The organism is Acidiphilium sp. PM (assembly GCF_000219295.1).
GTDB lineage: Bacteria > Pseudomonadota > Alphaproteobacteria > Acetobacterales > Acetobacteraceae > Acidiphilium > Acidiphilium multivorum.
In genome coordinates this window covers 1-54,335 of sequence record NZ_AFPR01000464.1, presented here as the reverse complement: position 1 = coordinate 54,335, position 54,335 = coordinate 1, and the positions used below count along the sequence as shown (strand labels likewise).

Sequence of the window (54,335 nt, the reverse complement as noted above, 5' to 3'; positions counted from 1 at the left end):
TCCGTCAGGCAGCTTGCCGAGAATTTCGTTAATTTCGGGATCGTCATTCATCCCAAGTCTCGCACAAAATGCCGCGCTCGTGAAAACGCTCTGCCCATGCCGATGCATGGTTGGTATCGCACACGAGGATCACACGCGGATCACCGCCTAGTCGGCGCTCGATGGCACGGCGCAAGGCGGCAAGATATTGCCCTGGCTTGCCAATTACGGCGGATGCCCAGTAATCCCATGCGGCAGGCCACAATGCCGGATCGTCGAGAACTTGAGCGTCGATTGTGCCGATGCCGCCCCAGATGCTTTTGCCTAGATGGTGATCGGGGGAAAAATCCGCAATTTCGATTGGGTCGGTAAGCAACCGGTTTTTTAATATCCAGACTTTCGGGGCGCGTTCGTAATCGTGCTGGAATGGCACCGTTTTTTCGATGCCCGCCCGTTCCGCGAGATTACGAGATTCGTAATCGGTCCATTCGGACGCCGCGAACCCTCCCGGAAAAGTCATTGAGGCAGGGGGGCAGGACCCGTCATATCCGAAGCGGTCCATAAAATCCGCGTTCGTCGGCGGCCCACCTTCGACGCGGCGGAACGGTGAAGGTGTGATAGGCAGGGGGGAAAAATTTTTCATGGTCAAAATTCCTATTGTCGACAAAGTGTTACGAGAAATTGTCTTTAAGACTGAAAATTTTTCAGTCTAATTTCTGGGAATTAAAAACAAAACATAAGATTTTCCTTCTTGGCGGGCGGTGGCGGACGGTTGGCGGACGGTCTTAAGACCCAAACCGTCCGCCGAAAATCCACTCTATATCTATAGTTTTGAAAAGGCGGACGGTGCGGACGGTTTCATACCCCTTCTGTTGCACACAGGTAAGGGAGGGGGGAAAAATACCCGTGCCCGCACCAGTGCGGCGCTCATGATAGGTCTCCCGTAAAAGCCCGCTTCAAACCGTCCGCACCGTCCGCCTTTGAAAGATGGCTGTTAAATTCAACAACATTTGGCGGACGGTTGATGGATTCAAACCGTCCGCGACCGTCCGCCAACCGTCCGCCTGCCCGGCGAATTTCGATCGTGCGAATCTTCGCTTTGCCGCGAACGTCAAACGATATGTCGATCCCCGTGGAGCGAAGCCCCGGCGCGATGCGCCGCAAGGGAGACGACAGCCCCCGCGCGCTAGTAGGCCATTTTTTGCTCGCGCCAGCCGAGAAACTCGCCAGCGGCTTGAGTTCATCGAGCAGGCTTTGTGCCGTCCCGGACCAGCTATCTCGTTCCCGCATCAACGCCTGAACGGCGGCGGCGACCGGATCAGCATCAAGCATGTCATGTACGGCCATATCCCTGTTCGCATCATAGGCGCGAATGAAGGCGCCTTTGGGCCACAGGTGATTGTCTCCGCAGGCAACTGCCCACAATGCAAAGTCCGCCATTCTCGGCAAACGGTCGAGCCGCGTTTCAGGCAATCGGCGCAGGCCATTCGACACGGCATCGAGAAGCGCGCCGAGAATGGCGGGGCGTGCCCGCTCCAGCCGCGCCTTCAAGTCAGATTCCGGCTTGCGTAAGTCTTCGGGAATCGGCGAGAGACTGAGAAAAAGTGAACGCTCGGCCAAATCGGACCGATTGATGAAATCCGAAATACCATTGATCGCCTGCGGACGCTGAACATCAATTAGAAGTTCCTCGTCGTCTGTATATAGTCTTCTTGTGACAAATCCACCGCCAGTGGCAACTCGGCACAGACTGTCACTAAGGCTAGGGGAGATTGAACTTGCATTATCAAAGGCCAGTATATGACTTGCGTTCGCGCCGATGAATAAATCTCGTTCGTCGCGCGGGAAGCTGCGAAGGTCGGAAATGTTCGGATCAACTAGTGCCCGCAGCGTTCTAAGGAATGACGATTTTGCCGATCCCTGTTCGCCCGTGATGGCGAGGATTGGATACGGTCCCACGGGCCGCAGCGCGGCGAGCAGCCATGCTATGGATAAGGTGAACCCGTCATCATCCCGCACGTTCACGAGAGAGCGAAGGTCGTCGATTGATCCGCCGCGCTCGGGCATCGGCAGTGCCTGCATGCCGGGCGCTCTACGGAAGCGCACAGGCGCGTCCGCGATAACTCGCCAGCCGTCGCGGTCGATCTCGATTGCGCGCCACGTCGTGTTGCAAAGGTCGAGATAAATGCGCCCCCCGTGCTCGGCAACGCGGATGAAAACCTGGCGTTCCGGGCCGTCAAACATGGCCTTCGCCGTGAGCACATCGACCCCCTGCGGCATCGCATCGCGAGCCGGCGGGCGCCCGTGAGATTCGTAGAACAAGTGCGTCAACCATTGCTTGAACTGCGAGCCGCCGACGCGGTGCGTCTCGCGATGACCGGCAACGCGGATATCGGCGTATGCGTCTCCGGCAGCCGTATGGAACAGCGCAGTGTCCCGCAGGGCAACCGCGATCAGCTTGTCAGCGTCCGATCCGCCGCCGCGTTTTCCACCCTTCTCGTCATCCCCCTGCGGTTCCGGCTTCGGCGGTTCGTCACCCCCTGCTTCAAAAAGCAATGTCGCGCATTCGGTAAAGCTGCAAAGGTAATTCCATCCGACCCGATAGGGCGCAGGCAAACTTTCGATTGCGCGGCGATTCTCGTCGGTATCTGACAATCCCCCACCCCACTTGTCTGCCCATTCGAGCAGTCTCTCAATGGCGTCTGCCCGGTTCTCTGGTCCTGCAGCAGCAAGGATAGCGGCGCAGAATTTGAGCCACGCGTTTCGGTCATTGAAGCGCGAATCGTTCTCGATCAAAGAAAGAAGCGACAGCACGTGCTTAAAAGACGGTGCTAGCAACGACTCCTGATCTGGCGCGTCGCCCGTGCTCGCCGCACTGCGCGATTTCCGCCCGATGATCTTCTCGGCCTCGTCAAGAAAATGCGCGATCTGGTCTTCAGTGACGGCAGGCAGGCCGCCGCGCCCAAGCATTTCCGGCGAAAAATTCCATGCGTATCGGCCACCGTCTGGGTGTTCGCCATCTGCAACAAATTGCTGGCCCTTGCCGAGGATTTCCACGGCCTCGTCATGACTTTTTGCAACGTGGCGTTCGCCTTCGAGACGTATTTTCGCTGGCTCCCCATCGGCTGCGCGATAGAGCGAGAGCCGTTTTGCCGATCCAGGCCGCGTCCGCGTGCATGTGCGCCCAAGCAACTTTTCTGCCAGCGCCGCCACCCGATCCGCGATCTCGTCAGCTTGGCAATCAATATCGACTGCTCGCAGACCGGAGCATAGTATTCCGGTGCTCAATGTCCCCAAATCAGCCGCCGCAGGCAGCCCTCGCTTACGCTGCCAACCGTATTCTGCTGGTATCTTCGAGCGTGTCCGGACGGCTACAGGAGTAAAGCCCGCCTCGTATAAGGCCTGTCTTTTTTCGTCAACTTGCTTGACAATTTCGGGAGTTTCGTCTATATTCATTCCACACCTTAACTGAAATTTTATGAATAAAAAAATCCCCGCTCGAAACACATTTTCGAGCGGGGATTTTCTTACCGCCGGATTTCGCTGGTGCTGCGAACCTGCCGCCCGGCAATCCAAGTGTCCAAATCTTCGCGACGATAGCGAACAGACTTTCGCCCGAGTTTAATCATCGCGGGACCATCGCCGGTCATCGCCGCCCTATCGAGAAATGCGCGTGACATTTGAAGGTAGGCCGCTGCTTCGGGGCGTCGCATCAATACTTCCATAAAAATATTCCTTTCAACACTGCACAATTGCGGTGATTTTTTTATTATATCGGAAAATTGCAAACCCTCGCATACGTAATGCAAAAATAATTGGAAATAGTAGAAAATTGATAAAATAAAGCGTTTATTTTCAATATTTTGCTATTTTATTTTTCGATGCTCATTGCCTTTTCAATCTGTTCCGCAATATTCGCCGCAGCCAATTTCAGCGGATCGGCTGAAATATGGGCATATCGCTGTGTCGTCGCCGATTGCGTGTGGCCTAGCAGTTTTCCGATGATCGGCAGCCCCATGCCGCTTGATGCCGCAATCGACGCGAAGCAGTGGCGTAGGTCGTGAAGTCGAACATCATCCAAGCCAGCCTTAGCCCGGATCGCTCGCCACGGTTTTTCAAGATTGACCAGATGCGAGTTGGCTTTCTGGCCGGGCAAGACGTATGGATTGCCAGCCTCGCGCGGGAGTTCACTCAAAATCGCAATGGCTGGCGGCGGCAGATGGATTGTCTTTTGTCCGGTCTTGGAATCTTGAAGCCTCGCCTCGCCTCGCTCGAAATTGATCGTAGCCCATTTGAGCGTCAAAATTTCGCTCAGCCGCGCGCCACTGAAAACGAGCAATTTAAGTGCTGCCCTCACAATCGGCGAGGGATATTCGTCGATTGCAACTGATAACGCTGCCAGTTCCGAAGCCGACAGCATCCGCTCGCGAGCTTTTTCTGGAAACCGCTCAATGCGAGCGCATGGGTTTGTGTGCAAGGGGCGCAGCCCCCATCCCTCGGCTTTTGTCAGCATCGAACCCAGCACCGCCAGCACTCGATTGGCCTGATAAGGTGTCTTTTTCATCCTTTGATGCAATCGATCTACCTGCTTCGGTGATAGCTGGTGGATCGGCACTGAGCCGATTTCGGGTAGGATGTTCTTGTCTATCAGCCGCTTATATTCGGCGGCGGTGCGGCTCTTGCGCTTGGCTTCGACGTGATCCGATAGAAACCGTTCTGCCAGATCGGCGACGGTTTCAGCACTACGCAATTCCCGTTTCACGGCAGCGGGATCACCACCGTTCCGAACTTCCAGCAGAACCGCCTCGGCCTTTTTGCGGGCCTGTTCCGGGGTCCAGGGGCTGCCGTAACTCCCGATCACGAATTTCCGGTAAGGCTGCCCGCGTCCGCCGCCGTTCGGGCGATAGCATGTGATGAACGTCTTTTCGCCGCTAGGCCGCACCCGCAGACCGAAACCTTTGAGCGCGGAATCCCACAAAACGACCTCGCCCTTGGCTGGTGCCTGCAATGCGTCAATCGACCGCTTTGTGATAGTGCCCTTCATCGGTAATCCTTTCAGGGTTGCACCGGGGATGCACCGGAATTAAAATCAGAGCCAACATGAGGTTATAAAATACTCGAAAAATCACCTAATATAAAGTGTTTGCAACTAACATACTATTAGAAAAAACACGGGTTGTCAAATTCGTAATCAGTAGGTCCCCAGTTCAATCCTGGGTGTCGGCACCATTTCAAATCAATGACTTGTGCGATGAATGACGTCGCTGGCTTCCAGCGCGAGCCGGCGGCCAAATGCCTCACTTTGTCTCACCTTATCCGGGGAAAGTGAAGCATACGTGAAGCACGGGCCGTGCACGCCGGTTTGCCCGGCGGCATCTTCATCTCGCAATTTCTTTATTTGGAATGGTGGGCGCACAAGGACTCGAACCTTGGACCCGCTGATTAAGAGTCAGCTATCTTAAAATCTGTGTGCGACATTTTTCCATTGTTTTTCAACGCATTATTAAGAGCGCCAGCAAATAAAATATTCAATTCTACGATTCTGGGTTTCAATAGGGTTTCACCGGGAGAAGGTTGGTTACGTTTGATTTTGCAGTGATAAAAATAAAAAGTCTGATCGTGGCGTGCCGTGCGCTATATAATCCGCATGACACATGATCGGCACGACATCGACAAGCTTATCTCGACCATCGCCCTTCTCCGGATCGACGATGTGATGCGGATGACCGGTTTACGAAGCCGCGATCAAGTGTATCGCCTCGTCCAGCGCGGCGAACTGGCGCAACCGGTGAAAATCGGTAAGCGGGCGTCAGCCTGGCATACAAGAGACGTGATCCGCTTCATCGAGACACGACAGGTCGATCCCCTCGCCCACCCGGCCAGACCAAGCCGCGCGGCGTAATTTGTGGCGTGCTGTATGCTATATAATATGTGTGAAGGAGACTAGAAAATGATGAAAAAAACAAAATTGCTGACCTGCCTCGCCGGGGTCGCCCTGCTCGCCGGTTGTGCTCAACCGCCTGCGGGTGTTGCTTGTCGTGATACCCCTCATCCGACGCAATGCCGCAACCAGCGCCGAGACAGTAACCTCGTCGGTGGTGCGCTGATCGGCGGTGCAGGTGGGGCGATCATCGGCGCATTGACCGGAAATGCCGCTGTCGGTGCGGCCATCGGTGCCGGTGCCGGTGCTCTTGGTGGTGCGATCGCACCTGAAGGGTCGCCATCACCCAGATATCAGCCTGGATACACAAGCGGGTATAACTATCAGCCTGGGTATCAAAATGGCTATAGTTATCAGCCAGGCTATCAGCCAGGTTATCAAAATGGGTATGGCTACCAGAACGGCGCGATAAACAACTGCCACGGGGTCTACTACGGCACCAGCATACTCAACCCATGCACTTGATCTAAAAGTGATCTAAAAGATGTCACAAACGCAGCAAAGCGGGCCGATTCTACCCGATGTCCGCGCGATGCAGGCTTATCGCAATCGCGGCAACGACATTCTGATTTCAACCGCGTTCGGTGCGTTTATCGGCAATTTCGTCGGCGGGACAATCGCTGGCGCAATGTTACACAACCCGTGGTGGTTCGGTAAGCCATTTCTTCCCGCAAAAGCGGTAGGTATCCCGATTTACAGCTTGATGCCGGTCGTCGTGACGGCTTTGAAGCACAGTGCATCCCACGGCGCGATGCAAGCCGTCGTTGCTGCCGGTGCTACTTTTACTGCCTGCACACTCCCGATGTTCGCCCTCGGCTTGCGGAAAGCAAAGAGAGCAAAAGATAAGATATACAAGAGCGACATCCACGGCTCCGCGCATTGGGCAAACCGTCAAGAGATTGAAAAAGCAGCGTTGTTGCCCGATCCGAATGGTGACAACCGGCATGTCTGCTATGTTGGCGGGTGGGTCGATCCGAAATCCAAGAAGATGACCTATCTCCAGCACTCGGGGCCAGAGCATATCATCGGTCTCGCCCCTACCCGATCGGGTAAAGGTGTCGGTCTTGTCATCCCGACTCTGCTAGCCTGGCGCGGATCGGCGGTTGTTTATGACGTGAAGGGTGAGAACTTTGAGTTGACTGCTGGCTGGCGTGCAAGTGTCGGCCAGCGCACACTTCGTTTCAGTCCGACTGAGCCGTGGCGTAGTTGTCATTTCAATCCGCTTCTTGAAATACGCAAAGGCACACAGCGTGAGATCAGTGACGCGCAGAATATCGCGACGATGATCGTTGACCCAGACGGAAAAGGCATGGCGGACCATTGGGCGAAGACCGGCTACGCGCTGCTAGTCGGCGTCATTCTACATGTTTTGTACTGCCGCGAAATTGAAGAGAAAACATTAGCATCTGTCGCATCACTTCTATCCCGGCCCGCCATCGACGATGATGACGATGAGGAAGGGGGCGACCCTGAATCTGGACCGAATCTGTCCGGTGTCGATGCAGTTTTCAAAGAAATGATGGAGTATGATCATAATCCACCAGAATATCTAAAATACAAAATGCCGGACGGCACTATTACAAACACACATAGAGTAATTGCTGAATCAGCACAAGAAATGCTAAATAAGGCTTCAAATGAGAAGTCCGGCGTTATTTCAACCGCCATGTCTTTTCTTTCGCTTTATCGTGACCCGATGGTCGCTTCTGTTGTGAGCAAATCCGATTTTCACATCACAGACTTAATGAACGACGACCATCCATACAGCCTATACATCGTCCCTCCACCGGCTGACAAAGACCGGTTGAAGCCGCTCATACGCTTGATGATCAGCCAGATCATCAGGCGGTTGACTGAAAAAATGGAATTCAAAGACGGGCGGAGTGTTGCAAGCTACAAGCACCGCCTGTTGCTTTTGATCGACGAATTTCCGTCACTTGGTAAAATTCAGATCGTTGAAGAAGCCCTGGCTTATATTGCCGGTTATGGCATAAAGGCTTACCTTATTTGCCAGGACAGAATTCAGTTGCAGGCGGCATACTCTAATTATGAGTCTGTCATGTCGAACTGTCACGTCCGCATTTACTACGCGACGAACCAGCAGGACACGGCAAAATATGTGAGCGATCAGCTTGGCAAAATGACGATCACATCTGAATCGCATTCGGTCAGCTATGCCGGCGCTTTCATGCCATATCAAAGCGGGTCATCCAGTGCGATTCAACATCAAGCGCGTGATTTGATGACACCTGACGAAGTTGGCCGTATGCGCGGGCCGGAGAAAAACAAAAATGGTGATATTGTTGCCGCCGGTGAAATGGTGATCGTCCCATCCGGTTCCGCCCCTATTCGTGGCACACAGATTCTATACTTTTTTGACCCTGTTTTCTCGCGCCGCGCGAAGATGCCCGCGCCGGAAGTAGGCGATTATCTGAAAACGCGGTCCGAGAATCCCGGTGGCAAACAGATTGTTGAAACCCAGCCGGATCCGGTTGCCCCCGCCGTTGAACCGGTAATCGAGGTTGACCAGGCGGAGCAAGCCGAACTGGACGATCTCGGTGTGTCGATTGGTGCGGAAGCCGACGATTTCGATGACAGCTTACCACCAGATGATGAACTACCACCGGACGGTTCGGAAAACGATGAACCGGTCGAGACAGAAATGACTGATGAGCAATGCCGCAGCTTGCTCGATGAAGCCGGGATTGAGGCGGGCAAGCAGGTTGCGGCGAGAGTTCAGCAGAGCCAAGACACGTTCAAGCCGAGCGAAGAGTCACATCATAAGAGTCAAGACAAAGCGCAAATAAGCTCACTTTTCTGAAACGCTTCCGCAGATGTACATATAGTGGAGAAACATGGTTTTCTCTGACGCAAGAAATGGAGAAATATGATGAGACCAAAAATGCTGGATGAAAAGCATGATAGACTAATTGCCGTGCTTTTCAAAAACGGAAAGAGCGTTGATGATATTGCACAGTCTATCAACGTTTCGGTCACGACGATCGCTAATTCGCTTCACCGCTCGAACGTTCAACGTCCGAAACGCGGTCGCCCGGTGACAAAGATCGAAAATATGGTGTCGGCTTAACGCGCTATATTAACCATACTCCCGGCACAACATATGCCGGGAGAATAGAAAGGTAATACAATGACTGAACAAACCAAAACCCCGGATACCGACCATCTGGCACGGTTCGACAAAGAGTTTTTGTCGACTTCATATCTCGCGGTAGCGATGGAAGTTTACGACGCCATGTCCGGCATCACCGCAGGAATAGCCGAAAATGCCGAGGATTTTGCCGACCTGAATCACGCATATTTCCACGGATTCGGTGAGTGGCTCAAAAATCTCGATGAGAGTGATGTGAAAGCTATAATCGCTATTTCTGTAGAGCGATCGGCAATAGTAGAAGCAGAAGCTGACGCGCCAGTCGAGACCGGCGCGTAATGCCAACACCGAAGCCGAATGCGGAGGGTTTCTGGTCTAGCGTTGGGCCGTATTTCGCCATGATGCCCGCTGATTGGGCATCACGGATGATCAACGAATTGTGTCCGCCAGACGGTTCTGTGCTTGATCCCTTTATGGGGCGCGGAACAACTATCTTTGCGGCTAAGACCAGCGGCAGGACCGGACTTGGTTGTGACGTGTCACCCATCGCATGGCTATGGACAGCGACAAAATGCGACCCAGAGCCGGATATGATGCGCCTGATCGAGCGGCTATCCGATATCGAGGCTGGCATCCTTGATGTGGATTCACAAGCGGAAAATGAGTTTCAGTCTTGGTGCTGGTCGCCCCGCGTCCTCGGCTTTCTACGCTCCGCCAGGCGTTGTTTAGACTGGAAAGGTAGCCGGACCGACCGGACGCTGATGGCGATCATACTGCTCTACATACACGCTAAGCTCGGGTACGGTTTAAGCAACCAGATGAACGGGTCGAGGCCGACATCGCCGGACTACTCGATTCGCTGGTGGTCCAGCCGTGGCATGAGGCCGCCAGAAATCGATCCGGTAGATTTTTTAATAAGCAAAATACAATATCGTTACCGCCACGGAATTCCTTGTGGCAAGCCATGTGATATACGGCTCGGCCCAGCAGAGTATGTCCTCCCCGACCCGGCTACAACGGATTATCGGTTCGACCTACTCATCACGTCGCCGCCGTACCTTGGCGTGACAAATTATCGGCTGGACAACTGGATTCGGCTCTGGATGCTCGGTGATAGCGCATCTCCAGACCTTGGTGATACAGCACAAAAATATATCGACAAGCGCTTATACATCGCAATGCTTGATGCCATTCTTCACCGCGCAGCAGGGCTACTCAAGCCGGAAGCGTCGATCCTGGTCAGGACAGACTCAAGAATCTGGACGCGCAATGTTACAGCAGCCTTGATCGCCGAAATCTGGCCAGATCGACCAATTTTATGTCGCAGTGAAATACCAGAGCGCGGAAAGACACAGACGGTTTTGCTCAACAGCGCTGTGGATTGCCCCGGCGAAACGGACTTTCTGATATGCGCGGGAGGACCGCTAAATGGGTTCAAAGAGATCAAAAATTGCGTGCCGCGCGCCGGTTTAGATGCTATATTAGCTGTATGATATGCTTCGCAAGGAGACAAGCCCATGGCACGGACAAAGACGATAAAACTCGGCGCTGACAAGAGATTCGTTTCACCGGATAAAAAGATCGGTCTCGAAACGCTCTCAAAAGCGCCAGAAACAGATCAGATCGAAAAAATGTTCGATGATGTCATCCCAGCGGGGATGAGCGACGAAGATCGAAAGAAATTCGTCAAAGGGTTAGCCATTGGCGTGCAGGTCATGCGTCTTGATAATGGTGGATTGGCTGACCGGCTTGAGAAATCACATAGACAACTGGCAAAGCAGCGGGGCCAGGACGACCCGAAAATCGACAGGTTAGCAGCGCTGAAATTTGCCCGCGAAATTCGCAATGAAGCGATCGAGGCGGGCAAATTGCTTGATGGCATGGAAAATGATCAGATCGATAGAAAATATGGTGCCGCAGTCCGCGTTGCAAAAAAGCATCTCGGGTGGAATGACCGAGATGTTCGGGCAGCAACTGTTGACTTGATCGTACAGTTTAACGGCGACAAAACAAAAGCTGCGCAGTCTTTCGTAGAGATAGTGAAGTCCGACCGGCGCTTTGAAGCCGGGCATATGAAGAATTCTTCGCTCGATCAGGTTGACGAAAATGGTCAGACGATCGAGACGAAGATCGGGGTTACATCGCATGGATTTGAGCAGCAGCAGGAGTTGAAAGAGCGAGAAGAGCGGGAGGCCAAGCTTGACGGTAAACTCGCTAAAGCAGACAAGATCGCTGCTGCTTTGCTGACAGACAAAGAGTATACAGCTTATCGTCTTATCCGCGACAACGCTCACTTGATACACTTCGATCGCAGTGAGATCACCATGTCCGGTGATGAAAGAGATAATACACCCGGCAAGCTGATCGCAGATAAAATGAGTGTTTCTCTGCGCCAAGGGCGTGAATACGCAAAGAGTGTCTTAGAAAAAGTGAGTGCAAGTAAAGACAGTATAAAAATCACACTATCACAAGATTCGTCATCTTTATCGAAGTTGAATGCTAAAATTCAGACGAGAATTGGCACACCGACCGAGAAGCTTGTCGAGAAACATCGCAACAACACTTCACCAGAGCAGATCGAGGAATCCAGAAATAGAGAAAGAATGAAAACGAGGGAGCGGGCGGCACGACTCCACGCTGCAAAGAAAGCGAGGCGGGAAGCTGGTATCTCTTTGTAAACCAAGGAGATACCGGCTTCCGCAGATGTACTATAAGTATGACGAACTTAATCAAACCACCCAACTCTATCTTCCGGCGACCAGATCGTCGGAAGATTTTTGATCCAAACCCGGATGCGTCACCTGCACCTGTTGTAGATGATAAAATAGAAATACCGAGACAGATAGATGTAGCGGTCAGACTATTAAATGATGCAGCAAATACAAAAGACTACCAGATAAAATTTGATCAAAAAATACAAGACTTGTTTTTCGAAGTTTTAAGTTATCACCCCCGCGCTGCCGAGAAAACCGGTCCGGGGGTTTCTTATTTCTTCAGAGCGCCGAATCCATATACTGGCTGGAATGTCATAAAATTCCGGCGTGTCGATCTCACCGAGGACGACCTGGACACGCGGCTGGCCGTTGGTGCGATGGTCAACCCGGACGCTGGATGGGTCAGACTATCAGCAGTGTATAAAGCGATGAGAAATGCGGTTTACCACCAGGTCGAGGACGCCCGCGTCATCGCCAGGAAGGCCGCCATGGCGGCTGGGCAACCCGGCATGATGTGGTGCGCCGAGACGCTGGAATGGATCGACGAGCGAAATTGCCATGTCGACCATGACGGTATCCCATTCTCCATCATCGCCTCATCGTGGCTGATCAGAAATAAAATAGATACTTCGACATTAAAAACAGAGAGCGTTTATCCATCACCGGGCCGCAAATTTACGTCCGGGGAATTAAAGGAAAGCTTTTCTGATTTTCATAAAAAATACGCACATTTAAAAATTGTTGGAAAAGCAAGACATAAGAAAAGACATTTTACAGCTAGAAGAGAAATACCCTTTGCGACACTTTTAGAGATGGATGATCAATTACCGGTATATCTCGATAAAATTAAAAATGGGGAAATTAAAATAACAGAAAATATCCAAGATACGAATATAATCAAAAATAACGTCATTATCCTACCAACCCACAAAAGATTATCATTTAAGAATTTTTCAAACAAAGAAAATACAAGAATTACCAGTTTGTCGCGGTAATTTCCCGCGCGCCGATCAGGCGAGAGAAAGCTATAGACGTATCTCTCTGTATCCTCGGAATCCCTGTTCCCCTTGCCCACCAATCGTTGCGCGGGGTGATGATGAGTTGAGGATTGCCAACCATCACTTCCAGCCATGGCCAGACCAGAAGCTGGTCATAGCAGATCACAGACGCGACCTTGACGCCATCGATGGTCTTCACCGGCTCATCCCATGTTGCACCATATCCACCAGTTTTCCAAGGGTGCCACATGCTGACCGGCACGGGAAATGCAGCGCGGAAAAGTGTGTTGCTTGGCTTGCCACGTCTTACTCCGACGACACTATCCCAGAGCGACCCATTTTTCTGTGTTGTCGCCCCGACCAGCCACGTCCGGCCAGGTGGGACGGATGCTGCATATTGAGCCGCCGTCCCTGGCAACCAGGTTGCGACCGTCTCCGGCAGGACGACAATTTTACTCTTGTCAGCCCGTGCTGCCGCGATGACTTTACTATTTCTCGATATCACGCTAACCGGATTTTCCGGCTGCGGTCCGAGATTGGTATTCACTGCTGAAAAATGTAGCGGTGCTATATTTTTGTTGAAACCTGTGCTGCTATTGAGTACCAGGCTAGCAATTAAAATGGCTTGATAAGTGCGAGAACCAGCATCGTTGAGATACCAGTGAAAAGAGACAATCCAAGCAAAAAGTAACACAATTCCGATGACGCCCGATCCGGGAAATAAAATCCCCGCAGCAGTAATCGGCGACACCCAGCCAAACAGGCCGATCGGCGGCACAGCGTCAATGACCAGCGCGACGATGATCGTCCACGGCTTTTCAGTGTCAGCCCACATCCACGGTGCGGCTAGGATTAAAGATGACCCGAGCCAAAGTGCAAGGCCGAGGATATACGATGTCGCACCGTGACCGAAGAAAACCCCGGCACCTGGCACCAATCCTGCACTCGCTGACAAAAAATAAAGGGTGACCAGCACGAACCGATCACGCTTAGATTTTGTGAGAGGCCCAAAAATAGGGAGTATGAGAGAGAAAATCGGGCCAACCCACCACCATGGGGTGAGCCAGGATAGACCGGCAGAGACGAATACGACTTTTTTTATATTGCTCGTCATTTCACATGCCAGTTCGTCGCGAACGTTTCGCGCTTCATAATTTTATCAGACCCGCCTGCACCTGGATTCCATGCTGCCGAGAAAGGTGAGCCGGACCAGGATTTTTTAGGTAGATGATGATATATAATCTTGTAGACACCGGACGAAATTTGGACGGGCAACCCAGCGGACCGGAAGACAGCGTTTGCATAATGTGCGTCACCATAGAGCTTTCCCGAATTGTATGCTTCGAATGCGTGAAAAACAGCGGGTTGACCAGAAAATCCGGCTCGCCTGGCGCGATGGTATCCCGCGCGGAAAATGGCCGCCCCTGTTTTGATATTTGTGCAAACGTTAAAAACGGTTGCCGGAGTTAAGCCATATCTCGCAAAATTTTCTGTGTCGATCTGCATCAGCCCGGCATCGACCTGGTGGCCTTGGTCAACCAGCTTTGTGAGTAGTGCCACCGCATCATCAGCGGTAGCAGGGAAATAATGGCGACCGGATGTGTTGTCGTTCAAAGCATATTTTTGTCCTCCCGACTCTACGCGTATGATCGCCTCGATCGTCGATGGTCGCACCCCCGGCGCACAACGCGTGATCATCGCCGCCAAGGCTGGACCGGTGAGGATCATGATATTTTTCTCCAAATTTCACGAAAATCGTCACCGGACATGATCTTGCGTGACATCAGAATTTTGGCGATCTCGCAAATTTTTGTTCGCCCGAAATCCGTATCACAGCGCAATAGAGAGATTGTGTGCACGACAATTTTTGATGATTTTACATAGTCATATTGAAGTAAAGCCATTCTTTTTTGTATTCTAGTAATATCATCTATATCATTTTCAAAAAGCCAGCCATCTCCAGCACAATGTAGTGCGAACTCTTCAATATCTTCATCTTCAAGACAACGATTTTTTTCAGCAACTTCTTCTGCGACTTGACCAGCAAGTATCTCAATAATATCAGCTTCGACTGTTTGATAAAGCTTTGATTTTGAAAAACCTACGCGGGCTTTCAGTCTCGCGCGATAGTCTATCAACTCGTCTATATCTCTCACATCGTCGATGCTGGTGATCCTGGCTGGCATAGCAGCATAACCATGTCGCGCGGCATCAGATATGATCGACACAAGTAAAAGCGGCTCCGGCGCGATGAGGTCCGGTCGAGCCGCCTCTATCTCGATCCGAGCGATTGCATGCCCAGCTTCGTGAAAAGCGGTCATCATATCTTCGCTCACCATGTCAGCACCGGGCTGGCCAATGCGATCAGGTTGCCGACCGGTATTGGCCCCCAGTACCTCGAATCGTAAGCCCATTTCGACGAGTTGTCCCAGACCCAGACCTGGCCGGGCTTAACGGTGTATGTCCCGAGCGGATAATGCACGATAGCTTCACCGTTTTTTGCAACCGGCTGGATTTTAGTTTTACTAAGTTTGCTTCCATCAACATATATACCTGACATTTTTATCGATATTTTTTGCCCCGGCACGGCGGCTATATTTTTTAGAAATGGTACGAGATGGTTTTTACACGGTGTATTATTTGACTTGATAAGCCAGTTGTCTTTGATAGCCTGCTTGATCGCCGGGCTGGCTTCCTGTGATGGCGGGCAAAGCAAGACGGTCATACCTGGGGTTATCGTTCCCGGTAGCGCTTGGCTTTCATAAAAACCGACTGGCATCGACGTTGTAATGTTGATGAAAATGCCGGACTTGTTGATAGCGACGCCCGCGACACCGAGCAGTGCAATGGCGGATGCAATGTATATCAAATTCGCCAGTTTCCGCTCTCTAGCTGCATTTCGCTCATTTGTGAGAGCCAAAGCTTCTCGAAGCTTCTCTATTCTTGTCTGATCCATTTTTTATTGTGATCCAGAAATTTAGCAGCCCCGCCGAAACGGGGCTACCTGACCGGGGCTGGGATTGGACCGGCACCCGGAGATGCTGGATCACCCCCCTTCGTTGTTCCTGGAGTTTATGATGGTTGTATATCTCACTTTTTTGGTCTCCTATTCTGTGTATGTATATTATATAGCAGTTCTGCGGAGCCTATCACTGGCAAGCCAGGCACTCTTCGTAGTCAACGCGAGTGTTGGCAATAGGCATATCCAGAGCGGCTTTCTGCTGCTGCTCTGTCAAACGGCTCTCGGCACGCTGGATTGACAGTGAGCGGCAGTAATAGAGCGACTTCAAGCCCTTCTTCCAAGCCTGGAAATGAAGCATATGAAGGTCGCGCTTGTGAATATTGGCAGGCAAGAACAGATTGACCGACTGGCTCTGGCAGATATACGGGGTGCGGTCCGCTGCGTGCTCGATAACCCAGCGCTGATCGATTTCAAAAGCGGTCTTGAAGACGGCCTTTTCATCATCGGTGAGGAAATCAAGATGCTGAACAGATCCCTTGTGCAGCGTGATTTCCGACCATGTTTTGTCGTCATCACGTCCCTTGGAAGCCAGAAGCTTCTTCAGCGCCCTGTTCTTTACAGCGAAGCTTCCCGAAAGGGTCTTCTGCAAGAATACATTGGCTGCAATCGGCTCGATGCCAGGGCTGGCATTACCGGCAATGATCGAAATGGAAGCTGTCGGAGCAATCGACAGCTTGTTGCTGAATCGCTCGTTGATGCCGTATTCAGCAGCGTCAGGGCAAGCTCCCTTCTCGTCGGCCAAGAGCCTGGAAGCCGCATCGGCCTGAGCACGGATATGCTTGAACATCCTGATATTCCATGCCTTCGCCATGGCGGATTCAAACGGAATCCCGTTGTCCTGCAAGAAAGAATGGAACCCCATCACGCCAAGACCAATCGACCGCTCACGCATGGCCGAATATTTGGCCTTTGCCATCGTATCCGGAGCATTGTCGATAAAGGTCTGCAACACATTATCGAGGAAGCGCATCACATCTTCGATAAACGTCGGATGGTTGTGCCACTCAAACCAATTTTCCAAATTCAGGCTTGAGAGGCAGCAGGCAGCGGTCCTCTCTTTACCGTGATGGTCAATTCCAGTCGGAAGGGTAATCTCGGAACATAGATTCGAACTTTTTACGCGCAGGTCGGACAAAACGTGATGTGTCGGCCTGGTCCGGTTCACTGTGTCGACAAAAAGGAGATATGGTTCACCTGTCTCGATCCGCGCGGTCAAAATTCGTATCCAGATCGACCGGGCCGGGATGGTTTTGACAACAGAGCCATCCTTCGGTGAGACAAGATTCCACATCTTGTCAGCCTCAACAGCGCGCATGAACGCGTCCGTGATGGCGATACCATGATGCAGGTTGAGCGCCTTGCGATTCGGGTCACCCCCGGTCGGGCGACGCATCTCAACGAATTCCTCGATTTCGGGATGGTCGATCCGGATATACGCGGCGGCTGACCCACGGCGTATGCCACCCTGGCTGACCGCCAGCGTCAGGCTATCCTGCACGCGGATGAACGGGACGATGCCGGATGTCTGTCCATTTGCTCCGGCCTTCTCACCAATTGAGCGCAAGTTTCCATAGAAAACACCGATGCCACCACCATTTGCGGCCAGCCAGGCGGACTCCCGCCAAGACTCGATGATGCCGTTCATAGAGTCGTCTACTTCCGTAAGATAGCATGATATCGGCAGTCCACGGCCAGCCCCACCATTCGAAAGAACAGGGGTGGCTGGCATGAACCATAGCTTGCTCATATAATCATAAAGACGTTGAGCGTGCGCCTGGTCATCGGCAAAAGCAGCGGAAACACGGGCAAACATGTCCTGATATGTTTCACCGGGCATGACATATCGATCGTTCAGAGTAGCCCTGCCGAAATCGGTGAGAAGGGCATCACGATCATGGTCGAGACGGATTTTTGTCTTGTCTGCTTTCTCTCTTGTGTTCGCCACAGATGTAGAGTCGTCGAGCGGTGCCATGGGCGGTCCTTTCGCTGTGTGTGCTGCGTGTTAGACAGATAGTATAGCGTCTTCCGGGGCTGTCACGCCCCGGTTCTGGTTTTTCATCATCTCAACTGCTTCCTAGCGCTGGGTGTGCCGACCTGCCCCGCGCTGGGTTGAGAAACAGAGACGGGCGCGGCATTTGAGCCAGGGGTTTCTGGCACTAGAACAGTTGATCCACGCTGCTGTATCGACGTGATCGATGATGACGGCGCAATCTGAACCGGGGCGACTGTTACAATTTTTGTCGCAGCTTGCGGAATGGTCGGCTTAGTCACTGTTGTCTTCCCACCGCTATTGTTCGACGGAGGAGTTGTTGTCTTCCCACCGCCATTACTCACCGAAGGTGCCGTAGTTTTCCCGCCGCCATTGTTCGACGGAGGTGTCGTGGTTTTTCCACCACCATTGCTCACCGGAGGTGCCGTAGTTTTCCCGCCGCCATTGTTCGCCGGGGGTGCCGTAGTTTTCCCGCCGCTATTGTTCGACCCACCACCATTGCTCACCGGAGGTGCCGTAGTCTTCCCACCACCATTGCTCACCGGAGGTGTGACAACAGGGGGCGTCACAACAGCGGGATGACCGGCATCAAGTGTTCCAGCTACGTTAATTGTGCCAACTGTTCCAGCATTTTGTGAACCATTTAATGAGGTTAAAATCTGTATCGAATTGCCACCCGATGAGAACTGGCTGGCAGCGATACTTGTCTCACCTGGATTCGCGTTTGCTGTTCCATTTGCTGAACCTGTGACGAGGTTTGAGCCGCTTGCGGTCTCCGAATTACCTGTTGAAAAACCAACATTTTTAGCAGAGATATACGTGTCGCACGGCAGGCCGGATGTGTCACACGACCCGCCTTGGTTGATCGATATTTTGCTTCCTGCGCCGATATTGACCGTGCCACCATCGGCGGCGACGATCTGATCAGAGCCGGGGACGGTGTTGGTAATCGTCGTATTGTCGATTGTAATATTGCCGCTTGTCGGAATGCCGCCAGCAAGTGTAGACTTGCCCGCGCCAATCAGTCCCGTCCCGAAAAGAGTTGAGCCAGAAAGCGTGATGTCTGGTGTGCCCTTAATATCAAAATTAGTGGCCTGATCCTGCGCTGGCTGACTTTCTGTAACGTTGGACATATCAACGCTTGTGTCTGTGCCAGCGACGGTGAGAAATGACGGTGCTCCGGTGCCGCCAATATTTGTGAGTTTTATATTTTTCAGCGTCAGCGTCGCACCGTCGTAGAAATTCGGGCTGCTCTCATACCCGGCTGAGTTGAAGCTGATCATCGGCACATTAAAAACTGAGTCTGTGACCGTATTTGCTTCAACTTGAAACTGATACGAGTTTAAGCCGGAATCGTTGATTGTCAGCCCGGAGATCGACGGTGCAGCAAGCTGCGGCGTGTAAGAAGCATATTGTCCGCCTTTTTGTGTCACGTTGATCACAGAACTACCGTTCAAACCGGCGAGAGGCTGGTTCGAATATATCTGGAATGACGTGCCAGAAATGTTCAAGCTGGCCGGGAGAGATACGATATTCCCGCTGATATCGACCTGCCCGTCACTGGCCAGCATAGACAGATTCGGGTCGATCGTGACGGTAGAGCCGGAGCCGGTCTGACCAGGCGGGACATACGCATCACCGCCGCTGGTTGTGATCAAGACGCTACCGTCTTTACCAGTCGCGGTCAGGTTGCCATCGATCGTGACCGGCCCTTGCTCGCTGATTGTAACGCCACCTGCGGCACTCGCCCCCGCTGCGGTCAAATCACCAGCAGTGGTTGTGCCGTTCGATGCGATATTGAAGCCGTTTGCGTTTGCGCCGACAACAATTCCACCAGACGCCGCAACGTGTTCGACGGTGATATCGCCGCCATTTGTTGAGCTAACGCTGATTGATGAGACTGTCACACCATTTTTTGACCCGCCATCGATCGAGACCGGCGCGGGGGTTGATGAACCGCTAAAGAACTCGCCGGTCAATTCCTGATTCTTGTAAAGCGAGAATTTCTGTGTCGCACCATTTGTAACTTGGGCTGGCACATCTATTGCTGCGGCTGTCCCATGCGTGTCAGGGAGCGTGTCCCCGGTCGTTGCATCGACCGTCACTGACGCTGACGCGAATTGCGGGCCACCCAGCACGGCACCGTACGCACCGTACGTCACGCCAGGTGCGATCGTGACGGGCGCTGTTGACGCCGTGACCTGCCCTGTCGAGGAATCATATGTGCCTGCCGCCAGCGCAACACTGCCTGGTAAAACCGCATTCGGGCCAACGCTGATTCCGTCCGGATTTACAATGACTTGTGTGAAACCAGGTGAGTTGATCGTCCCGTCGATGGTGCTTGCTGCACTACTTGTATCGTTGTTGACGACAACAGATGGCAGTGTGCCACTTCCTGAACCGGCTGCGTAGGTTACTGTCTTACCGGCAGCAACGTCATACCCACCAGCCCAATTTATCGCCACGGGTGAGCCAGGTGTAAGCGCGCCGGGCGTGATAGTTACAGTCTCTGTTGAACCCGACGTGCTGATTTGACCAGAGCCGGTTGTAAACGCCCCACCGCTCGGTAGAGCCGGAGTTGCAAAGGCAATTCCAGATGAAGCAGCAAGAGCGATGAGTGACGCCCCGAGCATTTTTCGTGTTGACATTATATTAGCCTCCAACTTCGTAAATTGACGTGACAACGCTCCAGACGACCTGCCCGGATTGGGTGTCCCTGCACGTCATGACATTGACGAATTCGCGCGGATAACCGGTGAAATAACCGTCCGGCTGTAATATCTGCGCGGGCGTGTCCGGCTGGCCCGGCCCACCATAAGCGGTCGCACAGGGCGGAAATGGCATGTTATTCTCATAGATCAGACCTTCCGCATGAGCCGTCCCCGTTCCGAGCGCGGCGACCAGGCAAGCGGCGATGATTTTCTTTTTCATGATCAGAATCCCGTCACGATTTCAAAGCCAAGCATATCGTGCTGACCTGTGCCGCGCGGTTCGGCAATCGTATGACTCCATCCGATCTGCCCGGAAATGTGGCGACCAACTTTGAACGCCGCGCCGATGCTGAAAGCGGCAACACTGTCTGCCGGGCCGGTCACAGGCATGACTGTTCCACCATTCACGCCGAGATATGGCGTGACGAGGAATGGCACATTATGAACGGTAAACCGGACCGGGACGGCCTTCTCAATCTTTGCTGACAACCAGTAGCCAGATGGTGCTTCAAAAGATCCGGTGAAGAAAGATGATCCCCGGTTTTCCCCGCCGATATAAGCCTGCTCAACCTGTGGTGTGCCGGGAGAGCCGTGCTGGAAGCCGAGACTACCGGTGAGTCTTACCTGCCCGACAGTCCGTCCAGCCTCGATCCTGCCGCGCTCAACGGTATAGCTTGATGACCAACGCCCCATCAGATTTGGCTGTCCAGGACCGGCTGTGTCCGATCCGGTGATGCCGCGCAAAATCGTGGCACGCCAAGCAATATCTACTCTCCGATAGACATAGCTACCTTTCGCACCAACATAGACGGATGCGTCACGCTGCCTGGTCCACCAGTTCAGCGCTCCCAGCTTCTCTGTGTCACCAGACCAGAGAAGACCGCCACGAAGCCACACCTGGCCATCCAAAATCGGATATCTGTCACCAATTTTGACTTGTGTGACATCACCGGACAAGTGGAGCGGCTGAATTGGCCCACCGGTCAGATAATGCGCGTGGCTGAAAGAGAGATTAAAAATACCAGCCGTGGTTGGCCTTTTTATCTCGATTGCTTCACCGAGATATGCACCACCACGGCTCTGCTTTGGTGTCAAACCAGGCAAGCCACGGGTCACACTGCCGGAAAGGTCAAAACCGTCGATATGGGCATAACTATAGCCGGACAGGACATCTGATCCGGCATAACGTGGGCCGTAGCTAGAAAAGATCGTACCCACATGCCAAGTCCGCCCCGGCATTGGGCTGGCAGTTGCTGTCATGACAGGGCCATCATATCCGAGGTTGATATGTTCATGATGAGCAATCGCGGCGGCGCTAAGGAGTGGCAGAGCGGATTTGATACGCCCAGGTGTCACGGTCTTCCCGCCCGGCAGGAAGCCACTAAAAGGGCCGGATTTCGCAAAGACGGGAGCGACCCGCAGCAGGATTGTCGATTTTTTCTGATCGACAACCGCTTGGACGGTCGGGAAACCTCTAGCGTGCAAGGCGGCAATAAGATGGTGTGCTATAGCCGTTCCATCTGCGCCGACCGCATCATGGCTGATCGATGCTAAAAGCGCCGGGTCACCCGGTTCCATGATGATCCGCCAGTCATTGTGAGGCGGGGTTGGTCGGTAAGGAAGGATATCCAGACCGGGGAAGCCATCTCTTTTAGCTACCGGCTTGACCGGAAGGGTCGGATATCTGCGAGTGTGGTGAGCCGGGGATATAGGCTGACCGCAAGAGCCAGGCGGGACCGGTGATTGGCTACTCGTAATCAGAATGTCGGCCCGCGCTTGTGTGATACAAAGCGCGGAAGCCGATAGCCAGAGCGCGGCGATGTGTGACTTTCTCATGCATATTATATAGCACGCCACCGCGCTCCAGGCTTCTCATCAGATGAGGTCAGAAATTTGTCTTTTATCGGCTCTCCTAGCCTCGGCTTCTGCTGTCAAGCGATCAAGAAGATAGTCGGTTGCATCAGATACACTCTTTTTTGTCAAAGCACTCAAGAGGTGATCCAGTTCAGCGTCATAGCACAAAACTTCATCGTGGCTAGAACCTGTGGCGTCTTGAAGCTTTTCGTATGTGACCGTCTCACCAGCCAGCACCGCCGATAGATATTTTTTGACACAAGCGATATCGGCGGACATGATACATGTATCGCCGTAAAAGCCATCGTGCGAAGCTTTCAACTCCTCGATCTCGCTTTCCAGCTTCGCGCGGTGGCCCTGCTCGACATAGAGAACAGCAGCGACACCGGACATGCCGATCGTCATGCCGAAAAAGATCAACGTTGCAAGAGATGCAAGCGGGCTGTGAGATGTGAATGCCGCGTGACCGGCAACCATCGCCAGGAACATCGAAGCGATCGCCCCGACGCCGGACCGGAAAGCCTCGCGTGGCATGGTCTTGATATCGACTGGTTTGATTTCATTTGTCATTTTTGTCTCCTGTGGTCTGTGTGTGTGTGTAGTCAGTATTATATAGTGCCAACCTGGCTCTCATACTATATGTACTTCTGCGGAAGCGATGATTGAAAACCCTTTAATAGCTTGGTTTTTCTAGAATTTTCAACGCTTGGCCATGTCGGAAATGGTGGGCTAGAAATGAAAACAGCCCGGTCAATCCGGGCTGTTGGGGGTTGGTGGGTTATCTGTCTGCTAATGACATAATGTGATACTGTCCGAAGAAGGCAAACTGCTCGCTCCGGTTATATATCCGTTTGCCTCATTATAGACGCCAACGGTTGGACTGATTCGAACCGCTCCAGGGGGTGAGGTAAAAGCAGACGGACTCGTGGCTGGCAAGCAACTAGAAGGGAAGTAGGGAGCTTTATAAGTAAAATTCGGCGGATTTGTTGATATAGTTGATATCGCGTATCCGGGTATGACAAGGATTTGCACTTGAGAAGGGTCCGCCGCTGTCCACATTAGCGTTGATGCAGAGTAAGGTTTACCGTCCGATTCAACACATACTCTTGTCATACCAACTAACCCGCTACCGGGTGGTGGCATCGGTGACGATGGTGACGACGATGTACATACTGTTCCAGTCGGAACTACGCCAAAACCAGAGGGTGAAGCAAACGGGTCTACACCGTAAACACCATTCGGAACGGACGGACCACACCCACTACCTCCAAGCGATTTAGACACAGTACACATAATCGCAGAGTCGTTCTTACCGACCGAGGCTGCATAAACGACAACGGGAATCGCAATCAGCGCGGCCAGCAGACCGTATTCTATCGCCGTAGCACCTTTTCTTCTTAGCATTCTCATCTTATTCTCCTTGCCGGATTACCAACATTGTGTGTTCATTCTATTATATAGTGCATCTGCGGAGGGTCATTCCGCGCGCTCTGGGTCGGACATGACTGGCAGGTCATCCACATCGTCCGGGTCGCCCTCTGGGCCGGGTTCGGTCGAGACATCCGGATAATCCCGCGCCAGCAGTTCAACGATGCGCTGAATAGCGCGCGGTCGTCTTGCGTCGAACCCGCTTCGCGCGGTTGCTTCAAGCATCTTCTCGTATCGACCCATGGCTGACGCTGATATGGCTTCCCGTTCGTCGCTAGGGGGTTCCGGCAGGTGTATTAAAAGCATCTTGGCGAGCGTGTCATTCAACGCGGCCAGGATATCGACGCTTGCTGACAAGCGATCGATTTCCGACCGCAAGCCGAGGATGGTTGAGACAATACGCTTCTCAACCCCGGCAAGAGCGTCATCCTCCGGGCCTGGGTCGGTCAGTCCCTTGATCGCATACTCTGATGTAAGCGCGTTCAAAGAGATGCGGCGGGCTTCTGCTTCAAGCCTAAGCTTATCAGCATATCGACCGACCAGTTTGACTTGTGCATATACCGGCGATGCCATGATTAGCCATTCCTTTCATTTGTATGACTAATATAGCACATTTTTTACATCCCGATTTCGCGACCACCACGCTCGCGCTGTTTCGACCGGTCGATCTGCTTTTCCTCTTTCACAAAACGAGCCGGTTGGTTGTCACGAGATGCGGCAAGCTTGCCATACGCACCTTTCTCAACACCATCCGGCAAAGTCTGACCTTCTGGCATTTTGATGACCGTATCGCGACCGCTTGCCCGGATGACGGCGCTGGTGCGATCTTCCGCGATGTCGGTCACCCTGCCTGACCAGCGATGCACATCCTGACCGAGCACCTTCACAGCCGGTGCGGCGGCAACTCTCTCCTGTGAAGGCCCGGATTTCTCCTGGTCGCGCCGATGCTCATAGACGGACGGTTCGATCTGGACCCCCTTCTCTATCGCCCGGTCAACCATGTATGCGGCGATTTTCTGTGCATCTGCGGCGGCCCGGAAAAGTTCGTTCGGGTCTTTCTTCACCGCCTGCACCCAGCTTTCGACATATGAAGCATGTCGATCAGGGTTGTGCGGTATACCTGTCTCGCGCGCCAGAATCGCGCTAGCCATTTCCGCCCGCAATTCCTCGCGCGCATAGTCCGGCGAACCGAATCTGTTGATCATCGTCCGGTTCATCCGAGACTCATGACCTGTCGCGTGAGCCGCTTCATGCAAAAGGACGGACTCATATCCGCCAGGTTCGCCAAAAGCGGCACGTGGCGGCATCATGATCTTGTCACTCGTCTGAGAATAGTAAGCGCGGCCATTTTTAGACTCTGTGACCTCCGCGCCGACCGCCAAAGCCACGGCCTCGGCCCGCTCAAAGCGCTCTTTCTCAGGCGGCATCGGTTTCGGCTCAAGCGGTGGAATTCCGTCCACCTGCGCTGCGTTGAAGACGACATATGTCTTGTGGACAAGATACGTGTCTTTCTCACCGACGGTATTTTCTTCGCGCTCTTTATTACCCTTGTCTCCACCTTCAGCGCGGTCAGTATCACGCTCAACTCTCTGCCAGAACTCGATCCGAGTTCCCTTTTCGCCCGGCTTGACCTTCCAGCCTTTCTCATCCGCCTGCTTGTATGTCATCCAGCGCGGGTCGCCCTCGCCTTTCGAGGACATCTGAAGAATGAAGCTGTTCATCCCCTGATACGCCCGGCCAGAAATGGCGTTGCGTGGCGCACCTTCATAGCCGACTGAAGGATCCCATGGCTTCTGCCAAGGCGCTGTTCCGGCTTCCAGCCTCTTGATGATGTCTTCCGCAACATCACGGCGGAACTGCACGGCACGGCTGGCCGTTGATTCACCAGGGATATTCTCCTGGCGCGGGACATCCGGGATGGGCGTGTTCTCCGGCAGAGACGGGTCAGCCACCACATTTGATCTGACCGGTTCGGGTGCTGGCGCTCTTACCGGCTCTGGTGCCTTAACCTGATCCGGCACACTCACTGTGTCGGTTATAGAAACCTGGGGTTTGCTTTCCGGGGTAGCTTCTTTTTCAACCTGATCCGGTTTGGCTTCCGGTGATCTAGCTTGTCGCACCGCTGCAAAGCCGCGATTGCGAAGTCTGTAGATCGTGCCATCGATCGAGGTCGGGCGGGTGGTTGGTTCGAGTGCCATGGGCTTGTCTCCGTTCCGTGGGATATATTACGCTTTGTATATTATAGCGCATCCCACATCTGGAGTCATTCTATTTCATCATCGATCTCACGTTTTCTACGCCGTTTGTTACGTCTTGCCGCCCGCTCTTCACGCTCTTTCTGCCACTTCTCTTCCCTGGCTTTCCGTTCCGCTGCGGCTTTCTCGATTTCGATTGCGCGCCGCTTTGATCGCTCAATCAGAGCGCGCTGATAATGACCTGCAAAACCCGAGGTCATCCTTGCTGCCTCCGGGTCGGGCAATTGAAGCCCGGCTTTCTCACGATGCTTCAAATCCGCATCAAGAATCTGGTCGGGAATCTTCACGCTTGTAAACCCGCGCGAAGGGATTTCCAGACCGAGACTTTCAACAATGAGGAAAGGTCGATCCGTGGTTTTGCTGACTTTCGATTCCAGCGAAACCATCTCGCCAGGTTTCAATTTTCCTTCACCGCGCAGTTCGACAATTTTAGCCGTCTGGGAGACAAAATGTGCTTTACCGTCTGCCCCCTCGATCAAGAGGTAAGCCGAATCCGTTGCGTCGTTCATCCCTGTGCCGAGCACCCTACCAACCAGGCGCTGGCCCGGCTCCAGTTTTGTCACGACCGGTAATGCGCGTGGGTCGGTCATCAACTCGCGGTGCTGCAAGAGCATTGACGACCTGTTTTTCAGTGTCTCCAACTCTTTGAGCGCTTTGTCCCACCCGGCGTCCAGCCGCCACGTCATGTGACCAACTTTCTCTGCAACGCCGATTTCTTCCAGCGCTTTCAGTCTCGCTATGTGCTGCCTGCGCGCCTTTTTCTCTCTCAAAACACGATCGGCATACCGCTGGTTTTTATCGACATTTTTTATCTCGACGAGCCAAGTTCCCGGTGCGGCCTCACCCTCTTTTTGAGGCGGTTCAGCGACCAGTTTTTTCTGAATCTCGCGGTCCAGCCCGGTGAATCTGCGCTGCTCTATCTCTCTGTCGCGCCCGGCCTGGATCTCTTTTTCCGTCCGGTATCCGAGCGCGCGGGTTGCTTCATCACCTGCAATTTCGCGCGCGTCTTTGTTGATAAGCTGGTTTGATAAAAAAAGCTTCTTGTCCGCACGAACCAGGATATGCACATGCGGGTTGTCTGTGTTGTGATGATCGATGGCACACCATTCCAGAGGCTGGCCAACCTGCTGTTCTATGCGCGCCATAACCTTTCTTGTGTAATCCACCAGGTCCAGTCGCGCACCATCTTCCGGCGACAGGACGAATTTGAACATCTTGTCGTCACCAGCCGTTTGCCAGGCGTCAGCCGTCTTTGACACAGAGACATCATCGCTGGTCGCGCTGAAACCGATACCTTTCCCGCCTTCCTGCTGTGCGCCCTCGCGCTCAAGGTAAGCCCCATGAGCACGCCATTGGCCAGCCTTTTTTGCACCGGAATACCTGACTCTGACGAATGCCCGACGAGAATATTGTCTGACCGGAGCAACGCGTGGTGGCGGCGATTTCGGATGTCTCGCCATGGTCCAAGCAAGCCTAGCAAGATCGACATTCCTCGTCTTCTCTTGTCTGACCCGGTGAACTCTGCCCAGTACGCGTGACGCGCTGGGCGCTCTTCCCAGCGACCGGCTCAACCTTTTTCGGCTACGCTCTGCTTCTCTGTCTGCCATGACCATCTCTAAAATCGGATTACATATATTCTATAGCGCGCTGCGCTATATCGACGGCATGACACACATGAAGAAAAAAGCGTCTATCGCGATCATGACCGCTTTGATTGCCCCCGTTTGTCTTGGCTTCACAGCAATCATGGTTGATGTCGGCAACTGGTATGCAACACTGTCCAGCGTGTCCGACCAGGCCAGCGCGGCATCACAAGATATTGCTAGAGCAAAGCTGTATTATCCTGGTCTGACCGCACAAGCGGAGCAAACCATCGTTGAACGGGCGGTCACGGATGATGGTGGGATGACCGGTGAGACGGTAACTATCACACCAGGATCAAACGATGTGACGGTCGGGCTATCCAGTCCGGCTTTGCTTGAACTTCCGGGATTGGGTATCCGGGATCATGAGATCGGGCGAACGGCGTCTAGCCAGGCTGTGACGACAAACAGCGGGACGATCATCGCACTATCGCGTTAAAAATCATCGTTTTGATGAGCCACATTGAGAGTGCAGCAAAGCCAAATGCGGCGATGCCGATGCCGTTATTTTCAATCCCTACGGCGAAAAAGTGCTCGGTCGGCAAGCTGGGTATCTGTTCAGCGATGATATTACCGATAGATATGCCCATCCCGTGAAAAACGTGGGCAATCTCGGATGGTGGTGCCGCTTCTCTGACCATTGCCGCGATCGGCGGGTGGGCTGGCATGATAGTCATTTCGGTTTCTCCTTCTGTGTGTGTCTCTCATTAGTTATATAGCGCTTACCGCGTCGAACAGCGCGGCCAGGTCTGGACCGGACAACCTGCACACCGACGGTGAACCTGGTGCTTGTCTGTCCAGCTATCGCCTGCGGTGAGATCATCATCATCATTGTGGCAGCCATCACGAATATCTCCCTTTTCATAGCTGGTTGGCCATCTCTGTGATGATCCGCGCCGCTTCCGCTAGGTCATCCGGGTTGATCGCGGCAAACAGGCAATCGGTGTGAAAGCCAAGTTGAACCTGGTCAGCCGTAATCGAGACGGCAAACCAACCGTCATCGGCACAGAGATGGTCATGCGCTTCGCCACATAGTCTGGCCTTATCGGACTCATTCAGAGCCTGGTAAGCCGATATGACAGCCTTGGCCGTCCCTTCCGGACTGGATCGGTCAATTTCAAATGTCGCAGCAGGATAAGCCATTTTCCACTCCGAGTGCGGTTATCAGTTCGAACAGGCTGACACATATAAGAGCATCTGCGGAGATGCATTCGTGTAGTAGACCGCATATTTTGTGGCGGGCCACTATGGGATTGGTTGGCACTCTACGTGTGGGACTGCCAATCTCTATCGATTTGGTTGGCACTCTTTGGGTTGGTCGGGCAGTGTGGGATTGGGTCAGCCAGCACCGTAGATGTTATCTTGCATTAAAAAAAATATATAAAAAAGAGAATAAAAACAATGAGTTGGTCATGGCTGACCAACAGGGCTGGTTGACCTGTCTTTGGTGGGTTTAACCATATTTTTGTGGCCGTAAGAGCACATTTTTATCCAATTTTTGTGACCTGTTGATCACGTTTTTGATCACACTTTTTATGATTTTTGTGACCTGTTGATCACACCTGCGACACAGTTTTTGTGACCACGCGAGCACAAAAAGAGGGTTGACCGCTGTATATTATGCTATATCATCCGTAATATGTCTTCCAACACGGAGATTCACACGATGAGCGTAGCTGTAGCTGATACTAGCCTTGATATCCCGACAGTCCCTGAAAACCGCGTTCTGCGGGTGGCCATTGATGACGGGTTGGCCCAAATGAAGCTGGTCGGAGAGATGCAGGATGGGTCGATCAAGACGATGAAGATCCCCACCGCGATCAGGTCAGCCAGTGCGGGCGGGGTGATCGACCTGTCGGGCGACCTGGTTGGGATGTATGAAACGGAGGAAGGGTCACGCTTCGTGTGCTCGGCTGACCTGCCGGGTGAGGAAACCCGTCATCCGGATTTCCACGTTTCACAGATTGACCGCGTTCTGACCCGGCACACACTGATTGAGGCGGGTTATACCAGCGCTGATCGGGTTGAACTGCTCACTGCGTTGCCGGTCGACGAGTATTTCGCGAGCGGCCAGGTCAACCGGGCGCGCATAGAGAAAAAGATGGATAACCTGCGGCGCGGGGTGTCCATCATCGGCGGGGTGGCCAACATGCCGGTTGTCTCAGAAGCGCGTGTTGGTTGCCAGGCAATCGCGGCTTTCTTTGACTATACGCTCACCGAGGAAGGCAATTCCCGAATTGGGGTTGCACCAGATTCTATTGCTGTTGTCGATATCGGCGGGTCAACAACGGATATCGCGGTTGTCCTGAACGGCAAGACGATCGACCAAGGATCGTCGGGTGCTCTACGGAGGGGTGTCCTCGATGTCCATGCGGCATTCCTGGACGGGCTGACAAAGCAGCTTGGTTTCACCCCTCGCTTATCACCGGCAGCCATGGATCGGGCTGTCCGCACTGGTAAAATTGTATTGTTCAGAGAAGAAAAGGATGTCTCTGACATTTTGCGTGAAGCCGTTGCGGATGTGGGTGGCCAGATCATGCGCGAGGTCGAGCGGAAAATCGGTAATGCGGCCACGATGGGCGCGGTGATTTTCGTCGGCGGTGGTGCCGGTCTGTTCCGCGATGTTGTCAAAAACTGGCGAGGTGTGGAAATCCCTGTTGATCCTGAATTCGCCAATGCACGCGGTTTGCTGAAATACGCGAGAGCGCGGGGGTGAGCCGTGATGATGAGGAAGGGCCGTTCGACGACGGCCCGCCGCATCTGGCTCTGGCTAGACGAGGCGGATCCAGGTGATGCCGAGATTCTGGCGGCTTACAAGAGACTACAAGCCACCCTACCACCTCGGGCGCGCACAAGTATCCTCCGGTCGATCCTCGCGGAAGGTCTGGCCAGGATCGAGGCGGGGCGGCCACAGGAAGATGTGGCACGTCAACCTGTTGAGGTTGTCAAAGAGATAAAAGTTCAACCAAGGCCGGTGAGAAAGCCACAAGCTAAAATCCCGGTTCAACAAAAAAGGGAATCGGTCAAACCGGTAAAGAGTGTTGAGCCACCAAATGAAAATGAAAAACCGGCTGACGTGATGTCAACCGGTGATTTTGGTAAAAACTTAATGTGGTGATTTACCCAGGGGATGTTTGATCCCCTGGTTTTGTTTTGCTTTTACTATACAAGAGCATTAAACATTATATCTGTTGCCCGCTCATCATTTTTGATGACTTCAAAGAATGCCTCGATATCACTCTTTGTGCCGATGATATACATCTCGTCTCGGCCATTACGTGGGGCTTGTGTGATTTTAGCGACCGAAATTGGTTCGCCTGTCGTGCTTTTTCTATTATCAGGGCTTTTGACAAACCGCTCTGATACAGAAAGACCGAAACTCTGGGAGAATTTGTCGGCAAAATCATAAGATTCCTTGTAAAAATTATCATCATCGGTAAAACCAAATAAGACTTCAATATCGTTGTTATTTGAAAGCCATCTTGCCGGTATTTGAGCAACGATGTGTTTTGAATTCCAAAATGAAGAAACCAGCCCGTTAACAAGATTTAGTTCAAGAGTTCTTCTCATCGGATTACCTTCCTACGATTCGGTTTACCTATATCTATTGTACATCTGCGGAGGTATGGTTAGTCAAACCTGGAATTGGACGGGCAAAAATCGTTATCTCACCGGCATTTTCCTCGTATTTCGGATCCGTATTTTTCTCGACACGGTAGCCCATGCGGCGGGCCAGGATCATAGCTTGACATACCGAATCCGCACCACCGATCATTTTCTTGTGCCAGCCATTGGGCGCTGAAACAAAAACATCTTTTGAACTGCTCATATGTGAAAATCCTTGTAATTTTATCTCCTGGAATAGCGGCTGGCCGGGAAGATAGAGGTGTTTCAGGAGATATGGGAAAAGCCAGCCGCTATTTTTCACAACAAAATTTCTATGAAGCGCCTCCATTTGCTGTTGTAGATAATATAGCACTGTTTGCCAGTTTTATGCTTGTGATCGGTGCGATTTTCTGTAAACCGGGCATGTGTTTAAGCGACAAACGGTGTATCGGAGTGCCAGATTTTTGCGAAAGCCATGTCACGCCGGGGTGTTCTCTATCGCTGTTAAGACCACCATCCGGGAAAACGCAGACCCAACCGCCCTGGGTTACATGCTTTAAAAGTGCTCTCACACCGGTAGATTGTCCGATTTTCATCGGTATCATCGTGCAACCCCTCACCTGGCCGATCATGAGAAGAATTGGCCGCCAGAATGGGTGGAGCGCAAAATCTGGGGTTACGGCGAAAAGAATCGGCTTTGGTGTAGCCAGCGCAATCGTTGGACCGTCCAGATATGAGCGGTGCGGACCTGGTGCGATGATCGCCGCCCGGTCTGTGGCTGGCCAGATGCTAGCCATTTCCGTCACTTTTCATAGCCAAACATCTTCTCAAAGTAAGAGCCATCATACCGGTCTCTCCAAGCCTGCTGACGGGCTTCCAGGGCATGCTGGGCGGCCTTTCTCGCTCCGGCGCGCTGCTCAAGCCGGGCTGACCGTTCCGCCTTGGAGCGCTTTATTTCCTCGTCCTGGGCGATGCGTGCCTGGATTTGCCGGGTGATAATGCTACCGACATTTTTAGCGAGTCTGGCATCTCTGATACGTCTAACCTGACCGGATTCGATGATCCTGCGAGCCTCGGCGCGCATCATTAAAGCGCCAGCTTGTATTTCCAAGTCAGCCGCCGTTGGAATGCCTTTCCTGCTCATGACGATCACGCGGCGGCAAGAAGGACGAGCAAGATCGTGATGCCACCAAGAACCGCGATGACGTGGTTCAGGAAGGTGATCGGGTCGTCGTGGATTCTTTCAAAAATATCAAGCATTGGTCTGTCTCCTGTCTCCAGCCGGACGGTCCGGCTTATACTTATAGCGCTTCTGCGGAAGGTCGGCGCTATAGTCGATTATATAGCATCATCCGGTTGCTGACCGGCTGCTACGATTGGCTTTATCTGCGATGCTTTTCACAAAAATATCGGCGGAGAATTCCAGGTCATCATCAAGTGCGATATTGACGCGCGGCATGACCACATTTCTCAAGATATCAGCAACAGCGCTGGCCGCGCCAGACATAAAGTCTAGCCGCTCAAACGGGTCTTCAATCAAGCTGGCTTGCAACTCTTTGATATTGTTCAAGATGTTGCATATTTCTTCCGCCATGGATTCACTGGTCAGATTATCTTCTCGGGCGGCCCAGAGCGCGGCGAGGTAGCCGGATCTTATTGCTTTGACATTTTTCTGTCTTGTCGGCTTTTTCATTGTCTTATTCCCTTTCTACGGTGTCCCCAGGCTCCTGATGGCCAGAGCCTGGGGTATGCCGTCAGGCGCATTCAGCAGCCATAGCTTTCAGTTTTTCGATTTTCTTTTTAGCTTTCTCAACCGCTTCCTTCGCAGTCGGCGCTTTTGCAGAAAACTGGCCGGTCACAAAGTAGTGTGACGGAAAAGCAAACATAGATAAAATTTCATCGTCACTAAAACCATCGAGAATAAGAGTTTCCAAAGTTTCCGAATCGGCGATACCTTTAAAGCCAGGCTGGGCTGTAATACCGTCGATTATTATATCTTCGAACTCCCAATGCTTTTTTATGATTTTTGACATTAGTTTACCCGCATGTTTCTTGACCGACTCAAAGTCACCGGCGATTTCAGAGATTTTTTGATCGATTGCGTTCATCTTAGAAACCCTTCATTTGGTTGACCAGCACACGCTGGCTCATACTATATGTACATCTGCGGAAGGTTTAGCTGAAAACCCAATAATAGCTTGTATTTTCTAGCATTTTTAGTGAATCCAGAAATCGCCTATGGCTGCCTCAACTTCGCTCGGCACGCCGTATTTCGAAAAATATCGCTCGGCTGCGTTGTTCATCACAGCCTCAACCTCGGCTGCCACGGATTCCGCCTCGGCTTCCGGCACTTCAAAGACGATCTCGTCATGAACAAAATTGACAAGATAGCGCATAGCTTTTTCAGAAAGATCGTTGATCGCCAACAGCGCTATTTCCGCGCCAGTCCCCTGGTCAGCGTAATTCCCTGCATTCCTCATCTCTGGGCCGCACACGGGCCGACCGGAAAGGGTCGAATGACGATATAATTTTGCACCCCCTTCAGCCGTTATTTTCCCCATTTTCTTGACCGGCCTTTTTTCGTTATTTTCATACAATTTTAAATAAAGATGCCAAAGTTCAATTTCGGGATACAACTCGAACCATGCCGCCCGCGCCAAGGCGGCTTCATCAAGAGTCCAGTCAAGGCTGTAATTGACTATACCATGGGCATGTAGGCCACCGGCTGACATGCCGTAAAGCAAACCAAAATTCAGGGCCTTGGCCGATGTCCTCGGCTTTTTCATCTCTGATTTAAGCTTTTTACGCTCATCCGGGCTGATCGATTCGACAAAAGCAAGAGCGTTGATTTTGCCATCCAGATCAAAACGGCCCGCCCTGGCTTCGGTCTGGATGCCGGTGATCAAATGCGGGTCGAGACCGCGATGAAATGCCCCGGCCAGGGCCATTTTGTGCCGGTCGGCTAGTAGCGATGCTGCGTCCGGCTTAAGTGAACAGCCCGCCGCCTGAAGCCGGGCGAGCACAAGGGCAAACCGGCTTGCATACCAAGCCCCGTATGCCTCCGGACCAGACTCACCATGACGAGGCTCCGGTAAAGGCCATGACGGCGGGACGAGCGGCATCGCGGGGCGGCCAGCCCGGATAGCTGAAAGAATATCATGAACCGCGCCAGGGGCGGATTTGAGAACCCACCTCGGCAACTGGAAATTTGATCTCACGACGGCTGAATATGCCCTTAGCGCGAGACACGCCGCGATACGCATCTCAACAGCGGAAAAGTCGATCGCTATGATTTTAGTTTTTATACCTAACGCTTCACCGATCGCATCTCTGACCGCGCGGAATACAGCGCGGAATTCCGGGTCGCGCGGCATATTTTGAAGATTCGGCTCTTGTGAAGATGTTCGACCAGTCAACGTGCTGATCGACGTGAGCGGATGCAGCCGGTCATTCTCATCGCGCCGGGCGACATACTCGTCGAGCATTGCGACGGTCTTCCCCGGCGCTTGCGCTCTCAACCAAGCCGCCACAACCGGGGCATCCCCGTAGCGAATTTTTAAGTCTTTAGCTGAAAGTTTCGCATCACCGTTTTTTGTCTGCTCCGGTGGCTTTCCGGTAGCCGATTCAAAAGCCTGGCCGACCGCTGCCTTGAGATCGGCGGTCAAACCCCGTGATGGGTCAAGCAAAATGTCTTTGTATTCAATGAGATTTGGCGCAAGCGTTACCAATTCCGTGACCGCCGATTCAAGCTGATCGACAAGCTTGCTACGGTAATCACCAGCCGCAACCGGGTCGATCCGGATACCCTGGGCTTGCATCTGAACAAGTCGTGGTAGAGCGGCTTCAAAAATCTTGTATGCCGCCCCACCGGGATGTCCGTCGATCGCTTTGATGACATCGGAAATCTTTGTATTATCTGGCAAGCCAAGCATCCTGCGGGCGATCAAGCGAGGCGACTTGATGTCACCAATTACGTAATTTTTATGCCCCGGCGACAAAACGCTAGGCATCCAGTTTATCGGCTTTTGAAAAGCTTTATCGAGTTTTTGATCGAGATAATGCAAAGCGAGCAGATCGAGACTGACCGCCCCGGCGTCATCTGTGCCGGTCCCCGCCGACCGGGTTACACGCTTCATGACAGACTTCCGCATGTCTTCGATCACCCCGGCTTCACCGGGGGAGTCTGTCACGCGCTGTATCACGTCATATTCAATGTCTGACTTCAAAGCTGTCGTCATCAACATCGTGTCGATGATCCGAGCCGGTCGGACACTTGGGCATATGTGATTCAGCCACGCGAGGTCGAACCCGAGATTATGACCAACCCAGATCGCGCGGGGGTGAGCAGCGGCGCGGATTAGACGCTCTTGTGCGGTCTTATCAAGCAAATCGAGGTCAACCGCCGCGACAAGCCCGTTATCCGTCTCTAGCGCCACGATTCTGACGCGGGGACGCTCTGTTACGATGCAGCCCGGTCTGACGTTGACATATTTTGATAGAGTCTCGCCGGTCCCCAATTTTGTTGATTTTCCAGCCGGTAATGGGGCAGACCACGGTGTCAAGTGGGTGCCTTCTAAATCTATGCTTATTTCTGTAGCTTCTTTCAGAGAAGCACAAATGCGGTCCAGGTCTTCCGGCCCGTCGAAATGACCCACGAGAGATTCCGGTTCAACATTATTAGATAGGGTAGCAACCGGATCCGCATCATCCGACATCTCATCAGCGTGATCAGCCGAGCAACCATCCCGGTCGTCCAGTTCGTCATGCTCGATGACGGAAATGGGGGGCATAACATCATCTGTGTTCCACCCCATCAACCTCGATATTGCACCCATCACAATCTCCGTCTTCGTCTTGCCGACATACCGATGATATAGCGCACCGACCGACCAGCGCGGCTTAAGGTCGTTCATTCTCTATAAGATGCACATCTGCGGAAGCATGGAGATACAACCGACAGGTGAGCCGATCGCCGAGATCGTGGGGCCTATTAAGCTATGCGTGATTTTGGCTTAGTGGCCTATACGTATGCGTTTCAGGTATGGCTTGTGATTCGGGTTAAATAGTCCCCCAACGGTTGGGGGCTATTTACGGGGTGTTTTGGGGCCTATTTGGGGCCTATTTAGTTGTAGGTATATTCTACAACTTTGCCAAATTCACCTAATTGCCCCCCAATTCCGTACGACATAGAGAGAATGTGTAGCGAGAGAGATGGGGCAGGGGAGTATGCTGTGTTGAAACGGTTCTTTGTATCTATGTGTTCATAATTTGGGGGACTAATACCCTAATTTCTAAAATCCCTTGTATTTTACTACAACTAAATAGGCCCCAACCAGTCCCCCAATTAGGCCCCAATTAGTCCCCCAGGTGATTTTGTGGGGACTATTTAATTTCACCGGCTCTTTTAGGTCTTTCCATCTAAGGTTGTTTTCTATTACTGGTTAAATTCGGTCATGAAAAAAGCCGGGAAAAACCCGGCTCTCTTCGAGAACAAGAGGTTTGTTTCGGTTTAGTACGGTGCTGCTTGGTTCATCTCTCCCCCCGCTGGTGCCTCATCTGGAATTTCTGCGATAAAGAAGATCGGGGTTGGCACCCATACCCCTTTCCATTTCTGCCCAGCCAGGCGGACACGAACATCATCATTACCGGAATGCCCGGCCATTTCCGCCCCTTCCACGGCGCGCAGCAGGCTAGCCAGGGCTGGGACACCAATTTGCCGTCCAAGGGCTTCAACGCCCTGGTGACCAGCCGCAACGAACAGGCTGATCGTCCCGTCGCCGTTCCGGCGTGCGGTCAGACCATTCAAGCGCAGCGCATCTCCATCCGGACCGCCCGCCCCTCGCCCGGCACGGCCCAACCCGGCAGCTAGGGCGGCACTCACGGCGTCGGCGATACTCTTCTTGATGCCGTTCACGTCGATGACGGCAGCCAGCAGACGCTGTAATGCTCGATCTTGATCACGTGGCGCATCATCAGCGGCTTTATCACCGCCACACTCGGCGTTGATCATGCTGATTACCGATGAGCCAATTTGAGATGTTGCATCTACATCTAGCGCGGTCAGCAATGCCGAAATCGGCACAGCTAGCGTCATTCTCATCCTCGGCTCCCGATGGTCGATCAGCTTCTCGATTTTTTCGACCGATTCACTGAATTTAACCCATCTGCTCCACATGAGCCGGAAAATCGACAAGCCGATTCGGCTGTCCGGTAATGCCGGTGCTGGGCGACCGGTATCAGCAATTCGGTTCAACCCAAGCCGGAGATTCCGGTTCCGATCAGCCTGTTCAACATCATGTTCCGCGATCGACGCCATCAGCGACATCACTCTCACTTCGCGCGCAACCGCTTCTTGATGTGCCGTTCCTTTGACCGCGCTGTAGCTTCCCGCGTCGTCAGAACGACTATATGCCGAGCGCAACATCTGTCTGATAGCGTCGATCGTGCGATTGACGCGCGACGCTTCTTCGATTGACGCCCCGGATTTCGGCTCGATCTCGTCGAGAAAGAGTGTTACAGAATCGCGTTTAATAAGCTGTGAAATACCCGCCAGGCTCGTCCCGCGCGTCTCTTCAATCCGGACCGCCCATGGGCCGATGAAGCGCTTGCACCACTCTTCTAGGTACGATTTCCCGCAACCGGATTCGCCATTCAGCATAACGCCTGGCCTGGCTTTCAGTGCGCCGACATACGCTTGTGCGAGTAGCCAGCCAGCGAAAAGTAAGCCCTCCGCTTCAGACCGCCAATTCCACGAGTTTTCAACAGTCTCGATAATTTTTCTGATATCGTCGATCGACGCAACATTTTCTGACCAGCCACCCCGGTCGGTCGACTCATATATGTATCTGCCACGCACTCGGTCGATCTGCTCGACCACACCATCGGGCTTGATTAGCTTGATGCTGTCAGCACAGTTGATGACGAGTCCGCCCGTTGTCTCGTCACTCCATACCCCTGCCCCGCGCACAGACGCGTCGGGTGACCACCTCCCAGCGCGTTGACACGCAGTTGTGACAACTCTCTGCCCCAGGTCGAGGTCAAACCGGTTTTCGATAACCTCCGGAATCCCTTTTTTCTCATCTTCTTTTTGTATGACAACCGCTTTTCCGAGAATTTCATCACAGTATTCAATACCGAACGAACCGTAGAAGTCGGGCTTTCTAGTTAAAGACGATGATGTAAAGTGTTTTACAACTTCAAGATGTTTTGACCAGACGTAGTATGTTGTCCCTTCCCCACTGCTTGAATATCCGAGCGGGACAAACCCTTGTTCTGCCTCAATTTTCTCGCGTCTGGCAGCCTTCTCCGCACGGTTTTCCTCGGCTTCGATTTGTGATGCCGACATTGCTCTTGCTCGCCCGGCCAGGTCTTTGATGAAAGCTTCAATCTCGGCTTTATCAGCACTTAAAGACCAGTCATCGATGCCTTGTCTGCCAAAATTGCCATCTTTATCAACGCTGTGCTGGGTAAAACCGGCTATAGCGGCAACACCTGGACATGAGCGCATCAAAGCTGCAGAAAATGTGATGCCAGCCCAGAAGACGGCTGGATTCAAGCACATTTTTCCATCCGGCAGCGACTTGAATTTCTCTGTCACGCCTGGCAAACCAGGATCGACGGGGCGACCGTCACTATCGAAGACGACAACAATTTTTGTGATCGCCAGAGCACGTATGATCTCAACCAGGTCACGCGCAACCGGTGATTTGCGGGTCAACCTCGGCGCTTTCTCCCCAGCCAATTCCGATTTTGCTTTTTCCACTTCACGAGTCTCACCGTCAGACCACATGTGAACTCCGGCGAGCGCTATTGCCGGGATTCCAAGCTTGATCAGCCTTTCTGCTTTTTTTTCACCCTCGCAGATGACTAAAAGTCTATCATTTTCAACAACATCTTCCGGAAGACGGTCGTCCGAGGCGATAAGTTTTTTCAAACCTTGCGGCACATAAACATGCCCTGTGCTGCCCGCGCGAGACAGATATTTTGGCCCACCAGCGACTGGTGAGAGCAACCTGAACCGGCGAAAGTGCTGATCACGACCAACAACCGGCTGACCGTCTAAGCTGAAATATGGAATCTCAATAGCTGATCCGGCCACCCGCGCGGCACCGGCCCGCCCGAGGGCAAGGTTCAACTCTGCGTTCGTAACGTGCTTCCATCCCGGCACATCGTCACAGCTAAGCCCAGATTCGGATAAAAAACTTTCTAAGACACCAATTTCGGGCTTGATTTTCGAGTTTTGTATTGTATTATCTGTATCAGCGCAGGCCGCTACCCCCGGTAAAATTTCAGTCATAATTAGTCTCCTGTTGCGGTGCCAGGCCGCTTTGTGTGTCCCCCCCCCTCGCTGGATCGGTCTCCAGCGGGGGCTTTCCATTTTCAGATATAGCACAAATTACGTATTGTGCGTCGTATCTATGTAGATAGCACTTCTGCGGATGCGGATATGTCTATCCAGGCTGACGCAGGTGATCTGCTTCGGTGGTTTATGCTATATTTTAGGCACTATCTGCGAAACCCTCCGCAGATGCGCTATAGGTATGAGCCGGGCTGGCTGGCTCTACAAGACACAAGAAGACAGGAGATCAAAATGGCAACAAATTTCGACGATATTCTCGAAGCGGTAAAAAGAGCACGGGCAGAAACTCGTGAAGGGATGAAGCGGGATGGGTGCCGCACATACACTAAGTATATGTCGGAAAACGACATGGAAATCGGGATTTCAGCACAACATTTCGTGGAGGATTACGACGACGAAGATGATGAAGGATATTGGGAAGTATCGTTCTCAAAAACGATGGATATGACTATTATCACAGACGACAATCCGTTCAAAATGTCCGACTCAGAAATTGCGGCTGAGATTCTAGGATGCTGGGACGACGATTGGGATGTGAAAGAGGGTTCGGCGATGAACAGAGCTGCGTATCTAGTAGAGTGCGCAGATGAGTATGACGACGATGACGATGATGACGATGATGACGATGATGACGATGAGGACTGACCAAACCATACCCCCGGAAGTGGTGCTTCCGGGGGTTGTGCTATATAAAGCATGACACACTAAAAAAAAGGATGACTCATGCGCCTCTTGATCGCTGAAAAACCTTCTGTAGCCAGGTCTATCGCTGCTGTGATTGGATCCGGCAGGTCGGGCGATGGTTATATTGAATGCCCAGGCATGGTGCTTACCTGGGCGTTTGGTCACCTGCTCTCACTTGATAAACCAGAAGACTACAAAGGCGGTCATCTCGATATGTCCGACCTACCGCTTATCCCGGAAACTTTCAGAAAATCGGCGCGAGACAAGGATTCTGCAAAGCAGCTTGGCATTGTGACGAAGCTGATCGAGAAGGCAGACATGGTAATCCATGCGGGCGACCCCGACCGCGAGGGTCAACTTCTTATCGACGAGATTCTAGACCACGCGCGGTGGACCGGACCGACGAAGCGGCTCTGGCTATCTGCGGTTGACCCGGAGTCTATTAGAAAAGCGTTGGATTCACTTAAAGACAACGACGAATTGGCCGACCTGTCCGCGAGTGCGGAATGCCGTTCGCGGGCGGATTGGCTGGTCGGTATGAACGGTTCGATCGCTCTATCTCGTAAAATCCAAGCCGCTGGTGGCAACGAATCTCTGTCGCTGGGTCGTGTTCAGACGCCGACCCTCGCCCTCATTGCCCGCCGCGATAGTGAGATTTCAAGCTTCTCGAAGCGGCACCACTACCTCGTTTCAGCTACAGTATCGCCCGGCATCATAGCGAAATGGAAGATGCCCGATGATCTGGATGGGCTATCTGAAGATGGCTTGTTGCTCGATAAAAATGTGGCCGATCAGACTGCATCGAGGATCACCGGCAAACCTGCGATCGTCAAAAATTTCTCGGTGAAACAAGGCACTAGAGCGGCACCACTTCCGCACTGCTTGTCTTCTCTACAGAAAGCCGCATCGGCGCGCTTTGGTTTGTCAGCTAAAGATGTGCTCACGGCAGCGCAGTCGCTCTATGAAAATGGTGTGACGACATACCCGCGCACTGACTGCCTATATCTTCCAGATGAGCAATTCTCCGGCGCTGGTGAGGTCATCAACCAGCTTGCCAGCCACGGCACCCCTGGGGCTGCACAAGCCGATGCTGGGCTGAAACACGCCGCGTGGGACACAAAGAAAGTTGAAGCTCACCATGCAATCGTGCCGACCGGTAAGCCGTTTTCGGATGATGGCGGCAAAACAGCGAAGGTTTACAAGCTAATTTGTGAAGCCTTCATCCGCTTGTTCTATCCGCCTGAATCTTTCGAGACCCGCGAAGCCGTGTTCGACATCGACGGGCTGTGTTTCATCGCAAAATCGAGGACGACCATCACGCCGGGCTGGACCGCTATCGGTTCAGACGATGATGATGGCACAGAGCCAGATATTACGGGGCAAGCCACAGCAGGTGCTAAAGTTCCGGATTTAAAACATGGCGAAACCAGAATGTGTGAGTCCGGCCAGGTGGAAGCTAAGGAGACGAAGCCGCCTCGGCACTACACAGACGGCACTTTGATCGCTGCTATGACTCGTGTTCACAGTCTGATTGATGACCAAAAGTTGAAAGCGAGGCTGAAAGAGACATCTGGTCTCGGCACAGAAGCGACTAGAGCGGGCATTATCGAGACGCTTATCTCGCGCGGCTATGCCGAACGGAAGGGTAAAGACATCAAAGCGACGGATAAAGGTAAGTCGCTGATTGCAGCAATAAGACAGCTTTATCCCGCCGCAGCAGATCCAGGTGTTACAGCGATATGGGAAGACGCTCTATCAAATGTCGCGACTGGTAAAATGACCGCAGCGGATTTCATGGCGGCACAACAGAAGCAAGTCGAAAAGCTTGTGTCGGCCATCCGTGATGCCGCGCCGATCGCGGGCATGGTTACTGTGAGCAAATTCAAATGCACAGTTTGCCAATCACCACTTGCTGACAGAAAATCTAAAAAAGGCTTCCGTTTCTATGCCTGCGCAAACGAGTCATGCAAAGCCGGGTTCTTCCGCGAGAAAGATGGAAAACCGGGCGCGCGGCTTGGTCAGCCAGGTGAAGCGCGGGAAGCCAGAACAGGGACCGGCCCGGCCTGCCCAACCTGCAAAAAACCCGTTCTGGAACTAAAAACGAAGACCGGTAAGCCATATTTCCGATGCTCTGACCACGGCGCGTGGTGGCCGAGTAAAGACGGTAAAAGCTTCGGGACAAAATGGCCAGATAGGTAAAAAAAGTGGACAACAAGTTAAAATTGTGCTACGTTTTTCATACTATGTGCTCTATATAAAAAAAGGCGCGCATAGCGTGAAACTGGTAACTGCAAAAAAAGAGGACTCTCTGCATGCTTCAGAAAACTGTCAACGCTTTCATCGCCGACGAATCTGGTGTGACCGCTATCGAGTACGGTTTGATCGCCGCTCTGATTGCCGTCGTCATCATCGCTGCCGTCACCCTGGTTGGCAAAGACTTGTCGAACATCTTCAATACCGTTGCAACTTCGCTCTCGAACGCGAACTGATCGGCATTGAACTCTCCCTGCGTCCGGCCAGGGTCATTGCCGGACACCACCTTACATTACATTAACTACATTTAATTTTATATAACACAACCATCGGAAACCCATTATTTTATTTGGTTTTCCGTCATAAACCCTTTCGGAATCTACTAAATCTGGTCAACCAGGCCCGTCATGATCGAGTCATGACGCTTGATAGTTTCTTTTTCTTATATTATAGAATAGATAGTGCAAGATAACCCTACCGGTGCTGGCTACCCAAACCAAAAATGCCACCCAAAAACTGGTTATCCCACAACGATTTTTGACCGCCCACGGCACCTGGAGACACACAAGATGGCTAGAGCAACACAATTAAATCAGTTCAACGCAGACCTGGGCTGGCTGACCCGTGCTGGGATGATCATTAAGGCTGTCAACCAGCCAGAATCTGGTTCTGACGATTTCATGCTTGAAGAATATGATCCGATTCTGGACGCCATTTTCGATACTGGCGTTCCAGTAGATCGCTTTATGTCTATCCCGCTTCACGCCATTGCCGAGGCGGCTGCAACGCACTCTAAAAATTGGCGTGGAGAGAGATTCGGTAACCGACCGTCTCTTTATGTCGCATTCACCAAGCTTGCTGAATCCGTTTGCGGGTCGGCAAAAAACAAATTTGTAAAAACAAAAAAAACGGCTATCACAGATAATATTACATTCAACGATAAAATTTTGTCGGCAATCGTATATCGCCATGCTCTTAATGATCGCGGATTAAACACGGATATTTTGCCCGACGACATCCCCGTTTCGGCTGATGAGGAAATCCGGGTGAAACGCTTGCTCGGTTCGAAGCTGATTCATAATTCGAAAACATGTCAGATCGTTTTAACCGAACACGGTGATTGCAAATCGGATCTGGGATGGCAAATCGCTCTCGCGGACTACTACATCCGCTTGAGAGCGTTGAGTTACGATTTCACTAGCAAACCAATCCTACGGCTCTGCCCGGATGCTAAAGCTTTTGCGATGTCACACTTGCGTAGTTTGTCCGGCTGCATGACTGCAGGCTTGCCGGTTAAAAGAGAGATGATCGTCGCGCAACGTGCGGCGGAAAAAGACAAGGATCAAACCGTCTTTTGCGGCTCAACTGATATCGATGAGTCTCACCAAGTCCGGTCAGATGTAACACCAGAATCGATGTTGATCGATGCAGAGATGTTCGCTGGTTACGATGTCAGTTACATCGCAGACATGCTTGCTAAAAAAGCACATGATATCGCTACCTGCGCATCACGTTTCAAAATCAAAGCCATGGTCGAACAATGCATCGAAGTAGCGAAACGGCAGGGAGATGATGATGCCGTGCTGACTTTGACGCACATCTCGAAATCGATCGTATCTGCTGAGAATGTCAAACAGACATACGCCGAGGGCTTTGCTGAATGCGTGTTCACCGTTGCTGAATTTGACGACCTCGATGAGCAGGATGTCCTGGATGCCCGTGCGGCGTTCACCGTCATCGAAGGCGGCCTGGCCGATGAGGATAAGGTCATCCATGCGCCGAGACGGGCGGCCCGTGGTGTCGCGCGCACTGCAATGGCGAGGTTGGCACAGTCGAGATTTGCCACCACCGCGCGTCACTCGAGGACGTGCTATATTAGTAAGCATGACAATGCAAGTAGAAGAACAGCATCTCAAAGCTGGGCCATACCGATCGCCGGTTCGACACCGCAGCCGTGTGAAAACAACCATGCCGCGCGGACCGGCGAATTTGTATTCACGCGAAGAGATGCGGTCGATCTGGCTGGAATGGGTCAACCTTGTTTCGAATCTGATCGAAGCCGGGTTCACGAAATCCGCGATTACGACGCGTGCCGGGCTTTATGCGACGTGCGGCGGCGCGAGGAGCACACACAGATACGTACTGTATACAAGAGACGCAGATTGGGCGCGCAGGCCGAAATACGGGCCACAGACCCACTGCTCATCATCGGCTCAACCCTGGACCAGCCAGCGGGCCACTGGCCAAATCTTGTCAGCAATGGAAACCCTGGCTGGGCCAGAAGTCCGGGAGGAATTCCCAGATATGGCCCATCAAGCAAACTTGGCGCTCAAAAGACTCGCGGAGATCCGACATGCAGCTTGATCTGGATGACATCGAGGGGTGGGCTACAGAAGAAATCGGACCACAGGATTCAAGTGGTCAGAGACGGACTCGTAAAATCCTTCTTCGCTCACTCGTCAGACAAGTTGAAGCTGACAGAAAGCTTCCTCAACCATCCGCCTTGGAGCCTGGCACGGCACAACGACAGATTGCCGAAGCCCGACAACGACGAATCAAAAACCTGGCGGTCACATTAGGATACAAGCCTGCTGGAAAAGAGATCGTCGGTGAAGTTGTCAAACATGTCGCGGTTGACGCCCTGCCAGTCGCCGCGATCGTTAAAGCCGGGATTGAGGCAACCGGTGAATCCGGATCAGAAAGTGATAAACCTGGAGAGCGGAAGAAAAAGCAAAAACAACGCGAGAGCCGGTCCAAAAGCATCGGTTCGGGTCGAGAATTGGGTCTGGGGTTCGGGTTTGAATCCTCATGAAAACTATGATGTGGCACGCCACAGGGCGGCTTGACGCATGACTCCGGAACAGGAAAAACATGCTCGTCTAGTTGAGCAGCTACGAAGAACGTTCGGCTCAACAGTGATGCCGCTTTTCAGCGACTATTCTGTCGTCGAGATCATGTTGAACCCGGACGGTAAAATCCTGGTTGAGCGACATGGACGTGGTATTGAAGAGGTCGGTAGCTTAACGCCGCACCAAGCGAGGAATATCGTCAACTTGGCGGCAGCTTCACTTGAGACGACCGTCAACGCTGATCGACCGATTGTCGAAGGCGCGCTACCTGCCGAATTTGACCGCGCCAGATTTGAAGGTTTGGTTCCACCTCTTGTGACAGAGCCAACATTCGCGATAAGACTCCGACCGCGCACGGTTCATACACTCGATGATTATGTTGAGCGAGAAATCATGACAGCCGACCTGGCGGATCAGATTCGCCAGGCGGTCAAAAATCGCAAAAATATCCTTGTTTCGGGTGGCACTGGCAGCGGTAAAACTACACTTTTGAACGCCATCTTGGCAGAGATTGCGGGTATAACCGGTCTCGATCAGCGCATTGTCATGATCGAAGATACAAGCGAGTTAAAATGTGATGCTCGTAATGTCGTTCCACTTCTAACGAGTAGCGCTGCTAAGATCGACATGACAGTGCTATTGAAAGCGACACTAAGACTCAGGCCCGACCGAATCATCGTCGGTGAGGTCCGCGATGGTGCTGCCCTGGCTTTGTTGAAAGCATGGAATACGGGTCATCCAGGTGGAGCGGCGACACTACACGCGAACAACCCCCGCGCGGCTTTACTCCGGCTCGATCAGCTATGCCAAGAGGCCGGGGTTCCACCACAAAGAGACTTGATAAAAGAAGCTGTAGATATCGTCGTTCAGATTGCGCGTGATGCAACCGCGCGGTCTGGTCGACGCATAACAGATCTGTTGCGCGTAAAGTGTGACTGACTGTGCTATATAATATAGAAGATCAGATATGGTATCTGGTCGAAAGCGAAAGGAGCGCGATATGCGCGACATGATATCGACACTAAAGCGAATCGCTGCTGTCCCAGCCGCGCTTCTTCTCTCGACTAGTGCTGCCATGGCTAGCACTGGTGGTGGTAATCTGCCGTGGGATGGCCCGCTTCAAGCTTTAGAGCAAGACATTACTGGAACTGTCGCTCACGTCTTCATCATTATCGCGATTGCTACGACCGGTTTGCTGTGGTCATTTGGCGATCACGGAACATCGATGAGAAAAGTGGCTGGTATTGCTGCCGGTGGTTCGATGGCGCTTGGTGCAGCATCTCTCATAACTGGCCTGTCGATGGGGTCAGGTGCGACGATTGGTTCAACCGGACCGGGAATTGCAACACTATTACTTGTTGCGTCTTCAATTGCAGTGCCATCTTTTATGTTCTTGAACAGAGATCGTAAAGTCTCTGAAGATGATGTTGCATGATACAGAGAGAGCAAACACGTCGAATACCGATTCACTCATCTCTCCTCCGGCCCCACCTTCTTGCAGGTGGAGAGAGAGCGCTTACGATGCTAAACGCAACGTTTGCCGCTGTACTGATTTTCGGTGTTGAGACGATACCAGCCATTTTAACCGGTATCGTTGTTTTTATACTTGTACAGACAATACTTGTGATGATGGCTAAGCGCGATCCGCAGATGTTTGACACGTACAAGCGGCACATACACCACAAGAGGTTCTATCCGGCGCAAGCCTGGCTGCACGCGATCAGACGTGAGCCACGCGTCTAAAAGAGGATAATCACAATGCCATGGTTCACCCCGGCTTTCACGCCAGCCCCACCACCAGCACCGGCTCCCGAGATTATATATAAAACAGAAATCCCGGTCGCACCGCATGAGAAGCTTGTGCAAAGCCGGGTGACACCCGCCGTCGTTGCTTATCAGCAAGTGCCAGCGGTCATACCTGCACATGCTGTCCCGGCAGCTTTGCGTAAAACGGTTTATTTGTCATATCACCGGCAGAAAGATGTGGCCGCCGCCCTGGCGATGATCGCCCGGCAGACTGGTTACACTTTTATCAATGACACACCTGGCTCAAACGTCGTCATCCCAAGAAATGCTGGTGTGGCATGGATATCCGGCGTTCCCGATGGTGCTCCCGCGATTGCCGATCTTCTGGCAATCGGTCGCGTTGTAGGTCATGCGATGACTGTCCAAGTCGATCCGAACAACATGAAGATCACACTTATAAAAAACGGCGAGGCTGAATAATGTTGAATCTCAAAGAATATCGGTCCGCAGCAAAGGGTCTTCCGGACCTCCTGAATCTCGCGTTCATTGTCGGTTCACCGAATGTCCACGGACAGCCAATGGCTGTCGGTTTGACAAAATCTGGTACGTTGATCGGCGGATTTAGCTATGCCGGTCCCGATCTTGAGTCGTCCAGCCCCGGCGATTTGGAAGTATTGTCAGCGCAGATCAACCATGCCTTGAACCGGCTCGGCTCCGGCTGGGCTTGCTGGATCGACATGATTCGTGAGTCGACGGTTGATTATCCATCCGTCGACGAGTGTTGCTTTACAGAGCCGGTCTCTATGTTGATCGACGATGAGCGTCGCGGCCAGCATGAGCGCGAGGGGTCACACTTTATAAGCCGCTACGCGATCGTTTTCGGCTTCACACTACCATCTGACGCTGAATCAAAGCTGGTGAAAGCTGTTATCTCAAATTCAAGCCAGCGTACGGATGGGTTGAATGAGCACATCTCACGGTTTGCAACAGAAATTGAATCTATCGTCAGTGTCTTCCGAGGCTCATCCCGCGTCACTGTCATGTCTTCGTCAGAACTTTTGACGCACATCCACGGCGCGATCACCGGCGATTATCATAAAATAGGTGTCCCCCGAATCCCGGCTTTCCTCGATTCCGTGATTGGCGCGCATGATCTTGTAGGTGGGTTCGAACCAAAAATCGACGGGAACGCAATTCGCATCGTCAATTTTGGTGGATGGCCGCACGAGACAAGGCCGGAGATTCTTGAGTCTCTGTCAAACCTGCCTTTTCCGATGCGCTACAACATCAGATTTCTTTTCCTCGATCCGACTGAATCGCAGAAAATGCTGACGGTTCACCGCCGCAACTGGTTTCAAAAGCGTCATGGAATTGGGAGCCAGATCAGCCAGGCGATGGGCGGCGAGGGGTCTTCTTTTGTAAATACCGACGCGATTCAGATGGCAGCAGATGCAGATGCCGCCATTGCCGAGGCGTCATCCGGCGTCGTCAGGTACGGCTTGATGACAGCAAATGTTGTCATCATCACACAAGACGCTAAAACAGCTAATGATCGTGTTCGGCAGGTTCGGCAGCACATCGACAATCTTGGATTTGTCACACGTGTAGAGACTGTCAACGCGCTTGAGGCGTGGCTCGGCACGATTCCCGGTCAGACTTATGAGAATGTGCGCCGACCGCTGATGAACAGCTTAAATTTAGCTGACATTATGACAACAACATCAATCTGGGCTGGCTCTGCACGGAATCCAAACCCGTTCCAGCGCGATCCAGAGACCGGTGAGTTTGCCCCACCGCTGCTCTACGGTGCCACCAGCGGCAACACTCCGTTCCGCTTTTCGCTCCATGTCGGGGATGTTGGTCACAGCTTGATCGCCGGTCCGACCGGCGCTGGTAAATCGACGCTCCTGGCTCTGATTGCCGCACAGCATCTTCGCTATGCCGGTAGTCGTGTATTCAGCTTCGATAAAGGCATGTCGATGTTCGCACTGACCCGCGCGACAGGTGGCGCTCACTACGAGCCGGGCGCTGACACTTCATCTCTGCACTTCGCTCCCTTGTGCAGAGTCACCGAAGGACCGGCAGAGCGGGCCTGGGCGGAGGGCTATATCGAAGAATTGTGTGTCATGCATAATGTTCCGATCGATGCCGCACGCCGCAAAAGGATACATGAAGCAATCGAGTCCCTGGCCGCCAGCGATGGTGATAAGTCGATCACGAATTTCACAAACATCGTTCAAGATGAGGAAGTTCGCGCGGCGTTATCTTTTTACACCATGACCGGACGCGCTGGGATGCTGCTTGATGCAACATCCGACAGTCTCGACCTGGATTCCAGGTTCACCACTTTTGAACTCGACCACTTGCTACAAGCGGGTGAAGCATCAAAGCTGATCTCCGTCCCGGTATTGCTCTACCTCTTCCACCGCATTGAGCGGTCGTTGACTGGTGCTCCCAGCCTGATTCTGCTGGATGAAGCGTGGGTAATGCTTGACCATCCGATCTTCTCCGCGAAGATCAGAGAATGGCTGAAGACACTACGTAAAGCGAACGCTGCTGTTGTTTTTGCAACGCAGTCACTGGCTGATTTACGCAATTCGCCGCTCCGCCCCGTAATCCTTGAGTCTTGCCCGACAAAAATCCTGTTGCCCAACCGCGAGGCTATGGGCGACCAGATCAGGCCGCTTTACCACGACCTTGGGTTGAACGACTGGCAGATCAGACTATTGCAGACTGCAATACCTAAATCCGACTATTACATTGTGACACCAGATGGTCGCCGGAGAATAACGCTCGCGCTCGGCCCGGTCGCCCTGGCGTTTGCGGGTGTGTCGGATAAAGAATCGATCGCTATCATACGCGATATGATAAACCGGTTCGGTGATAGGTGGCCGATCGAGTGGATGCGCCGCGTCCTGCCGTACGACAGGCATGATTGGATCAGCTACGCTGAAACAGTCTTTTCAGAATTTGACGCTGCTCGAAAAAAAATGGGGGGAAATCCTTGAAAAGCTTAAGTAAACCAGAACTCTACAGTGGCTTCTCTGTCGTAAGCCCTCCGCAGAAGCGTTATGAGTAGGTAATCTCGATAATCTCGAATGACGATGTAAAGGAGAGAGAGTGTCATGGCTTACAGGATGGTGATGATCAATGGCGAGTACAAAATGGCATACGTGCCGGAGCCGATCAATTTGAACGGTGCGGAAGTCGCGGCTTGGCTACTTCTCTTTAGTGCAATCGCTGGTGTTGTCGGTATCGACTACTTTTTCGGCAATCACGCAGCGATGTACTTTGTTGCAGCTATCCTTGCCGCCCTCGGCTTCTTAATCGTCCGTGCGGTTCTTCGCACTGCTTTCAAAATGTTCCGTGGCGTGGCCCGCCTGATCTTCCACTAAGTCGTCCGGGGGCCATCCGGGCGATTTAACGGCTCATGGTGCTATATAATGCGTATGAAGACTTTCAGTAGAATTGCCCTCGTCGCTTCTGTCGTCTTTGCTCCCGTTGTTGCCCGTGCTGGTGGTGGTGGTTTCGGCGGTATTGCTGGCGCAACCTTACCGGAGCAGATCATACAAGAAGCCACTTCAGTAAGTCAGCTTGCGCGGCAAGCACAGGAAGTCTCGAATCAGCTTCAACAGATACGCTATCAAGTCCAGAATCTGGCTTCCTTGCCGCAGAATTTGTGGAGTCAGACATACGGTGATCTGAGTAGCTTGACGAATATCATGAGCCAGGCAAACGGTCTTAGCTACACAATGCAGAATGTAAATTCTGCTTTTCAGAGTCAGTATCCGTCATACAATTCCAGTGAAAACTACAATCAGCTTTACAAGAAATGGAGTCAGACAACATCGAACTCTATTGCCGCCGCTCTACAAGCGCAGGGGTTCAACGCAAATCAGTTTGCAACTCAGCAATCGGCACTGAATGCGATAGAGCAGGCAAGCCAGAGCGCGACGGGCCGGATGCAGGCTTTACAGGCGGGCAACCAGATCGCGGCGATGGAAGTCACACAGCTACAGCAACTTCAGCAGCTACAAAGTGCAAACAGTGATGCTCAACTGGCCTGGATCAAACAGCAACAGACACAACAGGCACAGCAAGAGCAGGCTGGTAGTCAGGCTTGGAAAAACTGGAACAGTTACACTCTCCCACCCGCGCAGGGTCAGGGCTATGGCGCGTTTTCACCGCCATAACATAATGTTCATCATGCTATATAATATGTAAAACTATGAGAGACACGCTGGTATGACAAAAAACAGAGTATTACAAGCTATTTTGCTTGCAACAACAACAATGCTTGTCATGACCAGCACTGCACATGCTGCTGGTATTCTCGATAGTGTGACGAACGATTTTAAAAGTCTTGAGCCAACGTGGTTCAACGCGCTTTCAACAGATGCGCGTCAGATTTTCAGTATACTCGTTGTAATCGAAATTGCTTGGTTCGGGCTATCATCTCTTCTCGCAAGCCGTGGTTTTGAAGAAATCGTTCCAGGTCTTTTGCGAAAAGTGATGGTGATCGGCCTTTTCTATGCGATTCTAATCAACGCGAATGCTTGGATTACAGATATCATCAACGGCTTTCAAACTGCTGGTGCGACCGCTGCCGGGGTTAGCGCGTTATCTCCGTCGACGATCGTCAGCTACGGTGTAGCCGCCGCGCTCCGCATCTTGAACGGCGGACAGATGACGGTCGCCCATAATGCCCATAATGGCGGCTGGTTTTCATTTTTGAACATCGGCTCCGATATCGGTCGGATGGCCGGGTTCTTTGTCGAACTCGTCGAGCGGGTCATCCTCGCGGTGATGATTTTTGTCGCATTCTTTGTCATCGCGATCGAGATGCTGATTCTACTCATAGAATCATATCTCATCATCGGTGCGGGCGTCCTTTTCCTCGGCTTCGGTGGTTCGAGATGGACCGCGAGATATGTGAATAGCTACATAAACTACGCGATTTCGATCGGAACAAAGCTTTTTGTCATCTATCTGATCGTCGGCGGTCTCTATACGACAGTCATCCCTGAGATCAACGCACAACTTAACAGCATTTCGACACATCTGAATGTCGGTGCTGTTCTGACAACTGCTGTGACCGCAATGGCGGCTGCATTGCTTGCAAAGAAAATCCCGGAACATGCCGGTGCTCTGCTCGGCGGTGCAAGCAATCTGACCGCTGGTGCATTCGGTGCCGAGGTCGGTCGCGCGGCGATGATCGGTGGAACCGCTGCCGCTGCGGTGGCGACAGGTGGTGCTGCGGTCCTTGCCAGCGGTGCTACAGCCGCTGCTACAGCCGCTGCTACCAGCGCTGGTGCCGGGGCCGCCAGTGTTGCCGGTGCTGCTGGGGCGGGTGGTGTGGCCGCGTCTTCTGGTGCTGCCGGTGTTGCCGCCCCTGCCGTCGCCGGAGCCGCTGGGTCTGCCGCCCCTGGTGGTGGGGCAACTATAGCTGCGGCAACCGCCCCAGGTGGTGTATCCGCTGGCACTGGTGGAGCAGGCGTATCCGCGCCGAAACCAGGTGCCGAACCGTCTTCGTCCGGCTCTGGTGGCTCTACACAAACTGCACCACAGCCCGCCGCTAGTGAGCCGAAAAAGATGAGTAATGGTCGTCCGATCGCAAACCCTAACGCATACGACTCTGATGAAGATAGCGCTCAATATGCCGACCAGCCACAATCTGCCGGTTCTTCAACCACATCATCGCCAACTACATCCACATCGTCGGCAACATCAGGAATATCGGTCCCGCCAGGACCGGGCAATATCGGCTCGCCCGGCACGCCAACCGCAAAACCGTCACCTGCAACTGGTGGTGTGGCGCAAACTGGATCCGGATCGACCGGTTCTACTTCTAGTGACGCTTCACTGCCAGAGAACAACCCCGCCTCTGGCAGTTCGACAACACCTGCCGCAGCACAATCCGGCCAGTCTGCACCCACACAGAAAATGTCGATATCAGAGCGTTTTGCGCGCAACATGCGCGTTGCCCAGGGCATGAGCAACATGATCGGCAAAGCCGCTGGTGGTCACGGCTCAACATCCGGTGTGTCGGCAAGCCATGCCAATTTCAGCCACGGCAATGACGTATGACGCGCGGCGGGCGGTTGGAGGCCAAATCATGCTATATAATCACTATGAAACGAGGCACAGAGAATGACTGACAAACCAATAGCCGGTGATCCGACACCTGATTACATCGCCGCCAAGGCAGAATGGATGGAGCGTTATGGCAGCTACATCGCACAAGCACGGAATTGGCGAGCCGCCTGTTTCGGTGCGATTGTTGTTGCCGCGATCGGTGTTGCTGGTGCGGCATACGAGGGCGGCAGGACTCACATTGTTCCGTACGTCGTCGAAGTCGATCATCTCGGTCAGACAGTTCGCCTGGCGCAAGCCGTTCGATCTGGCTCACTCAATCAGCCAGTTGTCCGCCACGTCCTGACGGCCTGGGTTTCAAAAGTCCGCGAACGGCTGACCGATCCGCTGGCACAGCGGGATTACATTGAGTCAGCATACAAATATGTCGATCAGAATGCGGAAATTGCGCTCTCTCGATATTACAAGCGGCACAAGCCATTCTCCGGGAGAGACAACGGGAATCGTTCAGTTACGATCACGTCAGCAATTCCACTCGGCACGCCAACAGCGAAAGGTGGCTCATACGAGATCGACTGGACGGAGAAGCAGTATAATCTGCATGGTAGAATCGTAGGCGTTCAGAATTGGCAGGGCGTTATCACATACGCAAATCTGCCGGTGAAGAACGCTAAACAGGCAATCGGCAACCCGTTCGGCATCTACATCACGTCGTTTAGTTGGAACAAGACGTTATGATGCTTGCTGCAACAGCACTTGACGCCCTTCTCGTCGGTTCGACCATCATCGCGTCGGAAGCCAGGACTCGCATTGTCCGCCGTGTCGCGATCGGATTGAATATCGCGTCGTATATCCCTGTCGCGTGGCTTGCCACAAAATACCAGTTCCAGTCTGATTTTCTTGCGTTCTACCTCGCCGCACTTTTTGTCACTTCTGCAATGAAAGTCTTTCCAAAAAACTGGCCGCTCATCGCAGGATTGTCGCTGATGTTCGTTTCGATGGACATCAGGTGCATGTTTCTACACCAGAATCTGTTGCTGACCGGCACAGTGATGGCCGCCATTTTTGCTGTTGTGCAAGTTGTCGCGTGCAAGACTTATA

Annotated in this window: 52 protein-coding genes; 25 read left to right on the top strand and 27 right to left on the bottom strand. The window is 52.6% G+C overall.

Features of this window, described 5'->3' with window-relative positions:
• Positions 1-43: 43 nt before the first annotated feature.
• The 4 genes from APM_RS20575 to APM_RS14235 form a co-directional block, all read right to left on the bottom strand.
• Positions 44-622 (bottom strand): hypothetical protein, encoded by a 579-nt coding sequence (locus APM_RS20575; RefSeq protein WP_083818696.1) that lies wholly within the window; start codon positions 620-622, stop codon positions 44-46.
• Positions 623-906: 284 nt separating this feature from the next.
• Positions 907-3,435, bottom strand: a complete 2,529-nt coding sequence (locus APM_RS19850) for a bifunctional DNA primase/polymerase (RefSeq protein WP_083818695.1) — start codon at positions 3,433-3,435, stop codon at positions 907-909.
• 71 nt (positions 3,436-3,506) lie between these two features.
• Entirely contained in the window at positions 3,507-3,692 is a 186-nt protein-coding gene (locus APM_RS23145) for a helix-turn-helix transcriptional regulator (RefSeq protein ID WP_371259411.1), read from the bottom strand.
• Between the two features lie 158 nt (positions 3,693-3,850).
• On the bottom strand, positions 3,851-5,023 hold the full coding sequence (locus APM_RS14235; RefSeq protein WP_007424073.1) for a site-specific integrase: 1,173 nt from the start codon (positions 5,021-5,023) through the stop codon (positions 3,851-3,853).
• 603 nt (positions 5,024-5,626) lie between these two features.
• Between APM_RS14235 and APM_RS14225 the strand changes: the two genes are divergently transcribed.
• The 8 genes from APM_RS14225 (at position 5,627) to APM_RS21640 (ending at position 12,738) form a co-directional block, all read left to right on the top strand.
• Positions 5,627-5,881, top strand: coding sequence for an AlpA family transcriptional regulator (locus APM_RS14225; protein ID WP_007424072.1), 255 nt, complete (start codon positions 5,627-5,629; stop codon positions 5,879-5,881).
• Between the two features lie 48 nt (positions 5,882-5,929).
• Positions 5,930-6,385 (top strand): YMGG-like glycine zipper-containing protein, encoded by a 456-nt coding sequence (locus APM_RS20565; protein WP_007424071.1) that lies wholly within the window; start codon positions 5,930-5,932, stop codon positions 6,383-6,385.
• A 19-nt stretch (positions 6,386-6,404) separates the two neighbouring features.
• The gene (locus APM_RS14215; RefSeq protein ID WP_007424070.1) at positions 6,405-8,741 is read left to right on the top strand and encodes a type IV secretory system conjugative DNA transfer family protein; all 2,337 of its coding nucleotides are present in this window, start codon (positions 6,405-6,407) and stop codon (positions 8,739-8,741) included.
• An 81-nt stretch (positions 8,742-8,822) separates the two neighbouring features.
• On the top strand, positions 8,823-9,008 hold the full coding sequence (locus APM_RS21650; protein WP_158005002.1) for a helix-turn-helix domain-containing protein: 186 nt from the start codon (positions 8,823-8,825) through the stop codon (positions 9,006-9,008).
• Between the two features lie 60 nt (positions 9,009-9,068).
• Entirely contained in the window at positions 9,069-9,368 is a 300-nt protein-coding gene (locus APM_RS14210; RefSeq protein ID WP_039888884.1) for a hypothetical protein, read from the top strand.
• Positions 9,368-10,522, top strand: coding sequence for a DNA methyltransferase (locus tag APM_RS20560; protein WP_083818693.1), 1,155 nt, complete (start codon positions 9,368-9,370; stop codon positions 10,520-10,522). Before APM_RS14210 ends, APM_RS20560 begins: the two co-directional genes overlap by 1 nt.
• Positions 10,523-10,546: 24 nt before the next feature.
• Positions 10,547-11,707 (top strand): hypothetical protein, encoded by a 1,161-nt coding sequence (locus APM_RS21645; protein ID WP_007424068.1) that lies wholly within the window; start codon positions 10,547-10,549, stop codon positions 11,705-11,707.
• 38 nt (positions 11,708-11,745) lie between these two features.
• The gene (locus APM_RS21640) at positions 11,746-12,738 is read left to right on the top strand and encodes a hypothetical protein (protein ID WP_007424067.1); all 993 of its coding nucleotides are present in this window, start codon (positions 11,746-11,748) and stop codon (positions 12,736-12,738) included.
• Here the strand turns inward: APM_RS21640 and APM_RS21635 are convergent.
• The 13 genes from APM_RS21635 to APM_RS20540 form a co-directional block, all read right to left on the bottom strand.
• Positions 12,719-13,717: a nitrilase-related carbon-nitrogen hydrolase gene (locus APM_RS21635; RefSeq protein ID WP_158005001.1), complete on the bottom strand. Its 999-nt coding sequence runs from the start codon at positions 13,715-13,717 to the stop codon at positions 12,719-12,721. The genes APM_RS21640 and APM_RS21635 overlap by 20 nt on opposite strands.
• Positions 13,718-13,851: 134 nt before the next feature.
• A complete protein-coding gene (locus tag APM_RS20555) occupies positions 13,852-14,469 on the bottom strand; it encodes a lytic transglycosylase domain-containing protein (RefSeq protein WP_007424065.1) in 618 nt (205 codons plus the stop codon).
• Positions 14,466-15,080: a hypothetical protein gene (locus APM_RS21630; RefSeq protein ID WP_206740700.1), complete on the bottom strand. Its 615-nt coding sequence runs from the start codon at positions 15,078-15,080 to the stop codon at positions 14,466-14,468. Before APM_RS21630 ends, APM_RS20555 begins: the two co-directional genes overlap by 4 nt.
• Complete coding sequence (locus APM_RS20550; RefSeq protein WP_083818692.1) at positions 15,074-15,697, bottom strand: S26 family signal peptidase; 624 nt, start codon at positions 15,695-15,697, stop codon at positions 15,074-15,076. Before APM_RS20550 ends, APM_RS21630 begins: the two co-directional genes overlap by 7 nt.
• Positions 15,698-15,890: 193 nt before the next feature.
• Positions 15,891-17,735 carry a ribonucleoside-diphosphate reductase subunit alpha gene (locus tag APM_RS14195; protein WP_007424062.1) on the bottom strand — a complete coding sequence of 615 codons (1,845 nt, stop codon included), beginning with the start codon at positions 17,733-17,735 and terminating at the stop codon, positions 15,891-15,893.
• A gap of 86 nt (positions 17,736-17,821) precedes the next feature.
• Complete coding sequence (locus APM_RS21625) at positions 17,822-20,401, bottom strand: hypothetical protein (RefSeq protein WP_007424061.1); 2,580 nt, start codon at positions 20,399-20,401, stop codon at positions 17,822-17,824.
• Positions 20,402-20,405: 4 nt separating this feature from the next.
• The gene (locus APM_RS14190) at positions 20,406-20,684 is read right to left on the bottom strand and encodes a hypothetical protein (RefSeq protein WP_039888881.1); all 279 of its coding nucleotides are present in this window, start codon (positions 20,682-20,684) and stop codon (positions 20,406-20,408) included.
• Between the two features lie 2 nt (positions 20,685-20,686).
• A complete protein-coding gene (locus APM_RS21620) occupies positions 20,687-22,042 on the bottom strand; it encodes a hypothetical protein (protein WP_007424060.1) in 1,356 nt (451 codons plus the stop codon).
• 297 nt (positions 22,043-22,339) lie between these two features.
• The gene (locus tag APM_RS14180; RefSeq protein ID WP_007424059.1) at positions 22,340-22,888 is read right to left on the bottom strand and encodes a hypothetical protein; all 549 of its coding nucleotides are present in this window, start codon (positions 22,886-22,888) and stop codon (positions 22,340-22,342) included.
• 219 nt (positions 22,889-23,107) lie between these two features.
• Positions 23,108-23,722 carry a Flp family type IVb pilin gene (locus APM_RS20545; protein ID WP_241763168.1) on the bottom strand — a complete coding sequence of 205 codons (615 nt, stop codon included), beginning with the start codon at positions 23,720-23,722 and terminating at the stop codon, positions 23,108-23,110.
• Between the two features lie 72 nt (positions 23,723-23,794).
• The gene (locus APM_RS14170; protein WP_007424058.1) at positions 23,795-24,319 is read right to left on the bottom strand and encodes a hypothetical protein; all 525 of its coding nucleotides are present in this window, start codon (positions 24,317-24,319) and stop codon (positions 23,795-23,797) included.
• 44 nt (positions 24,320-24,363) lie between these two features.
• On the bottom strand, positions 24,364-25,944 hold the full coding sequence (locus tag APM_RS14165) for an ArdC family protein (protein ID WP_007424057.1): 1,581 nt from the start codon (positions 25,942-25,944) through the stop codon (positions 24,364-24,366).
• A 65-nt stretch (positions 25,945-26,009) separates the two neighbouring features.
• Complete coding sequence (locus APM_RS20540) at positions 26,010-27,461, bottom strand: DUF3363 domain-containing protein (protein ID WP_007424056.1); 1,452 nt, start codon at positions 27,459-27,461, stop codon at positions 26,010-26,012.
• Between the two features lie 145 nt (positions 27,462-27,606).
• On the opposite strand from APM_RS20540, the gene APM_RS21615 reads away from it, so the two are divergent.
• The gene (locus APM_RS21615) at positions 27,607-28,083 is read left to right on the top strand and encodes a TadE/TadG family type IV pilus assembly protein (protein ID WP_007424055.1); all 477 of its coding nucleotides are present in this window, start codon (positions 27,607-27,609) and stop codon (positions 28,081-28,083) included.
• On the opposite strand, the gene APM_RS21610 is transcribed toward APM_RS21615, so the two are convergent.
• Positions 28,064-28,321, bottom strand: coding sequence for a hypothetical protein (locus APM_RS21610; RefSeq protein WP_138919214.1), 258 nt, complete (start codon positions 28,319-28,321; stop codon positions 28,064-28,066). The two genes, APM_RS21615 and APM_RS21610, sit on opposite strands and share 20 nt — an antisense overlap.
• A 184-nt stretch (positions 28,322-28,505) precedes the next feature.
• Positions 28,506-28,787 (bottom strand): hypothetical protein, encoded by a 282-nt coding sequence (locus tag APM_RS14155; protein WP_039888876.1) that lies wholly within the window; start codon positions 28,785-28,787, stop codon positions 28,506-28,508.
• A gap of 523 nt (positions 28,788-29,310) precedes the next feature.
• On the opposite strand from APM_RS14155, the gene parM reads away from it, so the two are divergent.
• Both parM and APM_RS21605 read left to right on the top strand, forming a co-directional pair.
• A complete protein-coding gene (gene parM, locus APM_RS14150; protein ID WP_007424054.1) occupies positions 29,311-30,360 on the top strand; it encodes a ParM/StbA family protein in 1,050 nt (349 codons plus the stop codon).
• Positions 30,361-30,366: 6 nt separating this feature from the next.
• The gene (locus APM_RS21605) at positions 30,367-30,762 is read left to right on the top strand and encodes a hypothetical protein (protein WP_138919213.1); all 396 of its coding nucleotides are present in this window, start codon (positions 30,367-30,369) and stop codon (positions 30,760-30,762) included.
• A 44-nt stretch (positions 30,763-30,806) separates the two neighbouring features.
• Here the strand turns inward: APM_RS21605 and APM_RS21600 are convergent, their stop codons facing one another.
• The 8 genes from APM_RS21600 to APM_RS20530 all read right to left on the bottom strand — a co-directional run bounded on the left by APM_RS21600 (position 30,807) and on the right by APM_RS20530 (position 39,546).
• A complete protein-coding gene (locus tag APM_RS21600; protein ID WP_007424053.1) occupies positions 30,807-31,214 on the bottom strand; it encodes a hypothetical protein in 408 nt (135 codons plus the stop codon).
• 34 nt (positions 31,215-31,248) lie between these two features.
• Entirely contained in the window at positions 31,249-31,599 is a 351-nt protein-coding gene (locus APM_RS21595) for a hypothetical protein (protein WP_138919212.1), read from the bottom strand.
• Positions 31,583-32,047 (bottom strand): 1-acyl-sn-glycerol-3-phosphate acyltransferase, encoded by a 465-nt coding sequence (locus tag APM_RS23140; protein WP_083818689.1) that lies wholly within the window; start codon positions 32,045-32,047, stop codon positions 31,583-31,585. Before APM_RS23140 ends, APM_RS21595 begins: the two co-directional genes overlap by 17 nt.
• 5 nt (positions 32,048-32,052) lie before the next feature.
• Positions 32,053-32,394: a hypothetical protein gene (locus APM_RS14145; RefSeq protein ID WP_158005000.1), complete on the bottom strand. Its 342-nt coding sequence runs from the start codon at positions 32,392-32,394 to the stop codon at positions 32,053-32,055.
• Between the two features lie 204 nt (positions 32,395-32,598).
• Positions 32,599-32,943 (bottom strand): hypothetical protein, encoded by a 345-nt coding sequence (locus tag APM_RS14140; RefSeq protein WP_007424051.1) that lies wholly within the window; start codon positions 32,941-32,943, stop codon positions 32,599-32,601.
• 61 nt (positions 32,944-33,004) lie between these two features.
• Positions 33,005-33,358: a hypothetical protein gene (locus APM_RS14135; RefSeq protein ID WP_007424050.1), complete on the bottom strand. Its 354-nt coding sequence runs from the start codon at positions 33,356-33,358 to the stop codon at positions 33,005-33,007.
• 108 nt (positions 33,359-33,466) lie between these two features.
• A complete protein-coding gene (locus tag APM_RS14130; RefSeq protein WP_007424049.1) occupies positions 33,467-36,163 on the bottom strand; it encodes a DNA polymerase in 2,697 nt (898 codons plus the stop codon).
• 596 nt (positions 36,164-36,759) lie between these two features.
• Positions 36,760-39,546: a DUF3854 domain-containing protein gene (locus APM_RS20530; RefSeq protein WP_007424048.1), complete on the bottom strand. Its 2,787-nt coding sequence runs from the start codon at positions 39,544-39,546 to the stop codon at positions 36,760-36,762.
• Positions 39,547-39,840: 294 nt separating this feature from the next.
• Between APM_RS20530 and APM_RS22065 the strand changes: the two genes are divergently transcribed.
• From APM_RS22065 to APM_RS14095, 14 genes are all read left to right on the top strand, one after another.
• Positions 39,841-40,254 carry a hypothetical protein gene (locus tag APM_RS22065; RefSeq protein WP_007424047.1) on the top strand — a complete coding sequence of 138 codons (414 nt, stop codon included), beginning with the start codon at positions 39,841-39,843 and terminating at the stop codon, positions 40,252-40,254.
• A 78-nt stretch (positions 40,255-40,332) separates the two neighbouring features.
• On the top strand, positions 40,333-42,492 hold the full coding sequence (locus APM_RS20525; RefSeq protein WP_007424046.1) for a DNA topoisomerase 3: 2,160 nt from the start codon (positions 40,333-40,335) through the stop codon (positions 42,490-42,492).
• Between the two features lie 113 nt (positions 42,493-42,605).
• Positions 42,606-42,782, top strand: coding sequence for a Flp family type IVb pilin (locus tag APM_RS20520; RefSeq protein ID WP_083818687.1), 177 nt, complete (start codon positions 42,606-42,608; stop codon positions 42,780-42,782).
• A gap of 333 nt (positions 42,783-43,115) precedes the next feature.
• On the top strand, positions 43,116-45,125 hold the full coding sequence (locus APM_RS21585; protein WP_138919211.1) for a hypothetical protein: 2,010 nt from the start codon (positions 43,116-43,118) through the stop codon (positions 45,123-45,125).
• Between the two features lie 270 nt (positions 45,126-45,395).
• Positions 45,396-46,334, top strand: coding sequence for a P-type conjugative transfer ATPase TrbB (trbB, locus tag APM_RS20515; protein WP_083818686.1), 939 nt, complete (start codon positions 45,396-45,398; stop codon positions 46,332-46,334).
• 61 nt (positions 46,335-46,395) lie between these two features.
• Positions 46,396-46,830, top strand: coding sequence for a TrbC/VirB2 family protein (locus APM_RS20510; protein WP_158004999.1), 435 nt, complete (start codon positions 46,396-46,398; stop codon positions 46,828-46,830).
• Entirely contained in the window at positions 46,827-47,138 is a 312-nt protein-coding gene (gene trbD, locus APM_RS23135) for a conjugal transfer protein TrbD (RefSeq protein WP_039888865.1), read from the top strand. Before APM_RS20510 ends, trbD begins: the two co-directional genes overlap by 4 nt.
• 15 nt (positions 47,139-47,153) lie before the next feature.
• Positions 47,154-47,621, top strand: a complete 468-nt coding sequence (locus tag APM_RS21575) for a hypothetical protein (RefSeq protein ID WP_007424043.1) — start codon at positions 47,154-47,156, stop codon at positions 47,619-47,621.
• Positions 47,621-50,149: a conjugal transfer protein TrbE gene (locus APM_RS14105; protein WP_039888863.1), complete on the top strand. Its 2,529-nt coding sequence runs from the start codon at positions 47,621-47,623 to the stop codon at positions 50,147-50,149. The genes APM_RS21575 and APM_RS14105 overlap by 1 nt, the downstream gene beginning before the upstream one ends.
• Before the next feature lie 117 nt (positions 50,150-50,266).
• A complete protein-coding gene (locus APM_RS14100) occupies positions 50,267-50,536 on the top strand; it encodes a hypothetical protein (RefSeq protein WP_039888862.1) in 270 nt (89 codons plus the stop codon).
• A gap of 48 nt (positions 50,537-50,584) precedes the next feature.
• Positions 50,585-51,334: a P-type conjugative transfer protein TrbJ gene (gene trbJ, locus APM_RS20505; RefSeq protein WP_083818684.1), complete on the top strand. Its 750-nt coding sequence runs from the start codon at positions 50,585-50,587 to the stop codon at positions 51,332-51,334.
• Between the two features lie 52 nt (positions 51,335-51,386).
• Positions 51,387-53,228 (top strand): P-type conjugative transfer protein TrbL, encoded by a 1,842-nt coding sequence (trbL, locus tag APM_RS20500; RefSeq protein ID WP_007424040.1) that lies wholly within the window; start codon positions 51,387-51,389, stop codon positions 53,226-53,228.
• A 63-nt stretch (positions 53,229-53,291) separates the two neighbouring features.
• Entirely contained in the window at positions 53,292-53,972 is a 681-nt protein-coding gene (locus APM_RS20495; RefSeq protein ID WP_007424039.1) for a type IV secretion system protein, read from the top strand.
• On the top strand, positions 53,969-54,335 hold a 367-nt coding region (locus APM_RS14095; RefSeq protein ID WP_039888861.1), incomplete at its 3' end, for a hypothetical protein. The genes APM_RS20495 and APM_RS14095, both read left to right, overlap by 4 nt.

Excerpts from the sequence above, each read along its gene's own strand:
- APM_RS20575 (WP_083818696.1), bottom strand. The coding sequence starts at position 622 with ATGAAAAATTTTTCCCCCCTGCCTATCACACCTTCACCGTTCCGCCGC.
- APM_RS19850 (WP_083818695.1), bottom strand. The coding sequence starts at position 3,435 with ATGAATATAGACGAAACTCCCGAAATTGTCAAGCAAGTTGACGAAAAA.
- APM_RS23145 (WP_371259411.1), bottom strand. The coding sequence starts at position 3,692 with ATGCGACGCCCCGAAGCAGCGGCCTACCTTCAAATGTCACGCGCATTT.
- APM_RS14235 (WP_007424073.1), bottom strand. The coding sequence starts at position 5,023 with ATGAAGGGCACTATCACAAAGCGGTCGATTGACGCATTGCAGGCACCA.
- APM_RS14225 (WP_007424072.1), top strand. The coding sequence starts at position 5,627 with ATGACACATGATCGGCACGACATCGACAAGCTTATCTCGACCATCGCC.
- APM_RS20565 (WP_007424071.1), top strand. The coding sequence starts at position 5,930 with ATGATGAAAAAAACAAAATTGCTGACCTGCCTCGCCGGGGTCGCCCTG.
- APM_RS14215 (WP_007424070.1), top strand. The coding sequence starts at position 6,405 with ATGTCACAAACGCAGCAAAGCGGGCCGATTCTACCCGATGTCCGCGCG.
- APM_RS21650 (WP_158005002.1), top strand. The coding sequence starts at position 8,823 with ATGCTGGATGAAAAGCATGATAGACTAATTGCCGTGCTTTTCAAAAAC.
- APM_RS14210 (WP_039888884.1), top strand. The coding sequence starts at position 9,069 with ATGACTGAACAAACCAAAACCCCGGATACCGACCATCTGGCACGGTTC.
- APM_RS20560 (WP_083818693.1), top strand. The coding sequence starts at position 9,368 with ATGCCAACACCGAAGCCGAATGCGGAGGGTTTCTGGTCTAGCGTTGGG.
- APM_RS21645 (WP_007424068.1), top strand. The coding sequence starts at position 10,547 with ATGGCACGGACAAAGACGATAAAACTCGGCGCTGACAAGAGATTCGTT.
- APM_RS21640 (WP_007424067.1), top strand. The coding sequence starts at position 11,746 with ATGACGAACTTAATCAAACCACCCAACTCTATCTTCCGGCGACCAGAT.
- APM_RS20555 (WP_007424065.1), bottom strand. The coding sequence starts at position 14,469 with ATGATCCTCACCGGTCCAGCCTTGGCGGCGATGATCACGCGTTGTGCG.
- APM_RS21630 (WP_206740700.1), bottom strand. The coding sequence starts at position 15,080 with ATGGTGAGCGAAGATATGATGACCGCTTTTCACGAAGCTGGGCATGCA.
- APM_RS20550 (WP_083818692.1), bottom strand. The coding sequence starts at position 15,697 with ATGGATCAGACAAGAATAGAGAAGCTTCGAGAAGCTTTGGCTCTCACA.
- APM_RS14195 (WP_007424062.1), bottom strand. The coding sequence starts at position 17,735 with ATGGCACCGCTCGACGACTCTACATCTGTGGCGAACACAAGAGAGAAA.
- APM_RS21625 (WP_007424061.1), bottom strand. The coding sequence starts at position 20,401 with ATGTCAACACGAAAAATGCTCGGGGCGTCACTCATCGCTCTTGCTGCT.
- APM_RS14190 (WP_039888881.1), bottom strand. The coding sequence starts at position 20,684 with ATGAAAAAGAAAATCATCGCCGCTTGCCTGGTCGCCGCGCTCGGAACG.
- APM_RS21620 (WP_007424060.1), bottom strand. The coding sequence starts at position 22,042 with ATGGAACCGGGTGACCCGGCGCTTTTAGCATCGATCAGCCATGATGCG.
- APM_RS14180 (WP_007424059.1), bottom strand. The coding sequence starts at position 22,888 with ATGACAAATGAAATCAAACCAGTCGATATCAAGACCATGCCACGCGAG.
- APM_RS20545 (WP_241763168.1), bottom strand. The coding sequence starts at position 23,722 with ATGCTAAGAAGAAAAGGTGCTACGGCGATAGAATACGGTCTGCTGGCC.
- APM_RS14170 (WP_007424058.1), bottom strand. The coding sequence starts at position 24,319 with ATGGCATCGCCGGTATATGCACAAGTCAAACTGGTCGGTCGATATGCT.
- APM_RS14165 (WP_007424057.1), bottom strand. The coding sequence starts at position 25,944 with ATGGCACTCGAACCAACCACCCGCCCGACCTCGATCGATGGCACGATC.
- APM_RS20540 (WP_007424056.1), bottom strand. The coding sequence starts at position 27,461 with ATGGCGAGACATCCGAAATCGCCGCCACCACGCGTTGCTCCGGTCAGA.
- APM_RS21615 (WP_007424055.1), top strand. The coding sequence starts at position 27,607 with ATGACCATCTCTAAAATCGGATTACATATATTCTATAGCGCGCTGCGC.
- APM_RS21610 (WP_138919214.1), bottom strand. The coding sequence starts at position 28,321 with ATGACTATCATGCCAGCCCACCCGCCGATCGCGGCAATGGTCAGAGAA.
- APM_RS14155 (WP_039888876.1), bottom strand. The coding sequence starts at position 28,787 with ATGGCTTATCCTGCTGCGACATTTGAAATTGACCGATCCAGTCCGGAA.
- parM (WP_007424054.1), top strand. The coding sequence starts at position 29,311 with ATGAGCGTAGCTGTAGCTGATACTAGCCTTGATATCCCGACAGTCCCT.
- APM_RS21605 (WP_138919213.1), top strand. The coding sequence starts at position 30,367 with ATGATGAGGAAGGGCCGTTCGACGACGGCCCGCCGCATCTGGCTCTGG.
- APM_RS21600 (WP_007424053.1), bottom strand. The coding sequence starts at position 31,214 with ATGAGAAGAACTCTTGAACTAAATCTTGTTAACGGGCTGGTTTCTTCA.
- APM_RS21595 (WP_138919212.1), bottom strand. The coding sequence starts at position 31,599 with ATGGAGGCGCTTCATAGAAATTTTGTTGTGAAAAATAGCGGCTGGCTT.
- APM_RS23140 (WP_083818689.1), bottom strand. The coding sequence starts at position 32,047 with ATGGCTAGCATCTGGCCAGCCACAGACCGGGCGGCGATCATCGCACCA.
- APM_RS14145 (WP_158005000.1), bottom strand. The coding sequence starts at position 32,394 with ATGAGCAGGAAAGGCATTCCAACGGCGGCTGACTTGGAAATACAAGCT.
- APM_RS14140 (WP_007424051.1), bottom strand. The coding sequence starts at position 32,943 with ATGAAAAAGCCGACAAGACAGAAAAATGTCAAAGCAATAAGATCCGGC.
- APM_RS14135 (WP_007424050.1), bottom strand. The coding sequence starts at position 33,358 with ATGAACGCAATCGATCAAAAAATCTCTGAAATCGCCGGTGACTTTGAG.
- APM_RS14130 (WP_007424049.1), bottom strand. The coding sequence starts at position 36,163 with ATGAACGACCTTAAGCCGCGCTGGTCGGTCGGTGCGCTATATCATCGG.
- APM_RS20530 (WP_007424048.1), bottom strand. The coding sequence starts at position 39,546 with ATGACTGAAATTTTACCGGGGGTAGCGGCCTGCGCTGATACAGATAAT.
- APM_RS22065 (WP_007424047.1), top strand. The coding sequence starts at position 39,841 with ATGGCAACAAATTTCGACGATATTCTCGAAGCGGTAAAAAGAGCACGG.
- APM_RS20525 (WP_007424046.1), top strand. The coding sequence starts at position 40,333 with ATGCGCCTCTTGATCGCTGAAAAACCTTCTGTAGCCAGGTCTATCGCT.
- APM_RS20520 (WP_083818687.1), top strand. The coding sequence starts at position 42,606 with ATGCTTCAGAAAACTGTCAACGCTTTCATCGCCGACGAATCTGGTGTG.
- APM_RS21585 (WP_138919211.1), top strand. The coding sequence starts at position 43,116 with ATGGCTAGAGCAACACAATTAAATCAGTTCAACGCAGACCTGGGCTGG.
- trbB (WP_083818686.1), top strand. The coding sequence starts at position 45,396 with ATGACTCCGGAACAGGAAAAACATGCTCGTCTAGTTGAGCAGCTACGA.
- APM_RS20510 (WP_158004999.1), top strand. The coding sequence starts at position 46,396 with ATGCGCGACATGATATCGACACTAAAGCGAATCGCTGCTGTCCCAGCC.
- trbD (WP_039888865.1), top strand. The coding sequence starts at position 46,827 with ATGATACAGAGAGAGCAAACACGTCGAATACCGATTCACTCATCTCTC.
- APM_RS21575 (WP_007424043.1), top strand. The coding sequence starts at position 47,154 with ATGCCATGGTTCACCCCGGCTTTCACGCCAGCCCCACCACCAGCACCG.
- APM_RS14105 (WP_039888863.1), top strand. The coding sequence starts at position 47,621 with ATGTTGAATCTCAAAGAATATCGGTCCGCAGCAAAGGGTCTTCCGGAC.
- APM_RS14100 (WP_039888862.1), top strand. The coding sequence starts at position 50,267 with ATGGCTTACAGGATGGTGATGATCAATGGCGAGTACAAAATGGCATAC.
- trbJ (WP_083818684.1), top strand. The coding sequence starts at position 50,585 with ATGCGTATGAAGACTTTCAGTAGAATTGCCCTCGTCGCTTCTGTCGTC.
- trbL (WP_007424040.1), top strand. The coding sequence starts at position 51,387 with ATGACAAAAAACAGAGTATTACAAGCTATTTTGCTTGCAACAACAACA.
- APM_RS20495 (WP_007424039.1), top strand. The coding sequence starts at position 53,292 with ATGACTGACAAACCAATAGCCGGTGATCCGACACCTGATTACATCGCC.